The following is a 57,671-nucleotide window of genomic DNA, read 5'->3' on the forward strand; positions in this document are numbered from 1 at the left end:
ATTTATCAGCCATGTTTCAGATTATCCCGAAGCATGGCTGACCGATTGTATTCAGGTACTACTTAACCAGATCAATTTTATAAAGTCCGGCAATACTGTAACCATTTAAAAGTACTAACGGCGGGATATTATTGCCATCTCCACTTTCAGGATAGTTGGTCCATATGGATTCATTTACAGCGTGGAACTGGTCAGGTCTGTACATTAAGGAGAAGGAAGGAACATCTGTTAAATAAATTTTAACAGCTTCTGTATAGTATTCCTTTTGCTTAGCGGGATCTGCTTCACCAGGGATTAACTTAATCAGCTCATCCATACGTTTGTTGCTGTAATGTCCCCAGTTACCTGCCCAGTTATTGTCAACACCGTTATATTCGGAACTTGTTAACATTCTTAAACGTCCCCAAGGCTGTGTAGGGCCTGCGGAATCCGTCCACATCATAAAGATATCATATTCTGTTTGTTTCTTGGAAGTAACAGTTGACTGGAATACATCAGCCTGAGGATACTGTGTAGTAATATCAATACCGATGTTCTTACCTGCCGCTGCTACGATTTCAATTGCTGCCTGCCAGTCAGTCCAGCCATCAGGGCATGCTGCTACGAAGGAAAGTTTCTTTCCGTCTAATTCACGGATTCCATCACCGTTTTTGTCTTTAATTCCAGCATCATCCAGTAACTTCTTAGCGCCTTCAATATCATTTCCGGTCCATTGAAGATCCTTTACTGCATCATGGTCATATTTAGCCTGCTCACCATCCGTAGGGTTCATAACGGAACGAGGAATATTCTTAAAGGTAGGTGACTGGCCTGTCATAGCATTTGCATTGATAGCATCATAATCAACTGCCATAGCAATAGCTTTTCTGATTGCAACATTTTGAAGAAGTTTATTATCCATATTAAACCAGGCGGTAGGCATATTTACACAGATACCGTAAGGTGCATCCTGAAGATATGTAGAAATAGGAAGACCATCCTTCTCCCACAAATCCTGAATGTTAGGAATAAACTGCTGGTCAACATCGACTTCACCTGCTTTAAATGCTACTTCCGTAGCAGGGTTGTCGGCATAAATAGTATGGCATAAGTACTTAGGTGCAGGAAGTTTTCCCCACATGGAAGCATCCTGGCCCCAGTAGCTGTCATTACGAACCAAAACAACTTTCTGGTCATCATTATAGAAATTATGGTAAGGACCGGAATATACAACATCTTCGCCGGCATCCTTCTTAATAGCGGCAGCATCATTATTGCAGCGTGCTTCTACCTTCTGAATCCAGGCTTTCTGAATAACATAAGTCTGTCCCAGATATGCTACAACCAAAAGAGGATTAACAGCTTTACCCTTAGCATCAAGTTTTGCTTTAATTAATACTGTCTGGGGATCAACTGCTGTTACACTTTCAATATAAGGTGCCAGTGCAACACCCTGGCCATTCTTAACTTTAGCATCAGCCTCAAAGGTATAAGCAACATCATCAGCTGTAACAGCTGTACCGTCACTCCATTTAGCAGCACTTTTAATCTTAACAGTTATTTCTGTTCTGTCAGCATTCCACTGATAGTCGCCATCAGCTAATAATGGTGTCATGGTATCATCCAGCATGTTGTACATATAAAGTGTTTCAAACATAGGAGTACGTGATCCGCCGCCGGACTGGGTAATTGCAAGTGCATTGTTCATATCATCGGAAAGAGGATTCCAGCCGTTAACTGCTCCCCATTGCAGACCGCCATAATACAGTGTTTCATTTCTGGGTAATTCGCCGCCCGGTTTTACTTCCTCTGTAGCAGGCGTTGCAGTCGGCGTGTCCGTTGCTTCTGTTGTTGCTGTTGGTGTAGGTGTATCTTTTGTGCTTGTTTCATCTGTTTTATTAGATTTACAAGCAGTCAGCATACTTAATACCATAACCATTGTAAGAAGTAGTGACAAAAATCTTTTTACATTCTTTTTCATAATGCTTCCCTCCTGTTTTTTTTATCGCAATAACCATATTGGTTAAAAACGAACATTTTTACAAAAGTCCTACAGTTTTTTCTCTGTAAAATAACCTTTCTATTTACATATGATAATATATGTTGTAGAATAAAACCATGCTAATTTCTATTTATTTGTATATATTTTATACATGATTTAGCTTTATTTGGAATCATGTTTTATATATTATTACTCATTTAAGCAAAATATAGCATAAATTTGTACGATTTATATAAAAAAGTTTCCACTTCCAAATCCAGGCATCTTATTATCTGTTTAACGCATTATTTGTACAATTTTTGTGCATATATCATATAAAATACATGCAATATTATTTCATTTTGGGAGGAGTATATTATGGTATCTAAACACGAAATTATTGAATACGGTAATGAAATGCCAATTAAAATCAGCATCCAGAATATCGAAGATATGTCGAGGCACTGGCACAGCAGTCTGGAAATTTACCTGGTATTGAGCGGAAGCCTGACGGTTATGTTTGAGGAGGATACCTACAAGCTGTCCGAAGATGATATCATCCTGATCAACAGCAATCAATTCCATGAAATCAAAAGCAGCAATACCGTTGCTGCCGTACTCCAAATTAAGCAAAGCTTCTTCCAGCAATGGGTTGATGATAATACTTATTTCGAATGTAATTCCGTACTCTATCATGACAGAAATAAATATCTGGAGCTAAAGAAACTGATAGCCAGACTTGTACATGCAAGCTATAATGTTACAGAGCATAAAAGCCTGCTCATCATACCTTTATCCTACAATATTTTATATGAACTGATTTATAATTTTAGAATCTTTAAAGCAGACACTTCCAGTAAAAACTCTAAGAATTTGAAACGTCTTAAGGGAATCATCCAATACCTGAACGATAATTACGCAGAAAATATCACCCTGGAGACTATCGCCAAAAGAGAATACCTTTCCGCCTCCTATCTGTCCCATTTCTTTGAAAAAAATATGGGCATCAGCTTATTTAACTACCTGGCCGGTATCAGGCTGCGCCATGCGGTTGCCGATTTACTGCATACCGACCTGACCATCGAGCAGATAGCCGCAAATAACGGTTTTTCTAACAGCCGCTACTTTGTCAGCACCTTTAAAAAAGAATACGGCACCCTTCCAAAGCAATATAAAAAGGAGCAGAAGCTACTTAATGTTTCAGAAAATGGCACAAAATCACTGCAGCCAATGCTGGTCCTAAAGCAGCAGGACTTTTTGAACAAGCTGGGAGAATATCTTGATAAAAATTCAAAAAATGAGCTTCCGGAAGCAAAATATCCCACCCGGCTGATTGTACAAAGCATAAACACTACCATGAAAAAACAGCTCCTCCATCATTCCTTCAAAACCTTTACCAGTGTGGGCAGGGCGAAAGAGCTTCTATATAAGAATGTCAAAGAGCATTTACAGGAGCTGCAGAAGGAAGTCGGTTTTCAGTATATAAAATTTCATGGTATTCTGGATGACAGCATGATGCTGTATAACGAGGACAGGAACGGAAATCCTTATCTTGTTTATACCTATGTGGATGATGTGCTGGATTTTCTGTTGTCTATCGGCTTAAAGCCGCTGATACAGTTTTCCTTCATGCCAAAGCTTCTGTCAGAGGACTCGGACAAGACGCTGTTCTACAACCCTGTTATCATAAGCAAGCCGAAGGATTACAAGAAATGGGTCTATCTGATAACGGAATTAACCAAGCACCTTTTAAAACGCTATGGCTCGGGAGAAGTCAGAACCTGGATGTTCTCTTTCTGGAATGTGCCCTTTTTATCCTATATTTTTTCCTTTGAGACCAACGAAATTACTTATGAGCTTTACCGCATCACCAGAAACTGTGTAAAGGAATGTGATCCCCTGCTTTCCTTTGGAAATCCTTCCTATGGCTCTCTGGACTTTTGCAATTCCGAATTTTACGATTTTCTGGATTACTGCAAGCTGCATGATTGTTATCCGGACTTTTACAACATCCACTGCTATCCGGTTAAAACCTCTTCCATCGGCTCCTTTCCCACACTTGGAAAGAACCAATCGGAGGACAGTGAAAAGGATACTATTATCCTGTCCGATGACCCGGATTACATGGCTCACAGTATCGAGGATTTTAAGAACCGCATTCAGTACTACCCGAATCTTCCTATATATATAACAGAATGGGCTTCCACCTCCTCTCATTGTGACTGGCTCAACGATACCTGTTACCGCTCAGCCTACATTGTAAAGAACATACTGGATAATTATGATGAGGTGGAGAGCTTCGGAAACTGGTGCCTTACGGATATACTGGAGGAGCTCCCCATGGACAACGAAGAATTTCACGGAGAGCTTGGGTTATTTACCTGCCATGGCATTAAAAAGCCTGCCTATTATGCCTTTACCTTTTTAAATAAGCTGATGGATATCCTGGTGGATAAAGGAGAAGGTTATTTCATAACTACCAACGGCCAAAGTGATTATACTATTCTTCTTTATAACTATCATCATGTTTCCCCTCTTTATGCCCAGGGAATATTATTTAATGTTACCTTTAATGAGCGGTACAACGCTTTTGTAAATCCTTCCTCCCTGGATATCCATCTGACCCTTACCCATGTGGAAAATGCGGACTATATTGTTACACACCATGTGGTTAACAGGGAAAGCGGTAGTGCCTTTGACGAATGGGTCCGCATGGGAGCAGTTCCCCTTACGGACGAGGAGGAAATCAACACCTTAAAAGGACGTTCCATGCCAAGAATCACAAAGGAGCAGATAACGGTAACGAATAATACTATGGCACAATTTGCACTTTTACATCCTCATGAAATACGTTTGATTCAGATTAAGAAGGCGGAATACAGTCCGTCCTGCTACCGTCCTTAGTAGTGGACTGCATTTATGTTATAGGGCGGCCTTACTTATGTTTAAGACTTTGGAAACGGACGATGGTTTCTGGTTCCGTTGATACATTTTCTATTCGCGGTTCCAATTCCACTAAAATGGCAGCCGTTATTCCTGGAAGGTTAAATTACACCAAACTCGCTTCATAATTATTGGTTATATTAACACTGTGAGCTCAGACAATGGTGTAATTTAATCTAGTCATAACGGCTGCCATTTAAGTGTCATAAGGAACCCCTCAATAGAAAATGTATCAACGGAACCAGAAACCATCTGTACTTTGGCTTAAAATTTAAGTGAATCGATGTGAAAGGGTGTGACGTATTTACTAAAATAAGAATAAATAAAAATGTGAACAAACTAAGTTATGTAGAGTTTACCAAAATAGTTTATATAGAGCGTTGACATTTAAAATTGGGTACTATAGAATACTTAAGTAATTTAGAGTTTAAATAGAATATGAGGTACTTATGACTGAAATAGAAAACAAATACGAAACTTTATTGAATAATGTAAAAACCACCGTTTATGAAGGAATTTTAAAGCTTGGCCTGGCAAAGGGAGAAAGCTTTGGAATATACTATGAGCAGGACCTTCTGAATTATTTTTTGGGTAAGGATTGTGAGAGTGGCAGTGATATGATAACAGAACTAGATGGATTTGGGATGTTCGCAAAAGAAAGGCAGATTCCTCTTTCCATAAGCCACCAGGGCAGCCGTTTCCGGTTTCTTGTAGCAGCAGAAGGAGTATCCTATATCAAGGAATACAGCCCTTCTTCGAATTTTCTAAAAGAGCTGATTGACCTTGCAGGTACTCATACCTTCTGCCTGGAACAGATTCTTGCTGTTTTTAAGAATTCAGGGAAGGAATATACGGTAAGAGAGGTTGAGAATCCTGAATTTGAGTATGTTATAGCTTTTACAGACAGGGATTTTGACCCTTACCTTTATTGTTTTCACTTTGAGCAGGGACACGGCCATTATCACCGGCTATTGGAATACAGCTATAAGAAACTCTTTGAAGAGGAATAAATACTGAAAGTTTGGCTAATGGCCTGCTTGAATTAGTCTGGGCCATTAAGCCAAGTACAAAGCGGTCAGCGCACTAACAGGGCGGCTTCCATAAGGCTGCTGTATCTGAGCTTTCCTTCAATTCTCTCTGAATTCATAAGATGAATTTTATTTACAAGTAGATGCAGTTTGGGCACTAAGGCAGACAGCTCTTCCAGGGAGGCAGCTTTCTCTAAGACCACACCTCTTCCTATGGTCAGGTGTGCCTTTAATTTCTGCTCTTCTATGGAAAAGCCCTGTATTCTCAAGCTCTCTGTAATCTCTTCATACAATTTTATTAACTCAGGGGATTCCTTTATACCTACCCAGAAGATATCCCCTCCCTTATTTTGAAAGCGTCCCAGCTTCTCCGTCTCTATCACAAAGGGGGATACTCTGCTGTTTACTACTCCCTTTTTCAATGCTTCTTCCGCCCCTGACCTTTTCCTGGTTTCTCCTATAAAGGCCAATGTCAAATGAATATTTTCCTGATGGGTAAAGTTCCCCTTTATTGAATTCTCCTTAACTGTCATTCCGTAGCGGTAAAGCTTTTCCTTGTCTTCCGGCAAGAAATCAATCGCTGCAAAAAGCCGGTAAAAACCTCCCATATAGTAACCTCCTTGCTCCCGTTGCATACCGCAGACTAGTCTGCGATATTGCCATAAATAATAGAGTGTGAAAGTGTTCTTCTTTCACACTAACAGCCATGCCTTCCCAGCATGTGTGAAAATTGTTTTCTAATTTTCACGCTTGCTCCCGTTGCATGCCGTAATTTTTATATCTCATCCACTGTAAGTACATCATCCAGGCCGCTGAGCAGCAGCAGAACCTTTTCATGGTCATGCCTTTCCTGTTGTTTTATTGTTATAAACAATCCTACCGTATCCTCACTGTTTCTTGTCTTGCTGATTTCCACATCGGATATGGTCATATTGTTCTTGCGAATTGTTTCAAATACGTTGCTTATGGCATTTACCGTAGTTACCTGCACATATACCTCTATCAGCTTTGTCCTTGACATGGTGTACACGTCAAAGCGGTGCAGTACGGTGTTGCAGATATAGATAAAGGCACAGGCAATAATGGCTCCCTCATAAAATCCGATTCCAAGAGCAAGACCCATACAGGCAGAGGCCCAAAGCCCGGCTGCTGTTGTCAGCCCTTTTACCTGCTGTTTTACCGTTATTAATATTGTTCCGGCGCCCAGAAAACCTATTCCGCTGATAACCTGCGCTCCCAGTCTTGATGGGTCTCCTGTGTAATGCCTGACTTCAAGCATGTATTGGCTGGTTATCATTACAAGAGCGGAACCCAGGCAGACCAGGATGTGGGTCCTGAGGCCGGCAGGCCTTCTCTTTCTTCCCCTCTCATACCCGATTACTCCTCCGAAAAGTATGGCAAGTGTCAGTCTGGTAATGATGGATAGTGTATTTATATCCTGTAATGATACTGCTAATTCATTCATAAAAAATCTCCCTTATGCTTATATTATGCTGCCTTCCCATTATTATATGTACAGGCGCAATGAATGTCAGACTTTTATCTCATGTTTATTTTATATCTATTCTTTCCCTATATAAAAACAGGGCTGTTGATAGTAAGCTCTTTAACAAGCTTTTTACAACAGCCCTTATCTTTTCAATTGACTTAAACTTCCACTGTCCAGCCAAGTGTATCTTTTACCTTTCCTAACTGGATTCCGGTGATGGTATCATAGAGCTTCTGGCTGTATTCTCCAATTCCTCCATCCTTTACCTGCATGATTGTGTCTTCCCATCTTAACTGGCCGACAGGTGATATTACAGCAGCCGTACCGCTACCAAATACTTCTTCCAAAGTGCCCTTTTCATAGGCCTCTTTAATTTCCGTAATATCTATTTTTCTTTCCTCTACGGGAAGTCCCCAGGCCTTGCATAACCTGATTACAGAATCCCTGGTAACACCGGGAAGGATACTTCCGTTAAGAACGGGAGTTACAATCTTACCATCAATCTTAAAGAAAATATTCATGGCTCCTACTTCTTCGATGTATTTTCTATGAACACCATCCAGCCACAGCACCTGAGAATACCCCTCATCATGGGCTTTTACCTGGGATTTCAGGGAAGCAACATAGTTAGCACCAGTCTTTGCCTCACCGATTCCTCCCTTAACTGCTCTTACATACTCGTCTTCAATCCATATCTTAACCGGGTTCAGTCCTTCCGGATAATAAGCGCCGACGGGGCTCAGTATGATGAGGAATTTATAGGTGTCGGAAGGCCTTACTCCTAAAAAGGGGTCTGTTGCAATGACAAAAGGCCTGATATAAAGGGAAGTTCCGGGCTTTGTTGGAATCCAGGCTTCATCAGTCTTAACCACTTCCTTGATTGCCTGCAGGAAATCTTCCTCCGGTATTTCCGGAATACAGATTCTTTTATTGGTGTTATTGGCTCTCTCGATATTTTTCTCCGGACGGAACAGTAAGGTTCTGCCATCCTCCGCTTTATATGCCTTTAAGCCTTCAAACATTTCCTGTCCATAATGAAACACCATGGCAGAGGGGTCCAGGCTAATCGGTTGATAGGGTATAATCCGCGCATCATGCCATCCTTTGCCGACCTCATAATCCATCACAAACATGTGGTCCGTAAATATGGTTCCGAACTTTAAGGGGTTATCTCTGGTGGGCAGTTCCTTGGGCGTTGTTGTTTTTTCATATCTGATATTTAGCATGATACGTACCTCTTTCCTTTTCTTAATTTTATATAGCAATAATATTAGCCTTTCAGAAAAGGTTTTTCAAGTCTTTTTGAGAAATTTTTAACTTTCATAACAGGTTTTGACATCTTCCGCAGGATATCATCCTGCTGGATATCATCCTGCTGGATATCTATCCTGCTGGAAAGCTTTCTGCAAAACAGCTTCCTGGTTGAAGAAAAAAACTCCTACGCCTCCAATGCCTAAATGGCTTCCTAACACTCCGCCGATTTTGTTGATAATAAACTGTGTACAGCCAAGCCTTTCCGTAATCATAGAGACTAATTCCCTGGCTGCTTCTTCATCATCAGCATGGCTGATACCGATTATCTGGTCCTTTAATGCACCGGCTCTTTCCTCCAGCATATCAATAACTGCAGCAAAGGCCTTTTTTCTGCCTCTGGTCTTTCTTATGACTTCCATTCGTCCGTCATTGACATCAAGTATTGGATTGATACCAAGTATGCTTCCTATCATTCCCTGCGTTTTGCTGATACGTCCGCCCTTAATCAGCCAGTTCAAATCAGAGATTGTAAAAATGTGCTCTATATGGTGTGTCAGGTCTTTCATGTAATCCAGTGCTTTCTTAAATTCCGTCATACCGCTTTTGATATATTCCATTGTCTGCATTACAATCAGACCGGTAGCAGTGGAGCCTCCCATGGAATCCACAACCTCCATATTCACCTGGGGAAATTCTTCCTTCAGCTCTAAAAGGATGGTGGAAGCCAGCTGACAGGTCCCGGACATGGCGGAAGAAAAAGCAATGTATATGAACTCCTGACCCTTTTTTGCATAATTTGGAAAAATATTATAAATGGTTTCCGGTGCCGGCTGGGCAGTCATGGGCATATATCCCTTTTTCATAGCCTCGTAAACCCCATCTACATTGATTGTTTCGCCGTCCAGATATTCTTTATTCTCCAGCAATATCTTAAGAGGCAACACCAGAATATCATTTTCCTTGATATAATTCTCCGGTAAGTCGCAGGTACTGTCTACAATCAATTTCAACATAACAATCAGACTTCTTTCTATAATTAATATCATGTGGTTATTATTACCACTTGATGTAAATTATACCACTTTCCTCATAGAATGCAATACTCCCTAGTACTATATTCACTGCAATCCCATGAGACCAAATGATGGACACCCAGCGGACTTGGGGAGAGTGGTTTGGACTTTGCATTGAGAGGTTCTTTATGATACTTAAGCTGCAAGAAACACAGCTAGGAAAAACGGAGCCATTGTTTGAGCGTAGCGAGTTTGACGCAGTTTTGACTGTCGGCTGTGTTTTTTGCAGCTTTAGTAGAATAAAGGTTCTCGAACAGCAAATTCCAAACCACTCTCCCCAAGTCCGCTGGGTGTCCATCATTTGGTCTCATGCATTTGTTGTGGTGCTTTATTATTTTTCCTGTTCCCTTTCATACTTATAAAAGGCATATTCGATATCATAGTAGGTTTTCTCTTCCGATTCCCCAACAATCTTCCATTCCGTCTTTTCATCCAGATTAGGAAAATAAGTATCAGCATGATATGCAAAGTCTATTTTGGTAACATGGGCAACATCACAGTAATCCAGCATTTGCCTGTAAATGCTGTCACCTCCTACCACATAAACATCCTCCGACCGGTACCCCTTTACGGCTTCCAGTGCTTCTTCAACGCTATGAACTACAACCGCATCATTTATTTCTACATCCTTTGACGTTATTACAACATTAAATCTATTCTTCAGGGGCTTTCCTCCCTGAAAGGTTTCCATGGTCTTCCTTCCCATTATAACAGCCTTTCCCATTGTTTCATCCCGGAAAAACCGCATATCCTCGGGTATGCTGATTAGCATTCTGTTCTGGTAGCCTATCGCCCAGTTCTTGTCCACTGCAACTATTAAATTCATTTAATAACCATGCCTTTCTCACTGCCTGCAAACTTTGAGCCGCAGACACAATCTTGTGTGTGAAAATTGCCTTTTAATTTTCACACTATTCTCTTTCCCGTATCACAAATCTCTGATATTATCCGATTATTTTTATATATGAAAACTCTTTAATCAGGACTTCTTTTTCATTTTTCTGCTTCCAGATTATTCGCCAGATTGTTCAATTCTTCACACGGCCCATATTTTGTTTTATATCCAACACCATCAATGATAATAAAAGGATTATAGGCCTTGATGCTTATTTGTGTTCCATCTGTTTTTGTCATGGTAAAAATCACCGTTTGCCCGGCATATTTCCCATAGGTATTGTCTTTTTGATAAATAACAACTCTGTTCAATATTTCAACTAATTTACTAACTTCCGCATTGGTAAATTCCAATTCCGTATCTGGAGGTATCAGTTTAACAGTAACTTCCTTTACATCCTTTGCTGTCAAATCTTTGAATGGCCTTATTCCAATAAAAGGTCTTCCGATAAAGAAACCGCATACCAAGATTACTATAACCGGGATAATCCATAATCTTTTCTTCATCCTTTAAACACCTCCGCGAAAGTCATTTCGTTGCATTTTTATACCTCAAATGTACATAAGTGAAAGCTGAGATTTTGACACCCGAATCAGCTTTCAGATATTATATGCAGCTCTATAAATAAGCCCGGTATTGTTAATTATCTGCTTTTTACAGATAATTAACACGCCAGGCTTATTCTTATCCTCTAATTAGTCCATTACAAATTCTTCTGTAAATCTTTTAATATTAGAAGCGTTGATGTACTTGTTTACCTTTCCTTCTTCCAGCACTACCAGGGTAGGCGCCTGCATAATTCCGTACTTTCTAGCAAGCTCTGCATTTTCCTCCGCATCCACAATGCTGTAAGGGAAATCACCCAGATACTCCTTGGCAATTTTACAGTTGGGGCAGGTCTTGGTAGTAAAGAGCAGGGCTTTTTGCTCCGTGGAAACGGCTACTTCCTCTTTGGTCAGCTCATTGTCTCGTACAATCCCGCGAATGCCGGAAATTTTGACCGGCTTCTTTACCTGATACACTTTACGGTTCTTATATTCCTGTGCTTTTCCTTCATTCCAGTTCTGAACAGGCCTGTAATAGCCTGTTATACGGGAATAAACCTCGGCATTTTGTCCGCATTCAGGACAGGTAAACTGCTCACCGCTCAGATAGCCATGATCCTTGCAGATAGAATAGGTCGGTGAAAGGGTATAATAGGGCAGCTTATAATTCTCAGCAATGGTCTTGACCAGCTTCGCCGCTGCCTGCCAGTCCGGAAGCTTCTCGCCTAAGAAAGCATGGAATACCGTACCGGAGGTGTAAAGGGTCTGCAGCTCATCCTGAATATCCAGTGCTTCAAATACATCCTCCGTATATCCTACCGGAAGGTGGGAGCTGTTGGTATAATAAGGGGTATCTCCCTTATTTCCTGCTGTCTTAATATCCGGATAATGCTTTTTATCATGCTTTGCCAGACGGTAGCTGGTGGATTCTGCCGGTGTTGCTTCCAGGTTAAATAAATTTCCGTACTTCTCCTGATAATCCGATAAGCGTTCTCTCATATGATTTAATACTTTTACGCCGAATTCCTGTGTTTCCCTGCTGGTCATATCCTTGCCCAGCCATTTTGCATTGAGTCCTACTTCATTCATGCCAAGGAGGCCGATAGTAGAAAAATGATTGTCAAAGGTACCAAGATATCTCTTTGTATAAGGATACAGCCCTTCGTTTAACAGTCTGGTAATTACCTGGCGCTTTACATGAAGGGAACGGGCGGAGATATCCATCATTCTGTCAAGGCGCAGGAAGAAATCTTCCTCGTCCTCTGCCAGATAAGCAATTCTTGGCATATTAATGGTAACAACCCCAACGGAACCGGTGCTTTCACCGGAACCAAAGAAACCGCCGGTTTTCTTTCTCAGCTCCCTGAGGTCAAGACGGAGCCTGCAGCACATGGAACGTACATCACTGGGCTCCATATCGCTGTTAATATAATTTGAAAAGTAAGGAGTGCCGTATTTTGCTGTCATCTCAAATAAGAGTCGGTTGTTTTCCGTATCGGACCAGTCAAAATCCTTTGTAATAGAGTAGGTGGGAATAGGGTATTGAAAGCCTCTTCCATTGGCATCACCTTCAATCATGATTTCGATAAAGGCCTTATTGACCATGTCCATTTCTTTCTTGCAGTCCTTGTACAGGAAGTCTGTTTCCTTCCCTCCTACGATGCAGGGAAGCTCTGCCAGGTCAGAAGGCACTGTCCAGTCCAGCGTGATATTGGAAAAGGGTGCCTGGGTTCCCCAGCGGCTGGGAGTATTGACTCCGTAAATAAAGGATTGGATACATTGCTTTACCTCTCTGTAGGAGAGGTTATCTATCTTAACAAAGGGGGCTAAATAAGTGTCAAAAGAAGAGAAGGCCTGGGCACCTGCCCATTCATTCTGCATAATGCCTAAAAAGTTTACCATCTGGTTGCAAAGGGTTGACAGATGGCTTGCGGGAGAGGAGGTAATCTTTCCGGGAATACCACCCAGGCCTTCCTTTATCAGCTGTTTCAGGGACCAGCCGGCACAGTAGCCTGTTAACATGGATAAATCATGCAGATGGATATCCGCATTTCGATGAGCAGCGGCAATCTCCTCATCATAGATTTCAGACAGCCAGTAATTTGCTGTAACAGAACCGGAATTATGCAGTATCAGGCCTCCCACGGAATAAGTCACGGTGGAATTCTCTTTTACACGCCAGTCCTCTTCTTTTACATAGCTGTTGACAATTTCCTTATAATCCAGAATAGTGGATTTCATATTACGGATTTTTTCCCTGTTTTTACGGTACAGGATGTATGCCTTGGCTACATCCGTATAGCCTGTCTGCTCCAGCACATGCTCCACGCTGTCCTGTACATCCTCCACTGAAATCTTATCATCCTTCGCTTTTAGCTGAAAATCTGCCGTTACTCTTAAGGTCAGCAGATTAATGATATCTCCCGTATAAACTTTTTCTGTTGCCTTAAAGGCCTTTTCAATTGCCGCAGAAATTTTGGAAAGATTAAAGTCTGCTATCTCTCCATCCCGTTTTACTACCTGAATCATGATAATCCCCCTTTTAATTTCGACAAGCCGCCAATATAGACTACAACGTGATACCATGGATGCAGTTTCGGCCCCATTGCCCCGCTGTCATCACAGTATCACGTAGTCTGATTTCCAATAAGCTGACTTTTAAATTGTTCTATGTACATCCGGTGTTAACCGCTTATTAGAATAATAGCAAAATTTTCATTTCTAGTCAATATAAAAATACTATATATATTATTTAATTATACAAACTAAACTATATATAGTATTTTTATATAGTGCCTATTACCTATTTATCTTTATGATATCAGACACTTTTTATATTAATTTTTATTTTTTTAATTACTTACTTAATTGCCGCTGTTACTCAAATTTCTCATAATATTTTAGCTGTTTAAACAATTAAACCAAAGTGCTCCATAGCTTATATCATACCGCAGACATCCTTTGGAACATATGCCTTTACAAAAATACCGTCTTCCCTGTAATCTTCACAAAGCAGCTGCCCGTATTTACGGATCAGCTGTATTTTCCCAGCATCCTGATAGGAAAATACTCTTTCTATCAATACCTTCCGTTCTCTAAGAAGTTCTTCCAGTATATTTAAGAGTTCCTCCAGACCTTTGTTTTCCTTTGCGGAAATCTTTAAGGTTCTGTCTGCTTTAAAATCCTTGATTATGGTATCCGTAAGAAGCAAATCCTGTTTGTTAAAAAGGGTTATAACTGTTTTATCCTTAATGCCAAGATTCTTAAGTGTCTCATAAACCACATGCATCTGCTTGTAGGCAGAAGGGTTGGAGCTGTCCACCACATGGAGTATCATATCCGCATACTTGGCTTCCTCCAGGGTACTGCGGAAGGCTTCTATTAAATGATGGGGAAGCTTTCTTATAAAGCCTACCGTATCTGTCAGGAGCACCTGTTCGCCGCCGGGAAGCACGATATTTCTTGTTGTCGGGTCCAGAGTTGCAAACAGTTTATCCTCTTCCAGTACCCCTGCACCTGTCAGATGGTTCAACAGAGTGGATTTTCCTGCGTTGGTATAGCCTACGATGGCAATTACCGGTATCGGATTTTTACTCCTTAATTCTCTGGTAGTCTCTCTGACCTGCTTTACATCGGTAAGCTCCCTGTTAAGCTGCGAAATCCGGTCCCTTATCAACCGCCTGTCAACCTCCAGCTTTTTCTCGCCGGGGCCTCTGGTTCCGATACCGCCTCCAAGACGGGAGAGTGAATTTCTCATACCTACCAGACGGGTGGAACGGTACTTTAATTGAGCCAGCTCTACCTGAATTTTCCCTTCCTTTGTTACTGCATGCTGGGCAAAGATATCAAGTATCAGCATGGTACGGTCCATTACCTTCATCTGAAGGGCATCCTCCAAATTCTTAAGCTGGGCCGGTGAAAGCTCATCATCGCAGATCACACCGGTGGCACCCAGGCTTTCTGCCAATTCTTTTACTTCCTCAATCTTACCCTTTCCGATATAAGTGCCGGGATGGACACTTTCCCTGTTTTGTATGACCCTGTCAAGGGTTACGGCACCTGCCGTTTTGGCAAGCTCCTTCAGCTCCTCCAGGGAATCCTCCGTATCGTCTCCGGGACCGGTCTCCACGCCCACTAATATCAGGCGCTCCTCCTGCTCTTTTATTTCATATAATTCACTCATGCTATTTAAAATCTCCTTTATTTCCCGTCTTTTGGAATGGTCACGGTATTCGAGAGCCTGCTGTTCAAAAATACTTCCTCTTTTTTGGCACCTTCATCCTCCGGGTATTCCTTTCTGTATTCCTTTATCAGCTTATAAGCTTCCTCGTATCTGTCCAGATGTTCATAAACAACTATCTGGCTGCGCTTCAGGTTCTGATTTACATCCACATCATTTACCTTAATACCGTCCTCAACGTAGCCAAGAGCATCCTTGTAATTTTTAAGCTTTATCAAGCAGTCTGCAACCCGGTTATATGCATCTCCCTTATCTCTTCCTTCATCGGATTCTATATATTTTTTATAATTTTGGACGGCATTCTCATAATCCTTTTTATTTTCATAAATAAGGCCAAGATAGTAATAACTTTCGGTAAATCCATTACCAAAGGCTTCCCCGAACATCTGCAGGGCCGTATCAGTATCTCCTTTATAATACATTACCTTTGCCATATTGAATTTATCTTCTTCCGTTGTACCGTTAATAGCCGCGGCCTTGCTTAATACTTCCTTTGCTCCCGCTTCATCCTTCCCGTCAAGCATCAGAAAATACTTTCCAAAGTAATAATCATAGTTATGGGGTTCAAGCTTAATGGCTTTATCATAATCTGCCAGGCTTTTCTTATAATCTCCCATTCTGCAATAGATATCCCCTCTGGTCTTATAAGCATCTCCGTTGTTCTTATTGGCTTCTATAATCTTCGTATAAGTGGCTGCCGCCTCCTTATACAGACCTGCCTTCGCCTGGGCCATACCCTTATAGGATAAAATGTCCCGATTGATATCCTCTAATTCATTAATGGCAAGAGCCTTATCAAATTTTTCGATAGCCGCTTTATAATCATGTACCTTATAATAAGCTATCCCTTCGCCTCTGTAGGCTTGTTTATTGTTCTTTCGTACAATGGCATTATCCTTATCCAGTATGCTGCGCTCAAAATATGCGATTGCATCATCATACTTCTGCTGCTGTATCAGATTCATGGCATAGCTGATATAATAATCCGCTCTTTCCTTATTTTCTTCCATTGCCTTTTTCAGGCTTGCATCTGCCTTTTCATAATTGCCGCTGTTAAAATAGGCCATTCCTTCTTTATAATAATCTTTGGCGGATTTTGCTCCGCAGCCGGAAAGGAAAAGTGATGAGGCTAAAACCATAATCCCGCAAGCCATCCATTTAAAACTTTTCACCTTAAAGCTCCTGCAGCCTTTCAGCATCCTGTCCTTTTCCTTTTGTTCACTATACTTTCCATCCTGTATTCTCTGACGCATTCTATATCCTCTTTTCTACAAATCAAAATCAAGCTTCCCTGTTCCTCTTATTAAGCGTCTATTTATTAGTCTATTCAAATTATCCAAAAAGTACTCTGATTTGTCAAGTAAATAAGGAACGAAAAAGAGCTATTGAAAACAGCTTGCATACGCAAAGCTGTTTCAATAGCTCCTGTCAGGCCATTTTCCACTTTCATTCCAAAAGGCTGAAAAGGCAGGAATTAATCAAAATAAACTGTCTTTCCGGTTCTTCCGGCTTCGTAAATAGCTTCCAGAACCTGTGTAACCACAAGTGCCTGTTCGGGTTTAACCACCAGGGCTTCCCCTTTAGTAATCGCATTGTAGAAAGTCCTTTGTTCAATATCGGAATCTTTCTCGGATACGCCGTCATAGAAAGCGACTCCGCCGGAGGCCAGATCCGGTTTCTCTACACACTGCTTGTTGTACTGCACTCTATTAATTCTTAAGCCATCCTTCATATCAGCACCGGCTTTTGTTCCGCAAAGGCTTACTTTAGCCTCATCCACCTCCAGGGTGTTTAATGCCCAGGAAGCTTCCAGATGGATGGTTGCGCCATTCTTCATCTTAATGAAGCCGAAAGCAGAATCCTCAACCGTAAAGATTTCCGGGTCCCAATCCCCCCAGGCATTGCCCTGCTCTTTCTGGTCTGCCAGCTTACGGTATACAGAACCGGTTACGGATTCTACTTCATAGTTATTCATCATCCAGAGAGTTAAATCCAATGCATGGGTTCCGATATCAATTAAGGGACCTCCGCCCTGCTCTTCCTCGTTCAGGAAAACACCCCAGGTAGGTACTGCTCTTCTTCTGACAGCATGGGCTCTTGCATAGTAAATTTCGCCAAGGTCATCATTTTCGCAGGCTCTCTTAAGGTAAGTGGAATCTCCACGGTATCTGTTCTGATAGCCAATGGTTAGAATCTTGCCGGTTTTCTTGGCGGTCTCTACCATTTTCCTGGCATCGGCATAGGTCTTTGCCATGGGCTTTTCACACATCACGTGCTTGTCGGCTTCCATTGCATCAATGGAAATAAAGGCATGGGATTTATTTGGAGTTAATACATATACTGCTGTAATATCCTTTTCCTTTAAGAGCTCCTTATAATCTGTAAATATCCTGGAGCTTTCCGTACCATACTCTTCTTTTGCTTTTTCTGCTTTTTCCTTCACCAAATCGCAGAAAGCAACAATCTCAAAATTACCGTTTTTCTTTATGGCAGGCAGGTGCTTTCCGTTCGCAATTCCACCGCAGCCGATAATGCCAATCTTAACTTTCTCCATGATAAACCTCTCTTTTTGTAATTTATAAATACGTTAAACCGGTTTACGGTTTTTCACCAAATAATTTTACCTATTCAAAGTCAATGACCTGCTTCTTTTCAGCGGATTCAAAGAGTGCTTCCATCAGCCTCATAACTCTTGCCACCTCGGGAAGCTTAACAATAATCTCTTCCTCACCGCGAATGGTCTTCATTACATTGCGGTAGAAATCCCTGATATCACTTTTTACAACAGGCAGTTCTGCCTTAGCTATGGTATCCTCTCTTCTTGGTGCCATGGTCTTTGTAAGTCCTGCTGCCGTTATTACCGGAACAACGTCTTTTTCATTCTGGCCCTTCGCACTTACGATTTCACCCTTAAGGCTCCAGTCCTCTATAATTGCCGTACCATTGGAACCTAGCATATACCATCTCGGCAGGTTCACAAAATTGCTGGTTCCCACTTCCACGATAACCTCTGTGCCGTTTTCAAAGAGCAGGCTTGCCGTAAAGCCGTCATCCACCAGCTGATTGGTCACATAGGTCATTGTCGTATAAACCTTTTTCAGCTTGACGCCTTCCATCATAAGCAGAATCTGGTCCAGCAAATGAACTCCCCAGTCAAGTACCATACCGCCGCCATGTTCCTTTTCCTGTCTCCAGTCTCCCGGTATTCCTCTGGAACCGTGTACTCTGGATTCAATACGGAATACTTCTCCCAGCCGGCTCTCCTTATAAATCTTCTTCATCGTAAGAAAATCTTCATCCCAGCGCCTGTTCTGGTGAACGGTAAAAAGCATTCCCGTTTCCTTGGAAGCCTCTATCATTTCCTGTAAATCCGCAGAGCTTAAGGTTACAGGTTTTTCACTTACCACGTTCTTGCCTGCCTTCATGGCTGCTATGGCAAGGGGCTTATGGAGGTCATTGGGCGTTGCTATAAGGCATAATTCTACGGAATTATCTCCTAAGAGCTCCTCAAAGCTGTCATAAACCTTCACATTCTTTTCTCTTGCATATTCCTGTCTTTCTTCCTTGATATCATAAATTCCTGCCAGCGTAAGCCCATCGATGGATTCTATTAAATTTCTGTGCCAGTCTCCCATTCCTCCAAGGCCTACAATAGCAATCTTCATATCCTGCTGTGACATATCCTTCCTCTTTCTGTAGAAGGGCTGCCGGTCACTGTCTGAAAGCAGCTTTCTTCAAGCCCTGCGCAGCTCTTTCCTTTCACTACCTTTTATGTTTTTCTTATTCTGCGGTTTTCACTATATTGCTACTACTGATTATTAAGCCCAGAACATCTGTCCGCGTTCTTCATAGATCAAAACATTCTGTAAGAACTTAATTGCTTTATTTAAGCCTTCTGCCCCCGTCATAAGACTGTCTTCATGCTCAATGCTGATAGCATAGTCATAGCCTGCCAGTCTTAATTCGGAAATCATTGCCTTCCAGTATTCCTCTCCATGACCGTAGCCAACGGAACGGAATATCCAGGAGCGGTTGATTTCATCACCATAATGGGTGGTATCCAGAACTCCGTTTACATTGCAGTTAAGGCTGTCAATTTTGGTATCCTTTGCATGGAAATGGAAGATAGCTCCATGCTTTCCAAGCTCTCTGATGCAGACACTGGGGTCCATACCCTGCCAGATTAAATGGCTGGGATCGAAATTTGCTCCGATTTCAGGTCCTGCTGCTTCTCTTAAGCGAAGCAGTGTTTTGGTGTTATATACGCAAAATCCCGGATGAAGCTCCAGGGCAATTTTGATTCCATGTTCCCTTGCAAAGGCTGCTTTCTTTTTCCAATAGGGAATTAACACTTCATTCCACTGATATTCCAGTGCATGAAGGTAATCCTCCGGCCAGGAGCAGGTTACCCAGTTGGGTGTCTTGTCCTCAGGACTTCCTCCCGGACAGCCGGAAAAGGTATTTACAACAGGAACTCCTATTTTTTCTGCCAAAAGGATTGCATTGGTAAGGTCTTTATCAAAGCTGTCCGCAATTTCCTTTACCGGATGTACCATATTACCATGGGCACTGAGGGCACTTATCTGTAACTCATTTTTTGCTATGGTCTCCTTAAATTCTTTTAACTTCCCTTCGTCGTTCAAAAGAATCTCCGGGTCACAGTGTGCTTTACCGGGATGCCCGCCGCATCCGATTTCAATCATCTGAACTCCTCTTTCATGCAGGAATTCACAGGCCTTTTCTAAAGGCATATCTCCCAATACTACTGATAATACTCCAAGTTTCATATGTTACCTCCTTCAATCATGCATTACATATTTCTACCTTTTTATATCTCTTTTAACATCATATAATTTCTGATAAAAAATTGCTATAGATGTATTGCTGTTTAATCATATTATTTTGCTATTTCAAGCTCTGGAAGGTGGAAAACCATAGTATTTGCGAAATAGCCTTCCAAAATTGTTATAATCGGAAAATCCTACCATGACCGCTACCTCCGATATGGAATTTTCCTTTTCCTTTATGAGCTCATAGGCTTTCTTAAGCCTTACCTCATTGATATAGTTAATAGGACTCTTCCCCATACTTTCTTTGAACAAATGACAGAAGCGGTATTCACTTAAGTGAATCAAATCCGCCAGCTCCTTATTGGTTATTGTCTCGCTGTAATTCTCCTGGATATATTGCACCACCGTATTCAGGCGTCCAAGATTATGAAGGCGCAGGGTATTTTCTCTGGGTGACAGGCTTTCTGTAACATAATTGCGGAACAGATAGGTAATAAGGTCATAGAGCATGCCCTTTATTGCAAGCCTGTAGCCATGCTTTCTCTCCACATCTTCCTTATAAATAGACAGGAGAATATCCCTTATTTTCTCATCATTTTCAATCAGACTTTGAAATATTACGTTGTAATCTGCGATTTCCTTTGAAAAGGAGCTCATTTCAAATATGATAACAAGGGTGTTAAATACATCTCCCTCACTGATGCCCTCATGAAGCACATTGCTGTTAAAGATTACAAGGCTTCCTTCCTTTACTGCTATGTTTTTTCTGTCGCAGATAAAGGCTCCCTTTCCCTTTAATACATAATTAAGCTCCAGGTGCTCATGCCAGTGGGGCGGAAAATAAACGCCGGGTTTGCGTACCCGGCTCTCAAACATCTGCACCGGGAATTCTTCGTCCTTTATAATCTTCTTTTCATATAAGCTTAAGTCACGCATGTCCTACCTCATTCTTTCATACGGTTAAGTTATTTATTTTATTATAATATATAGAAAAAATAATTGTAAAGCCCATCCTTCAAAGAGATTGACTTTTTATCTCAACTCGATTGGCTGGTAGAATGCTCCTAATGGGATGCCTTTATAAACGAAAATTTCTTGCTCCATATGCTGATTTATGTTAAGAAAAGAAAGTTATTGACAAAAAAAGGGACAGATAGTAACATTATTTGGAAGACTATATCTGAATGTATATGTTTTGCAGTAATTTCTATACGAATATAAACAAAATAAAGAGGTGGGGTATGAAAAGAGCAAAAAGATTATTGATACAGATACTGGTATTAGTTTTACTTCTGTGCAATTATCCGGCACTGGAAGTAAAAGCAATCAATACATTGGATGAATTGTTTTATGTGGGCCAGCATTACAACTATACTTTTTTAAGAATTGGGAGGATTATCAAAGCAGACAGCAGTAATAAAAAGGTGGCAATACTTTCCGATGTATCTACTGGTGATATCGATTTAGTAGCAAAAGCACCGGGAAAGTCTACAATAACGATAAAAGGTGAGGCCTATACCTATACAATTAATTTGACCGTAAAGAAAATGGATGTGACAGCAAAGTTCTATAAAAGACTTCCTGGCGGAAATTATATAATAAAAGTTACCAACAATACGAAAGGCTTTTTCCAAAGAGTTTACTTCACGGCAGTTTTCAGATCCTCTGACGGTGAATTTATGGATTATGACTCTGAAAGGGTAATAGCCATGGAGCTAATTCCCGGAAAGACCTATTATACAATATACAAACCACTGAATGATTGCGATTTTGATTTGTCAAAGAGTACTTTGGAAGTAAATAATTTTGATACCGAATTATTATTTACAGGTATTAAATATACAGATTACAGCGCGAAAATAAAGCTGACTGATTTAAACAAAGGAGTAATAGATTCCTCTGATAGTAAGATCACTGTTGAAGTTAAAAATAATTCTGCAAAGGCAGTCACAGCTTTTGTCCAAGTCTGCTGGTATAATGAAAATGGGGATATGGTTTATGCAGATTATTATAGCAAAAATTTGAAACAAAAAGGGACGGGTAAGGTTACTATCGATACACCGGATAAGAACTATGGCGCAGTAAGCTATAGTATAGCCGGCTATGCATATAATGTATACAGACCCACACTCCAAGATATGCCAATTGATATTCCAATAATACATACAAACGGCAAGTAGGCCAAGATGACTCTCAAAGGGGGATTAATTTATGAAAAAAAGCCAAAAGAAGGGAACCAGGCTTCATTATAACTATTTCTTTGTAATGAGCATGATTTTTATTGCACTTATTGTTGTATCTGCCAGGAAAGTGCAGGCAACCGAAAATGATGTGATAGTTTTAGATCAATATCACTCAACAGCAGATTATAGATATCAGAATCAAGGATTAGGTGAATATTTTTACGATATCTACCCCAATCCCTATAACTTGGACTATAAAAAATTTATGAAATTTACCTATGTAATTTCAGATGACAGTGTATTTGGCCTAAAAGCAAATACGAACTCCCAGGCAGCTTCATTATTACTGGCTGATGCCTCCGGAAATGCCCGCTCGATTTTGCCTTACAACATTTCAGTGTATGCATTAGGTCCCGGAACCGCTACACTAAAGGTATATGACGGAAAGAAACTTGTTGATACATTTAATATTATCGTACTTGCTGATAATATTTACTCCCCCAGCAGTTACGTCGATATGACGGAAGATAGTAAGGGGAATTGTATTTCTTATACGGATACCAAAACAGCTAAAATTACAGCTGCAGATATTAAAAAGGAAAATGATCTGATTAAGAAATTTATAAAAATAGCGGCAGATCCGAAAAATACGACAACAAGCCAGCGTATCCATGCGGCATTAAATGCTGTCATCAACCATGGCAGTACACAGATTTTTGATAAGAACTATAAGGAATTAAATTATCTTTCATGGAAAAAAGGCATTACTCTGGAAGGTAAATATCGAACGGCGCATTCGATGCTGATTGAAAAACAATCTCTTTCTTTGGGTTTTGCAATTGTTAATAAAGCTGTTTTGAATAATCTTGGTTTTAATTGTACAATTGAACAGCCGGATGGCGGTCAGATAAAATATGGCTGTGATGTATGGAATTCTGTGGAGTTAAATCAGTATGTCAGCAATTCTGATCAAGACGAAACAGCAGAAGATAATGCAGGTATAAAGTATGCGGGTTATATTGATTTTGGTGCAGCCGCCAAATTGCTGTCCGACGATGATTTTAGCAGAACAGATGCCGATCTCATATATCGTAAAGGGCACTTGCCAGCATGGATAGTCGGTGAGGATACACAGCAGCAGGTGATCAGAGTTGGAGATACTCAAAAACTATCGGCATGTGATTTAAACAATAATATTTATTCTTCCGATACTTCTGTGGTAACAGTCCAAGATGGCAGCATAACAGGCGTAAATCCGGGAGTAGCTGTCGTTTACCGTTATAACGATACCTATTGCGATGTGTTTTATGTGCTGGTGAAGAAAAAGGGCTCTGTTAAAACTATAAATTCCAAGATATATACAAAAGCGACGAAAGAATATTTTAAGTCCTCTGACTATGCTCCCTATATAAGAGGCGGCCAGTCAGATTTATATCAAAGGAAGGATTGGGAGGCATTAAGGCCCTTTTACCTTGAGCAGATATTTGGTAATGGTTCGAAGCTGACAACAAAATATTCGAAGGGTAAAATTGAATGTTATCTTACTACTGAAAATGAATCAACCCTGATATACACTGCTGGATCAGGGGATTAATAATTCCGGAATTCAAACATTCTTTCTGTCTGAAAGCAAATGTTATAAAATTTAAACTATTAAAAATTTCTTTGATAAAAGCCATATATAAATAAGATAACCGGCATCAGCCATCCTTCTTTTATATATATGGCTTTTTAACTTATATTTTATATAAATGTCTTTTTAAGTTTTTTATTAATACTTGCTATATCCTGCTGCTTTTTTCTCATTTTTTATTTACGGCATTCCTGCTAAAATACAAATCCCCGATTTTTTCCATCTCTTCTGCTTCCAGTTTAAGAGTAGGCGAATTAAGGTCCGAAGTATCTCTATTTTCTACAATTAGTACCATTCCCTCTTTGTCCAGGGTATGTGTATGCCAAACTCCTCTTTTTACATTATATAATTTCATTGGTTCCATAGCTACCCCATCCATATTATTGATGGCCTCTCCGGTTCCTCCGGTAAAAAGAGTACAGTTTCCGGCAAGCAGTACAAATACTTCATCAGATTCATTATGCTTTTGCATGGTCTTTAAATTCGGAACCTCCAGTTCCTCACAGTACCGGAGAATTGCCACTCTCCAGCTCATATAATCAATAACCGGCTTATATCCTTCTCCCTCATAGGAGGTAATATCAATATATTGTTTCTCCATGTGCCCTGTCACCTTTCCTCATTTATAATGTTTTGCCGTATCCGGTGAATCCTTCCACCAGATTTCAATTTCCTAATTCCTGTATATTGAAATTCCTATTGGCAATTACTTTACGGCAAATTATTTTTTAACTTGTATTCTAAATCAGGTCAACTCTTATTCCGTGAACAGAATTGCTGTCCAGCTTCTGAATCGCCTCCCTGGAAAGGACAAATTTCTCAGCCTCATTCCCTAACGGCTCCTTATCCAAAGCAGCAGCTCCGATATGATATTCACCGAATTCTTTCCCTTCCCTGTTTATATAGGTTACGGCAAAGCTCCTGCCGCCGAATTCAAAGGATACCTCGGCCTTTCCCTCTTCATCAAACTGCTCCTTTAACAGCTTTGGCTCCAGAAGGAGTGCGCCGTAATCTCCCTTCACTCCGAACATTTCCGTTAATACGGTAAGCAGCAGCCAGCTTGCCGAGCCTGTCAGGTAGTGGTACAAGCCCCTGCCGTTATCCCCGATATATTCCGGAATTCCCGGATATATCCTGCTCTTTTCGAAATCACTTAAATGGGAATAGAGGCTGTTTATGACCTTATAGCCTTCCTTTATAAAATTCCTCTGGTAGAGGGCATTGCCATACATAACTGCCATATGGGCAAAGACCGCTCCATTTTCCTTGCTGCCGTAAGCAAAGCCGAACATTCTGCCAAGGTCAGTCTTTAATTCATGGAAGTCGGTATTAAGCTTATAGCCTCCCAGCTCTTTGGCATACAGGTACTTATCTGCGGCAGCTGTAATGTCCTTTACCTGCTCCTTTTCGGCAATGCCGGACATAATGGTGAATACCTGGCCTGTCAGCATCATACGGACGCCTTTCGGATTATCGCCTTCCACTCTTCTTCCGTTATTATCGTAATAGCTGTTGTACCAGGAATAACCCTCACTGTCACTAATCCACTCTGTTTTCCTGATGTGTTCTTTTATCCAGTTTCCCTTCTTTATCAGGTTTTCTGCAAGCTCTGACAGGGATATCTCCTTTTTCCTTCCGCTTACGGTATGTCTTACCTTATCACAATAGCTATGTAAGAGCTCTGCCTTTGCCTTGCCGTCCTCATAAAGCTCCTCCTCGTTCCGAAGGAGTATAAATAATTCCTCAAGGAGGGATACCTTCTCCATGCCCTCCTCTTTTAGATGGCGGAGCATCTCACCTAGCTGCACCAGATTCTGGCCGTAAAGCGCACTAAAGGCAACGCTTTCTCCCCGCTCCTTTGCCATATCAAGGGCATCGTTCCAGTCAGCCCCCCGAAGGCGCATATGGTTATGTTCTCCCACATCGTAAAAGGCGGTCAGAAGCTGTATCAGCACATGCTCCAATACCGTACCCTTATATTCGGCCTGCTCCTCTGTCCGGAGGCTATTACCGTCCTCCGCCTTCCACAGAAGGTCTTTTTCTTCTCCTCTTACTGCCTGAGGGTCTTTAAAATAAGTATTTTCCTGAAATAAAAGTCCTGTATCGCCAGTCTGCATAATGTAGAGCCTGGTGGTCAAAAAGGGCCATACGCCGTGATCCATCCATACTCTGGTAATGTTATTCCTGTCTGCTATAAATTCACCCTGCTCTGTGCCAATAATTGTGGCATTGCTTCCGTCTGCACGGACTCCTGCATAGTTAGACCACAGCATTTCCCTGACACCCTCTGGGTTCATGATAAGCAGCGCCAGGCAGTCCTGCCATAAATCCCTCCAGCCTCTTCCGCCTTTTCCGTAGTCATGGTGGGGAAGGAAGGAACAGCCGTAAATTCTGCGAAGTATGGGCTGGAAGTCCACCCATTGCATCCATGCGTCAAAATTCTTGGAAGCGGTATGGTATTTGATATTCAGCTTCTCCAGCCAGCTTTTTTTCGCTTCTGCAAGGGCTTTCTCAGAATATGCTTTGGAAAGGTAAGGCTTCGCCTGGGATAGAAAATCTTCTTTGCTCTTCCCATAGCCAATTACTACGATATAGGTTTTTTCTTCCCCTTTTTTCAGGGTGCAGGTCTCATAGGCAATACCTCCCAGGGTCTCATAGCCATCCTTATGAAAACCTGCTTTTACCGGTTCCTTCTCTTCCAGCAGGGCTCTGGGGTTAATAAGAGAACCCCCTTCTCCAATAAAATCTTCTATTACCGGATAGAAGCCTGCGGGCAGCTCCGGTGCCTCACCCTCCATATGTGGTGCAGCTTCCGCACTTCCCGCTACGCCATATACGACTTCATTCTTCCTGTGTCCTCTTTCATCAAAGGTCAGGGTAGGATTTAGCAGAATACCCTCCTTTACCGTTTCCATCCGGTGAAGCAGGGAGGTTACATGCCTATGGTCCCTGATATTATCCGCAGACCGTCCATATAACGGAATTGCAGCAGTGGGAGTTATGGTGATATCCTCAAAAGGAGCCCTTAAGGTCACCAGCATAACCTCCAGGGTATCCGCCAGGGGGACAAAGGAGGTGATTTCTGCTTCTATCCCATACTCTTTAGAGGTTCTCTTTACTGTATGCCACATCATTCCTGCCATCAGGAGGGTTTTATCCTTTTCCTTGCTGAAAAGCCCTGCTTCCTGCCAGGCAGAAGCTCCTGCAGCCGACCAAAGCCCTTTCTCTTTAATATTGACCCAAAAGTTTCTGGTGCCTTTTTTATCATGCAGCTCTTCACTGCTTACAGGGGCCAGTAAAAACGTATTCTGCCCCATTTTATTATCTCCTCCAAGACTTGGTGTAACACTTGCCATGACTCCCTTTTCATTTGCCAGGGGAAAATACAGATACCCCGTTAGCTCAGGGTCTTTCAGGCTAAATGTCCCGTTCTCATCCAAATATTGATATCCTTTCATGTCCTCTCCTATCCGCTCTTCAATCTGAAATAAAATCGTTTCAATTAAATTTTGCATTACGATGCATTAAAGTGTGTTCTTCATTGTCCATTGTCTACTAAATTTCTTATATTTTCTTTGCTATAATAGAAATTATATATAATATTAATAAAAAAAACAATCTAATTTTACTTAGATTGTCCGCTTCTTTTTATTATAAAACTGCATTTATTACTTATTTTCTCATATTTGTAATGCTTTTCCAAACGGACCTAAAGCCTTGAATGCCAGAAGCTTTTTTCATTCACCAAGCCCTTACGCACTGATAAACACTGCATTTTCAATCACTTTTAATCATTTTTAATTATTTTCAATCAAAAGAAACTGCCGCAATTTTATTCAGTCCTTTTGCGGCAGCCTCTCTTACTTTAAAAATGGTATTTTATTATTTTTTTGATTTTTTTATGCTTCTGATTCTTTTAAAAAAACTGGTGATATAGTCTTTGGGAGCTGTATTTTTGCCCTCTTTCCTCAATGCCTCTTCTATAAAGCTTTGCTGGGCATCTAAAGGAATACCGCTTCCCCCGGTCTTTTGATAAGTTCCGTCACGTTCCACTACTCTTGCCTTTACGTTATCGGAAAACATCACCTCAAGAATATGGTAAAGCCTTTGCCTGATATCCTCATCCATAATGGGGCATGCAATTTCCACTCTTCTTCTGGTATTTCTGGTCATCATATCCGCCGAGGATATATAAAGCCTGGCATCCTTTCCCTTTCCAAAGCAATATATTCTGGAATGTTCAAGAAAACGTCCTACTATACTGTATACGGTTATATTTTCTGTCTTCCCTTTTATTCCCGGAAGAAGACAGCAGATGCCACGGATTATCAGCTTCACCTCAACCCCAGCCTGAGAAGCTTCGGAAAGCTTGCCCATAATTTCCTTATCCGTCAGGGAATTCGATTTCATAATAATGCAGGCTTCCTGTCCCTTTCTTGCCTTATCCGTCTCATTATCAATCAGGGCCAAGATATTGCTTTTAAAGAAATAGGGTGCCACAAAGAGATTGTTATAATTTCCCTGCAGATTTGCTATGGACATATTTTTAAAGAATTCATTGGCTTCCTGGCCCAGCTCCTGGTTAGCTGTAATAAGCGACAGGTCGGAATACAGCTTTGCGGTTTTTTCGTTGTAATTGCCTGTCCCAATCTGGGTCACATAAAATACCCTGTTTCTGTCCCTTCTGGTTATCAGACAGATTTTACTGTGTACCTTAAAGCCTTCAAAGCCGTAAATCACCGTACAGCCGGCATCTTCCAGCCTCTCCGCCCATTCTATGTTGTTCTTTTCATCAAATCTTGCCTTTAATTCCATAAGAACGGTTACTTCTTTGTTATTTTCCGCTGCATTGCAAAGGTAGTCAATAATTCTGGAATTTCTGGACAATCGGTATATTGTAATTTTAATGGAAATGACCGCAGAGTCCTGGGCACTTTCTCTTAACAACTGAAGAAAGGGCTCCATCTGGTCGTAGGGGAAGAAAAGCAGGATATCCTTATGCCTGCATTGGGCAGTGATACTCTCATTACTGCTCAGATAGGAGGGAAACTGCGGTTTAAATTCAGGATAGCTCAGCTGTTTTATCAGGGATACCCCTATGTGACTATGCAGGTCAAAGACATAGGACAGTACTAACGGTGCTTCACTTACAAATACCTGCTCTTTTGTCAGATGGAGTTTGGACAGAAGAAAATTGCTCAGATCCTTGCTTAAATGTCCCTGTACCTCCAGCCTTACAGGAGATAACCGGGACCGTTTTTTAATGACTTTTTTCATACGCTCCCTGAAATCGTCATCCACCTCGAAGATTTCATCCTCCGGGCTGATATCCGCATTTCTGGTAACGGATATGATAGCCGCACATTCTATCTTATACATACCGAAAATATCACCTATATGCTCCAACACGACCTTCTCTGTCATGATATAACTGGTTTCCGTACCGGTCAGCATAAAAAAGGCTGGCAGGGACTGGGAAATCGGGATCAGCCCGAATTTCGTGGATTCCCCTGTGAACTCACAGATGATATAGATACTTTTATTGCTGAGATGGGGAAAAGGATGTCTGGAATCGATTACCTGGGGCGAGAGTATGGGCATTATCTCATCCTCAAAAATCTTATCCAGCTGCTTTTTCTCATTTTTTTTCAATTCATTACTATCCAGATTACGTATTCCAAATTCACGGAGTTTCTCTTCTACCATCAGGTAAACTCTGTCTCTTTCCTTATACAAGGGGACTGCTTCCTGAAAGATAAGCTCCAGCTGCTGTCCGGCAGTCAGTCCGGTCTTATCGTCCACGTTGTTATCCATATACATAAGGTCAGTTAGGCTCCCCACTCTTATCATGAAGAATTCATCCAGATTACTTGTGAATATGGAGATAAATTTCAGGCGTTCATAAAGAGGCACAGACTCCTCCTCTGCTTCCTCCAAAACCCTGCGGTTAAAGCGAAGCCATGAAAGTTCCCTGTTTTGCATAAAGGAATTTTGGAAATTATTTTCCGGATGGGGCATAGACATTCTCCTTCATAATTCTTTCGTACAAATATCCTTCCCTTACACCATATTTGCTGACGATAATCTGCTCCGCTCCGTAAAAAGCGGCAATGGTATCAACTGCAATAAGGCCTGGGATTATGGTATGGATTCTATCCGGTATTACCTGCAATATCGGGGCAATGGTCTGCCTTTTGCTATTATGGATTATAGTAAGCATTTCTTTGATATCAGAGGTCTTTACCGTAATATTTTCTTTGGGATATCCAAAAATCTGATTGCTTAACTTGACGGCTGCACGCATGGTTCCGCCTACACCGCAGATACAAGGGGATACTTCCTTTTTCAGCTCCAGGGAATGAAGGGCTTCTGTTACATGTTCCCTGATAAGGTCTCTTTCATCCTCCTTGGGTATAATCTTCTTTACATAATTCACATACAGATTGAGGGAACCAACCGGCATACTGGTGGCATACTGAATCTGCCGGTCCTGAAAAGATACCAGCTCCGTACTGCCGCCGCCGATATCCACCAGGGTACCGGATTCACCCTGAAACACCTTAATGGCTCCCATAAAGTCAAGGGTAGCCTCCTCTTCACCGGAAAGCAATTCCACATGAAGGCCCGTTACCTCTTTGATTTTATCAATAACTTCTTTGGTATTTACAATGTTTCTTAAGGAAGCGGTAGCAAAGACATTAAGCTCCTTCTCTCCTATACCAAAGTTTGCAATATACAGCTTATACTCTTCCAATATGGAACAGGCTCTATTGATACCTGTCGAACTGAGTCTTTCGTTTTTTATGTAATTCACAAGACCAGCCATGGTTTTCTTTTCAAAGATTGATTTCAGACTGCCGTCACTCTGTTCATAGACACATAACCTCATGGTGTTGGAGCCTAAATCCACTATTGCATACAGCATACAAATCCTCCTGTCTGCCGGTGTTCAATCTACAAGCATTGTATCCCGGCATTGTTTATTTTATGTAAAGCAATTATTAAGACAGTGTAAAATCGGTACATAAAACTAGTTTTTTTGTTTTAAAATGTCGTATCCTCTTGTAAGTACCTCTGATCTGATATAACGAAAAGTCTCCTCTTCCCCTTTTTCCTTTAACATGGCAAGAAGCCTTTCCAATAACATTTCCGTATCCGGATGGATCAGATAATGCTTTCTGGAACCATTAAAATAATCCAGGGCATCACTGTCCTTGTAAGCATCCTTATGGTATATCCGGCAGGCCGCCACTCTGTCACAAAACATTTCGACCACATAATTGACAGGCATCCTCATGCCCGTCATGGGAGCACCTTCATTTAAGCTGTAATCGATCCAATACTCCAAATGATGCTTATTCCGTCCCTTATGGTGAAGCCAGGCCAGGCTGTAGCCCTTGTCTTCCCTTTCCGCATTGTTGGGACTTCTGTTTCCCTGAAAATACTTCGCGCCTACGAAAAATTCCACAGGACTGTATTTAGACATATCATGGAGAAGTCCCTGTCTGTAAAGCCCTGCTTTAAAACAATATTTCATAACCAGACGTTTGTGATGATTAATTGTTCTTAAATGCTGTAACCACTTCATATTTACACCTATTGCATACCGCAGGTATGCTGACAGAAAGTCTCGTTTGTTCTGCCGGCTATTCTGCTGTATTGCCACAAATAAAAAGGAGCAGAAGAATCTGTGTGTGTTATCCTTTCGTATCCGATTTTCTTTCACTCCTGTAAATTAATTTCTTTAATCAATTATAACCCTGCACAGCTTATAAATAGGTTCCCCGCAGGAATACCTATAACCACTTGGCAAGCCAAATCACTGGAAGCTGTCTCAGCCTCTGCGGCTTTTAAGTTTGGGTTAATTATATTCTTTCATCCCTTCTAATGCAACAACTTATACGGAAAAAATTAAGATTCTTCCTTCTCACCGTCCTCTCCGGTTCCCTTATTTTCCGGTAACTCCCCGGCCGTAAGCTCCTTTGACATTTCATAGCTCAATCTGTCACCGGTCTGATAGGAACTGCCTTTTCTTTCCTTGTTTTTCTGGTAGAGCTTCATGAAGAAATAGGAGATACTATAAAAAGCTACAACGGCAAGTCCTGCTATCAACCCTGTTCCCTGACCTTTGATAAAGGGCATACAGGCAATTGCAGCAATTAAACAAATGAGTACGAACAAAGAGGAATAAGGAAAGCCTTCAAGCCGCAATTTATCCTCCGGTTTTCCATACCTTTTACGAAAATGGATATGGGAGGCCATTATCATGGCATAGGTAAAAAGAGAGGAAAAACCGCCGGCACTGATTAAGAACAGATACACCTGGGGCAGAAGCATGCCAACAAAAAGTCCAAGGAGCATGGCAGCACCGGAAAATAAGATGCCTTTGTATGGAACCTCACTCTTTTCCTTTAAAAAGGTTGGTGCATGACCTTCATCTGCAAGAGAACGAATCATTCTTCCCAAACCAAACATAGCGGCCAGCATGGTAGAGAGTATGGCAGTGATTAATACAATATTTAATACCGTTCCCGCCCAGCCATAGCCAAAGCGGTTCAGGGCCGCTACCATAGGGCTTGTATCCTCATTAATATCACCGGTAGGAATCAGAAAGAGCAGCACTCCCACAGATATTATATAAAGGCCTAACAGCAGGACAACGATTTTTCGAATTGCCTTCGGTACGGTCACCCTTGGCTCCTTTGCTTCCGAAGCAGCCAGTCCTACCACTTCAAAGCCTGCATAGGCGAACATAATGATTAACATGCTTCCTGCCAATCCTCTGAACCCATTTGCAAAGAACGGCTCGGAAAGAAAAGCCGGACGGTTGTATACGGCACCATTATGACCAACAGCACCTCTTATTGCCCCGATGATTAAAAGTCCTCCCATTATAATAAAGGCAGCAATGGTAATTATCTTAACGGCAGCCAGACTGCTTTCCAGCTTGCTAAGCCTGCTGGCTCCCAGCAGGTTAATGAGGGTTACACCAACAATAATGGAACTTCCCACTATGATAGTGGAAATACCGGGAAACCAGTTTTTTATTAAAATTGATATGGCTGTTGCTTCACTGGACATGGCAAAGATCATACCTGTCCAGTAAACCCAGCCGGTAACAAAGCCCGCTCCCTGTCCATAGGCATCTGCCGCAAAGCCTTTAAAGGAGCCGACACCCGGATTATTCACTGTCATTTCGGAAAGGGCAAATAAAATGAAATAAACTAAAATTCCTCCCAATATATAAGAAAGGATAATGGATGGCCCGGCAGAATGGATGGCAACGGATGAACCCAAAAAGAAGGAACCTCCAATTACTGAGCCTACCGCCATCATTGTCAGCTGCCAGGCTGATAATCCTTTTTCACGCTTTTCTCCCATACATACCTCCATGCATAAAATTAAACAGTATTTCTAATATAGTATCTCTCATAATATTTAATAGATGCATGGACGTATTTTCCTTTTTAATTCAAGTTTTGGTATGAATGGCAAACGGTAGTTTTTCAAAATGGGACGGCAATTTGTATAAAATAATAAGCAGAAAGGCTTCGATTCCAATGTATAAGAAGTCCTAATTCTCTGAAGCTTTTGTGCTGGACATATCATCAAACTGATAACTCGCTGAGCTCAGACAATCTGTTTGATGATATAGCACAAAAGCTTCAGAGAAAAGGACTTCTAATACATTTCCATAGGCACATTTCTGCTTATTATTTTATGCAAATTGCCTGGTTATTGAAATTGCTTTGAAGGGCAAGTTGAAGGTGCATTGCAGGGCAAATTGTTGGTGTATTGCGGGCAAATCAGCTTTCTATTTTCTTTTAACTATGCTACAATGGAAAAATATTTAATTTGACAGATAAAAGATATTATAACGGATTGCATCAATTTCAAGATGGCAGTGATAACAGAAAGAAGAATTGTATTGAAAAATTTTACTAACAGCAGAAAAAAAGAGCTAAAGCAAAATGATTTTACGAAGGGAAGTGTGGTAGAGAATATTTTAAGGCTTGCCCTTCCAATGACTCTCGCACAACTTATTAATGTCCTATATAGTGTAATAGACAGGATATATATTGGACTTATCCCAAGAAATGCTACTCTCTCTATGACCGGTATCGGCCTTACCCTTCCCATTACTACTATTATCATTGCTTTTGCCAATCTTTTTGGCATGGGAGGTGCGCCTCTTTGTTCCATTGCCAGGGGAAGGGGTGAGAAGGAGGAGGCAGAAAAAATTATGGGCAATTCCTTTGCCTTGCTTCTATTATTTTCTGTTATTCTTACCATTCTGGGTTTTCTTCTGAAGAAGCCACTTTTATACCTTTTTGGAGCAAGTGATGATACCTTTCCCTATGCAAATGCTTTTATCAGTGTTTATCTTTTAGGAAATCTTTTTGTTATGGTGAGCCTTGGCATGAACAGCTTTATTAATTCTCAGGGCTTTTCCGGCATCGGTATGGCTACTGTCCTGCTCGGTGCTATTGCCAATATCATCCTTGATCCTATCTTTATCTTTGTATTCCATATGGGTGTTACCGGTGCGGCTCTTTCCTCGGTTATCTCACAGTTTCTTTCCGCCTTTTGGGTATTTCACTTTCTGACCGGCAAAAAAGCCCTGATTCGGCTAAAGGCCTGTAATATACGCTTGCAGCCTGCTATTGTCAGGAAGATATCCGCCCTTGGCCTCTCCGGGTTTATGATGGCTATTACCAACAGTATTGTCCAGATTGTCTGCAATAAAAGCCTCCTTTTTTATGGAGGGGATTTGTATGTGGGCGTTATGACCGTTTTAAATTCCATCCGTGAAATAATTTCCATGCCCGTGTCTGGCTTAACCAACGGCTCCCAGCCGGTGATAGGTTATAATTACGGAGCCGGTGCTTATAAAAGAGTCAGAAAAGCAATTAAATTCATGTCCGTGACCTGTATTGCCTACACGCTGGCTGCCTGGGGGCTACTGCATCTGTTTCCCCATTTCTTTATCCGGATTTTTAACCATAATCCTGCTTTAATCAAGGCTGCCATGCCTGCCGTAAGGATTTACTTTTTCGGCTTTTTTATGATGTCCCTGCAATTTGCCGGTCAGGCTGTTTTCGTGGCTTTGGGCAAAGCCAAATACGCAGTGTTCTTCTCTATCTTAAGAAAAATTGTGATTGTAGTCCCTCTGACCCTTTTACTGCCCCATTTCTTCCGCTCCGGCACTACCGGAGTATTCCTAGCGGAGCCTGTTTCCAACTTTATCGGCGGAAGCGCCTGTTTTCTGACCATGTTAAGTGTAGTGTTAAAGGAATTAAAGCTGAAAGAAAAAAATTGTACATAATAGATCAGGGCAGGATGCCAAAAGGTCTCCTGCCCTGTTTATGATAAGTTACCATATAATGCAATAGAAGCGTATAGTTTAAACAATCAGCAATGCTTAGCCTTCACTGACAGCCCGGGCACTTTTTTCGGATAAAATGACCATCATACAGAGAAACAGGAGCAAAGCTGCCGGGTAGAGCAAAAAGGTCGTTGCATTGGCAATGGTACCAAAAAGCGGCGGCATAAAGGTGGAACCGATATAGGCACAGGCCATCTGCATTCCCATTAAGGATTGTGAAATTGCCTTGCCAAAGCGCCTGGGTGTCTCATGTATCATGCTGGGATAGATGGGCGCACAGCCAATGCCTGTGAAAAGAAGCCCTGCCTGTAAACTAATTCCGCCTCCGGGCAGAAACAATAATAAAATACCGAATAATATAATCCCTTCTCCTATCCGTATCATGGTACGGTTATCAAGCTTCATGGTAAGGAAGCCTGCCAGGAATCTTCCGATGGTAATGCCAAGGTAAAAAAGCGAGACCCATTTTGCGGCCGTTTCTGCCGTAATACCCTTAGAAAATACAAGGAAGCTGCTGCCCCAAAGTCCTGCTGTGGCTTCAAAGGCACAATAACAAAAGAAAGCAAACAGGGCGGAAAGTACCCCCTTTTTCTTTAATAACTCACCGCGGCTTAAGTCAGTGGAAATTTCCTCCTTGCTGTTTTCTGCTTCCTGCTTCACCTTTGTCCATAAGGGCAGGGAGAGAAATAGAATAACGGACAGGCCTAGCTGAACTATTCCGATGGTGCGGTAACCCATATCCCATCTGCCGCCCTGCTTCAGAAAATGAGCCATAATTACAGGTCCTGCCGTGGCTCCCACTCCCCAGAAGCAGTGGAGCCAGCTCATATGTCTGGCTTCATAGTGAAGAGCGACAAAGTTATTCAGGGCCGCATCCACAGAGCCTGCTCCAAGCCCTAAAGGCACTGCAAGGAGACAGAGCCAAAGGAAATTATCCGAATAGGCAAAGCCCAGGAGGGCAGCTGCCGTCATAATAACACTGATAGCTGTAACAAGCCCGGTTCCAAGCTTCTTTATAATGGTAGAGCTAAAATAGCTGGAAACAATGGTTCCTCCGGAAACAATCATCGTTATGATTCCGGCATAGGCAACCGGTACATGAAACATTGGCTGAATGGCCGGCCAGGCAGACCCAAGGAGGGAATCCGGCAGCCCCAGACTGATAAAAGCAAGATAAATAATGATTAATAATAGTAATGTCATCTGAACCTCTTTCTTGAATCTCAAATCATTAATTGGCACAATATTCATTGGCCCTTTCTTGATAGAATATATTTGTTACCGGATTGTTCCAGTAAAAACCGTATCATTCCCTGTTCATAATCCTCTTCGAAGCTATCCGATACCACCACATAGGCATCAAATTCACCCCTTAACAGGTTATTTGCATACTCTTTAATGCTTATGGCATCTCCTTCTTTGAAAAAGTCCCCATAGAGGACGAACTGCTCCGGCGCAATGATACAGGAAAAAGCTGCTACCAGTTTACCGAGGCTCTCTGCAACCACTTCCCTGTTGGTATAATCAAGCTGCCTCCATTCAATTCCAATGGGAAGATTTCCAATCTCTCCGGCAAAGCTCTTATATCCGGTATAGACCTCACCGTTAAGGACCAGTCCGGCACCGGGATTATAAAGCCTTGGGAAATAAATCCCCGCTATATTTTTCATACCGCCAATCGCTTTATAATGAAAATAGCCATTTACGGCTCCATTAATGTCATTTACAAAGATAACCGGTATGTTGTATTTGCTCTTGTAATACGCCATAAATTCCTCACCTATCAGGCTGCTGTAATCATTCAGCGTTACAATCCCATCTTCCTCTTCCCCCGGAAGGCCGAACCCAAGGATGGAAACGGAGGACACTTTTTGTAATCCCCTGTCTATCATTTCTCCAAAGCTTTCTACCACAATATCCGCCATAAAGGTCTCTTCCCGGTAAACAATTTCACCTGCCAGGTTTACAACTGCCAAATGGATGCAGTTCTTATTCTCCTTTTGATGGCCATATACTACAATTCCATGACTGTAATTAACATTGTAGCAATACTGCATGGAAGGGCGCCCTCCGTTGGATGGAACCATCTCTCCTTCAAAAGCCTCTCCCTCCTTTATCATATCAGCCAAAAGGGAATTGACCGTCACTACGCTCAGACCGGTCTTAAAGGAAAGCTCCTGCTTGGTGGCCTGCCGCAATAGCTTTAAGCTCTCCCGCACCAGATTTTTATTGACCTCTTTCATGAGAAGGGTATTTCCGCTTAACATCCTTTCACCTCCTGCCAGACATTCCTGTTGTATGCTTCTATTGGCTATATTCCAGCTTTTAATATCGAAAGCTATGGAATTTCTTTTCCTTCCTCCTGTGTATAAAATATTCTTGTAGCATCATTAAAAAATACCTTTTTAAAAGTTCTTTAATAAGTAATTTCAGTATAATAAGTTTTGATGTAAATGTCAATCGGTAAAAGAAAAATTTATCTGCTAAACCGGCAACCATTTGCTGCCTTATCATATATTAAAATAACTAATATAAGCAGGTTCAAGCTATGGCAAATAGCGGAAAAGCAGATAATCAATTGAATCTGGCTCTGGATGTTCCGGAAGATGTAAGGGCTAAAACCCTCGACTTAAATATCGGCTTCATACCTGAGGTTAAAATATGGGAGCTGATTGTAAAATACAGCGGTGATCTCTCCCGTGTTGCCAGCGATTTAGGCGCTACCGTAGTTCCACTCCAGAATGAATATGCAATTATTACCCTCCGTCAGGATCTCATTCCCCAACTTACCGCTTATCAGGAAATCGAATTCATTGAAAAACCGAAGCGCCTCTTCTATTCCGTAAACCAGGGAAGGAGTGTTTCCTGTATTAATCCTTTGCAGACGTCCCAATATAATCTGTTCGGCAATGGTGTCATTGTTGCGGTCATTGATTCCGGGATTGATTATGCCCATCCGGATTTTCGTAATCCGGACGGAACCACACGGATTATTGAACTGTGGGATCAGACAATTGAAGGGAAACCGCCGGAAGGCTATGCCATCGGCACCCTCTATACCAGAGAGCAGATAAACGAAGCCTTAAATGCTCCCACCCAGCCGGAGCGCCTGGCCATTGTACCAAGTGTTGATTTATCCGGTCATGGAACCCATGTGAAGTGTTTGAATCCGAAAAAAATAAAAGAATAATCAAAAATGGGAACAAGAAATTAAATATGGGAACTGACAATTCAGAATCTCCAATGTATAATGATTTCCTGGTTCTTCTCACTGTTCTTTTCGCCAACCTCAATATACTCCACAAATTCGTTGATCAGCTCATGATCCAGCTTTTCAAAATCCACGGCCCCAGGGATTAAGTCATCCCAATTCTCGTGTTTCTTTTTTAGAGCCAGTGCCTGGATTTCAGCTTCCAGTTTTTTCACCCTTTCATACAGGCCTTCTGCCATCTGGGTAAGGTTTCCCTTTAAATCCATATATTCCTCTTCGGATAGAACCCGGTTCGCCCTGTCGATATATAACATGGAAATTGCCTTCCGGGTTCTCTTCAGCTCCTCCTCTGCCTTTAAAAGGCCGGACTGCTTTTGTTTCAATAACCTATTGTCCTCCCTGTCAAATATAAGGCCTTCCTCCGGCTGGCACTGCTGTACATGATGCTTTATCATATCCCTGATTTTAGCTTCCAGTAATTCCATCAGCTTATTATAATTTATGGAATGGGGAGAACACTGCTCCTTCCTGCTTCTTTTATACAGCTGGCAATACAGGGTTACGTACTTCTTATCACCATTGCACCTGACTAAGGTACTGCCGCAGTCCCTGCATTTTATCTTTCCGGCAAGAAGATTGACCTGCTTCCCGCCCCCTTGCTCCACAGAAGCTGCATACCGTCTGCCCTTTCTCAGCTCTTGCACAAGCCCGAAGGTATCCCTGTCTATAATCGGTTCCTGACAGTCCGGTACGATAATCCATTCAGGCTCCGGAACAGCTTCCATTTTCCTGCTCTTATAGCTTACCTTTCTTTGCTTGCCCTGCACCATGTCTCCCGTGTACATCCGGTTACTGAGGATTTTCTGTATCGTTGAAGTTCCCCAGATATTTTTCCTGGCATAATCATTTTCCTTAAAGGAATGCTGATAGGCAAACCCCTGATTTTTCTTGTAAACACTGGGTGTTGGAATTCCCTCTTCATATAATTTATCACAAATCTGCCGGTTACCCAGGCCCTGTACGGCATAGCGGAAAATCTTCCTGACCACAGGAGCAGCTTCTTCATCTATTATCAGCTTATGATTGTCCTCCGGGGATTTTTTATAGCCATAAGCAGCATAGGAGCCGAGAAACTGGCCTTTTTCCATCTTGCTGCGGAACACGCTGCGGATATTTTCCGAAAGGTCTTCACAGTACCATTCATTTATCAATCCATTAATCTGCCTGGCCTTTTTATTTCCCTTTACATCGGTATCCACATTGTCGACAACTCCAATAAACCGGATACCAATGGCAGGAAAGAGCCCGTGTATGTACTTCTCAACCAGCTCCATATCTCTGGTAAATCTGGACTGTGTCTTGCATATGATTATCTGGAAGCAGCCCTTACCGGCATCCGCCAGCAATCTGTTAAAATCAGGCCGGTCACTGTCAAGCCCCGAATAATCATCATCGGAATAAATATCATATACCGCAAATTGATGTGCTATTGCATAGTCAATCAGAATCAATTTCTGATTCTGAATACTTGCACTGTCATCTCCCTGATTAATCTTATCCTGGTCTTCCTTGGACAGTCTGCAATATATTGCTGCTTTTTCCACCTTTACATCTCCCCTGAATTCCTGGATTAACATTTTTCCAACTCCTGCTTTAAAGCCTTCATACTTCCTATCATATGGTGTATGTGCAAATGCTTATGATATAAGCAGAATCTCCATTCGTATCAAGCCTGTTTACTCTGCTGTCTGCTTTTAAGAAGCCTTATAAGAATCCGGGTTATTGCCTTATTTCTCTCTTCCTGGGATTTTATCCTGTATACATCCTTTACGACAAACATTTAGCTGTTCCCTCTCACATAGGGTTTCATCAGTAAAATATATTTTACTGCAATTCGTCCTATTCGTATTACCGAATGGCTGTTTCATCCTTAATTCCCCGATGGTGATATACTGCAGGCGGCTTTAGCAAGCACCTGCTGTAAACCGCGTGTCAGGAGTAATAAGGATTCTCCAGCTTCCTCTGTAGTTTTATCAGAATCTGCCCTATTTTTATTTATATTTTGCGTAGTTTTTGTAACATATTTCGACAATTTTCATAATATACATTGTAAGTAAAAATTAAGGAGGATTTATTATATGGATAATATTATTGCACCAACCAACCCTGTAGGAGAAGTTATTCCTTGTGAGAACACCTGCCCCACCACCGCTTTTCAGTTGGCAGATGTTTGTGTTCCCGTTACAGTAATTCCCTTTGCACATGCTGGAACTCCTAAAACCATCTGTTGTGGCGATGCTCGTGTAACTCCCGGAAAAGATGAATGCTGCGGCCGTCCTAACGGAACCTGCACCTTTACACTCAGCCAGAAGATTTGTGTGGAAATACCTGTTGTTTTCGGCGCAAAAGCTATCGTAGGCGGTACTTCTGTAGAATGTGAAAAAGTTTCAACAAAAAATATCTGCAAAGATAATTGCAAAAAAGAATGGGAAGATTAATTTCCATTAAAAGTTTATATATGGGATTGGACGTAGATTTATACTGCTGCTAATATATGGATCTGCGAAACGAAATCTGCAAATTAATACCTTCCAGGCTTTCTATGATACTTAAAATCATAGAAAGCCTGGAATTTTTGCCTTAGCAGAACTCCTTGCTATCAACTCAGGATGATTGACGGTCAATAGGAATAGACCAGCTTTTATTATGTACTGCCAAAGTATCTTGAAAACAACTGTTCTGACGTCTATTTTGCAGTCAAGGGCAGAATCCATAAAAGCCGGCTCTGCCCTTGATTACTTCCCTTATATTTTACATCGTGTGATTTACAGAACTTAAAAGGCTTTCTGCCTTTTTATTTTTGAGCTTCTTTACCTTTCCACAATTAATGGTCTCATCATATCATAGTCTTCATGTTCCAGGATATGACAATGCCATACATAATCTCCGGTATGCTCTTTAAAGTGCATGATAATCGTCGTCACCTGCCCGGGCTCCGTTCTTACGACATCCTTTGGTCCATTTTCATATTTTAGCGGAGGATTTAAATTTTTTAAATCCAGCTTATAGTTGCCTTCCTCATCAAAGTCTTCTGCCGTGAACGGCTTTCTTCCCAGTATTTCAAAGTGTACCAGATGCAAATGAATAGGATGAGGAAAATTGAAATTATTCACAATATTCCAGATTTCAATGGTATCTAACTTCGGCTTTTCAGTGGCCGGAGCATCCCACATCCTGTTATTGAGTAAATGCACTACTCTTCCGTAATGATCGGTCGTTTCATCCAGATACATCGTTCTTTGCCTGATTGCCAGTGCTGGATCCATTTTATGAAGGGGCATTAATTCCTTCGGTATCGTACTTGTGTCAGGACATTCCAGTTCCTTCTTCACCTTGAATTTCATTATCAGCTCCATACCGGGGCTGGGAGGTCCCTGTGCAATATTCAGCAATAATATTTCCTGGCCTTTATATGCCGAAAAATCCACAATCAGATCTATTCTTTCAGCCGGTTCCAAAATAAAGGATTCAATGTCCACAGGATGGTGCAATAATCCCAAATCGGTACCTATCTGGTGAAATACTTCCTCATTGCTCAGTTTCAGCTCATAACCGCGTAAATTAGAGGCATTTAAAATACGGAACCTGTATTTACGGGGTTCAACCTCCAGGTACGGCCATAGCTTTCCATTTACGACTATCGTATTTCCGAAGAAAAAGGAAGGTGTTGACGGAACAGGATTATCAACAGGGGGCGTTGCATTATCCGGGTAGAACAGGGAACCGTCCTTATTAAAGGTTTTATCCTGGATCATAATAGGAATCTCATAAGGGCCTTTCGGAAGGTTTAGCCTTCTCTCCAGGAAATCCCTTATAATATAGAAGCCTGCCAGTCCGGCATATACATTTAATCTCGTGATTCCAATAGCATGGTCATGATACCACAGGAGCGCTCCGGTCTGGTGATTCGTATATTCATAAACTTCTCTTGAATATTTTTGTCCGACAAAAGTGTTATCCCTTGTAAACCAGGCCTCCGGATGCCCGTCACTGTCAGCAGCCACGTTGGCACCATGAAGATGAACAACGGTTCTTACATCCGGTGTATCCATGGCCCCGTGCAGGGTATGGTCAACCGGCAGAAGATGCTTTCTGGGCAGATCATTTTCCCATTTCACTTTCACCCTTGTGTCCTTAGCAACCTCTATTGTAGGGCCGGGATAGGTCCCGTTATAGCCCCAGATAGTTGTTTTCGGAAAAAGCTTGTGAAATTGATGCTCTGCTTCCTTCATATAAATGTGGTAATAGTTTTCATCCTCTTCCGATGAACAGCAATTGTTGACAGGCTTAGCTATATGGGGTATTGGCAGCGGATCTACAAATTTCGGAATAGTCTCCGGGTTCGACGGATCCACTTCTGCTATTGGTTCACTGCGATATTCTGGCTCTTGTGGACTATTCTGTAAACTATGCTCCATAATTAATCCTCCCTTTACGTTAAAAAGGTTAAAAAAACCTCACATTATTATATGAAGCAGATGTCAACTTGTGTCTTATTATGTCGATTCATTGTTGTTATACCCTGCAATTGCTTTGCTTTGCAAAGAAAAGCAGCGGTTTTGATAGTGAAATCAAAACCGCTGCCTGGCATTTATCTATCCTGCTATAAAGTTATTTAACCTGCCCAAACGATACTCAATTAAAATAAATATGGAAATTCAAAGGTATCCCTTCGGTCCTAAAAGGCAATTATGCCTAAAAAATGTACCAGCAGGCCGGCTTTGCAATCAGTGATAAAATTGAGCAGGAATACATTATGATCTGTTATCTTAGCTGATATAAATTACTTCTTATTTTGTCTTTTTCAAATGATAAAAATAACTGAATATACCAAGTATAATTTCTGCAAAGGCTAACAAATAAATTCTTGTTGAATTTATATACAACATATCATCAGAATAGTTTGTTGGATGCGAGAGTAAATATATCTTAAAAATCCTCGGTAAAACATCCGAGCAAAATATAGCAGCACCTAAGGTCATACAGCCAAGCAAAAATAAAATTCCTGAAAAAATCAATGAAATTTTGTACATAATTATTCCCCCAATATAAATTTAAAAAACATGACATTCTGACACCCGAATGCTATTTGAAATTTAACCATTCTTGCGTAAGAAGCTGACTATATTATATAGCTTTAAGAGTTCCATTTTATGGGATTAGCATAACACAGACTATCAGAATAGGCAATAGACATATCCACATTTTCGTATTCAACTACATGACACATGTAACAGGAATAGCTGCCGGTAACGGGAGAGCCAGCAATGGACTATACCGGGGTGTTGCTTCCCAGAGTGATTTGCTTGTTGTAAAGCTCGGCTCTTCCATCGGCAATTCCTTTCCCCGGACTACGCAGCTAATGCAGGGCATTGATTTCTGTGTGAAACGTTCCCTGGAACTACGGCAGCCCATGTCAATTAATATCAGCTTTGGTACCAATTACGGTTCTCATACCGGTAACTCTATTCTGGAAAACTACATGAATGAAATCGCCAACAGAGGAAGAATCAACATCTGTGTCGGTACAGGCAATGAGGGCACCACCAGTAAACATACCAGCGGAGTCCTGACTATGACGCCTGGAGCTTCCCGTGAAATAGTAGAACTTGCCGTAGGTGAGTATGAATTTACCTTTAACCTTCAGATTTGGAAGAATTTTTATGACCAATTTGAAATCGTGATTACCTCTCCGGGAGGTACAAGAGTGGGTCCGATTCCCGAACGCCTTGGCACTCAGCAGTTTCGTATCGGACCTACAGAAATTTATCTTTATTACGGAAAGCCTCTCCCCTATAATCCGCAGCAGGAAATTTACCTGGAATTCATACCGGTCAATGAGTATGTCGAAACCGGCATATGGACAATCGAATTAGTGCCAAGAAGTATTGTTGTCGGAAATTATGATATGTGGCTGCCTTCCGGGGGCGTATTAAATCCCCAGACTGCTTTCCTGCGTCCCACGGAAGAAACGACTCTTACCATTCCTTCCACTGCGGAAAGAGTGATATCCGTAGGAGCTTATGATGGTTCCAATGACAGCCTTGCTTTCTTTTCCGGGCGCGGTTTTCCAAGAAACGGAGCACCAATTAAACCGGACCTGACAGCTCCCGGTGTCAATATTAACTCCTGTTCACCCGGAGGCGGTTACACTGTGCGCTCCGGTACCAGTATGGCAACACCCTTTGTAACCGGAAGCTGTGCCCTTATGATGCAATGGGGTATTGTAGAAGGTCATGACCCTTATATGTACGGTGAGAAGATGCGGGCTTACTTAATAGCCGGCGCCAGGGAATTAAGCTTTGAGCCGGTATATCCCAATCCCACTTTTGGCTATGGAGCCTTATGCTTGAGGAATACGTTTATGCTGACGCAATGATAATTTATACAAATAAAATAGATGGAGGAGCTTCAACTCAAAAGCTCCTCCATCTATTGTGTACATACATAACTTTTAGAACATTTACATCTAAGAAAGTAATATTATTAAATGACTAATAGAATAGACGCCAACGTCTATTGACTACTGTAGTAGTTGATGGTATTATAAAGTAAATTAATGTAAATTAATATTTGAATCCGGATGAATTACATTAATTAACTCAAACTTCGTACATAGATTTTAGCTATGCACCTTGAGAATTCAATAGCTGGCAGTAATTAATTCAAAGGAACGGGTATTGATAGGTCTGGGTTATTAATATTGGTTTTTGTACATGCGTTGCTTTATTATCAGCCACTGTATTAATCAGCAGCTTCGGAACAAAAGTCTCTGCGGCTTCATACGTAAGCGGCAGTGTGGGTGGACTTAGTACTTACGGCAGTCTCTCGATGGGTAGTACTAGCGCATCTGCAACAACAGGATCAAGTGGGTCCGCTTCACATTATGTTTATGTAGAATATGTCTATGGATTTGGCACAAATCTGTACACTGTTTCTGGCAGCAGTGCAAATAGTACTACTGTTACAGTTACTGCGACCTCGAACCATTACGGATCCGTTTCAAAACATGCTTATGGAACTCACCGAGTTAGTGGAGGAAGTGGAGGATCATGGGAAGATTACACATCAATCTAATGATTTAGACTTGCACTAGCAGGAGCAATGTCTATACTTCAAGCATTACTCCTGCTACTTTTAAAAGAAAAGTTTAAAAATAAATCTCACGCAAATTTGCGCCTGCGTCCCAACGTTTGCAGGTTATGGAAAGGCATGGTTATTATTATGCAAAATAAACTTTCATTACTCATTTCTTGCATCATCGTCTTACTTCTTTTCACTTCATGCTCCAAGCAATATAATACATCGAATACATACATCCCATACCAAGATTACCAATACACCTACAATAACCAGGGGAGCTTTTCGGATATAGCCGAAAGTGAAGACGGCTACTATTTTCTCAGCGGATTCTATCTCTACTATGCAGATAAGACTACCATGAATCCGGTTATCCTATGCAATAAACCCAATTGCCTCCATTCTGATGAAACAGATCCTGAGAAAATTACAAGCTGTAATGCCTGCTTTCCAGGTATACGCTCTGGTGGGAGCGTTTCCTACTTTGATGGAAACGTCTATATTTTGGAAAGAGATTCCAGTGATAAGTCTGGTACAGCATATCAACTGATCAAACTATCGAAAGATGGTACAAAGCGTAAAACAGTACTTCATTTTAAATATACTCCCTCTTCACTGGCGATTCATCGGGGCAAGGTCTATGTTGCAGGCAGAGTATATGATGAAAATGGAACTTCAATATATGGTGTAAGTGAATATGATTTGAGTAAAACTGCCTCACAGAAGCCTGTAACAATCTTCGAAGGAAAAATCCCAGACGGAAATATTCAAGATCTTATTTGTTATGGGCAAAATATATACTTTAGAGAATTTGCAATGAACAGTGAGATTACAACAGTACGTATCCAACACTATAATCTCAATACAAAAAAGTCTGCTTGTATCATGCAGGAAAAGGGTAATTCATTTCCGGCACATATAGCATTCCATCATGATCATATTCAGTACTCATATACTACTCTGGATTACACCACCGGAGAAGTAACTCAAACGCATAATTATATGTGTGAATTAGACGGTTCAAAGGCGAAAGAAATCTTTTCAACCGATAATTATCAGACTTTATACTCTGATGGGAAATATATTTATCTTGACGATGTAAAATGGTCTCCCTTCTCAAAGCCTGCTGACAAACTGTCACTGATAGTAGCAGATTCGGATGGTAATGCAATTGCTTCTACTCCTACAGGTTCTTACAGCAAAACATCTTCTCAAATAATATGTGGTAGTGCAGAACATCTTTTTTTAAAAAATCAAACAGATACCACCTATCAGATTTTATATGCAAATAAGGATAAATTTGAAACTGGTAAGATAGATTTTCACTTAATGTTTGAAATGGAACTTGATAAAATGACACCTGGCCATAAAATTGATAATTAGAGGAGGTTTCCATGCAATTAGAATTAAATCAAATTTCGAAGTCTTATCAAAGAAATAGTAAGAAAGCGTTAGATTCCTTCTCCTTAACTCTAACACCCGGTGTTTACGGGCTGCTTGGTCCAAATGGTGCTGGAAAAAGTACCTTGATGAATATTATTACGGACAATATCAAAGCCAGTAAAGGCTCTGTTACACTGGATGGCAAAGATGTTTTATCCATGGGCAAGGAGTTTCGAAGTCTCTTAGGTTACATGCCCCAACAACAGTCGTTATATGAAGACTTTACAGCAAAACGCTTTTTATGGTATTTTGCGGCATTAAAAGGTCTGTCCAGGCAACAGGCAAGACAAGAAATTCCCTATCTCTTCCATCTTGTGAATCTAACACAGGATGCCGGGAAAAAACTTGGCAGCTATTCCGGTGGAATGAAGCAGCGAATCTTACTTGCTCAGGCATTATTAAACGATCCCAAAATTCTTATTCTTGATGAACCGACAGCCGGCTTGGATCCCAAAGAACGAATCCGGATTCGTAATTTTATAAGCCAGATTGCTTTGGATAAAATTGTAATTCTTGCAACCCATGTTGTCTCTGATGTTGAATACATTGCAAAGGAACTTATTTTCATAAAGGAAGGAAAACTTTTACTGAAAGGTACTCCTCGTGAGGTGATGGATTGCTATAAAAATAAGGTATGGCAAATTCATATTACCCCTGAAGATTTACCAGACATTTGTAATCGCTATTCCGTAAGTAATATTGTTGGCGAGCAGGATGGTAAGGTTTGTGTAAAAATTATTGCTGATGAATGTCCGGTAGAAAAAGATGCTATGAGTGCGCCTACCACTTTAGAAGACATTTATCTCTATCTTTTTCAAGAGGCGAAGGATGATTATGATGCAATTAATAAAATATGAATTTAATAAACTGATTCATAAAAAAGTAATTTTCTTCTTACTATTCCTTTTACTTGGATTGAATATATTTCTCTTTCTTCAAGCCCAAAAGGAAGTGGTATTTCATAATACAACGGAATACCAGAGCTTATTAACAAAATATTCTGGTATGGAGCCCAAGCAGGCACTAAGTGAACTTAAGGAAATCCAAAATGACTATAGTATACTTTCACGGATTTTATATAACCGCTCAATCGGCGTTACAGAGGCAGTTACTCAAAACGACATACAAATTCTGCTTGATGATTATCCAGTACCAATAGCATATAAAGCGTTTACCCAAAGATATTCCTATCATATTAAGAAAGAAGCTGAATTTCAAACCGCTTATGCTGCTATTAATGAATTAATCGAACAGTTAAATACCATTTCATCCTATCCTCAATTCATCGGCTCTATGGAGAAAAAGGCACAATCTATGGAAAGTGTCTCTATCTTTGCGAAGAAAGATACCTTTGCTTATCGGAATATTCAAAAGACAGTACTTGATTTTAATGACTTAAAACAATTATCTCTGGAATTAGGTCAGGAAGAAGGGATTATAGCTGTCTCCCGTTTTGCATTCACTGACTATTTCCTCCTGTTATTTATCTTAATATTATCAGTATTTCTTTTTGCGGAAGAAAGAGAAAACGGATTGCTAACTATTCTCAAATCCACCACCAATGGGAGGCTAAAATTAGCAGGCTCAAAACTTCTGGTATTACTTTTATCTACCTTATTTTTGTTTGTTATATTTTATGGAGGCAACTTATTTTCTGCCAAAGACCGATTTGGTTTTGGTGATACCGGACGATTCATACAATCTATGGCTAGCTTTCGGGATGCAGAAATGCCTTTAACCGTTTCTCATTACCTGATTGTACTGTTTTTATTAAAGTTATTTGCATTGTTACTCTTTGCTGTCATTACGACCCTGCTGTTTACGTTATTTTCAAATACAAAACTGGCCTTTCTGATCAATGGCGGGATACTTGCCTGCAGCTATCTGGCTTATTCATTCATATACCCCACTTCCTATCTGAATCCTTTGAAATACCTAAATATCTTTTCCTTTCTTGATAGCTATCAAATGATTGCATATTATAACAACTTGAATCTATTTGGTTATCCAGTGTCCAGATTGAGTAGTTCCATCTCCCTTATTGGAAGCCTTATCATACTTTGCATCCTTACATACCTGTGGATTTTCAGTAAATCCGGAAGTAAAAACAGTTCACTCAATCCAGCCTTATTCAAAAGAAAAGGTGGTAATCACCTGTCCAATGGATCCGTGCATTTATGGAATCATGAGTTATTTAAAATACTGTTTTCCAATAAAGGGCTACTCTTATTATTATTAGCTTTTCTACTGGGGCTCCAATACCTTGACCGGAGTGAGTTATTTTACACGGATGCGCAATACTACTATGAGTATTATGCCAGGCAGCTCTCAGGTAAGCTGGATGAAAGTAAAAATTCTTTTCTTGAAAATGAGCAGCAACGGTTTGATCATCTATCAGTAAATATCAATTTATTGTTAGAACAATATAATAACCATGAGATCAGCAAGGAGGACTACAGAAATAAATCCTTGGAACTATCCGAATTTGCAAAATTTTATCCAGGTTTCCAGACAGCAAAACAACAGTATGAATCACTTTCCGGCTTACAAGAGCAAAAGGATATTTCTTTACATTTTATCAGTACAATTCCCAGCAGTTACATTTTTGAGGATTCCAATCGAGACTTACTGCTCGGACTGCTATATTCCGTCCTCCTGATTTTGTGTCTTTGTAATCTTTTTTGCATTGAATATAAGAATGGAATGATAAATTTAATAAGAAGTACGAAAAATGGGCGAGGTAAACTGTTTTTCAAGAAATCATTCATCGCCTATGCCATCGCGGCTTTACTTATGCTGTTTATCTATATACCAATATACATAACGCTTGCCGGGCGCTATCATTTCACTGATTGGACAGCCCCGATTCAGAGTATCCAGATATTCAGCGATTTTCCCTTTAAAATATCTATCATACAATTTATCGTTCTAATAATGATGATACAATTAACTACGGCTTTTGCTATGGTAAGTACTCTACTCTTATTAGCACAACTGCTTAAGAAGCAAACCCTTACCATATTAACCGGTGTTCTTACATTAAGTGTACCTATGATCTTTCGTTACATTGTTCCGAAGTTAGTTGAACGATATTCATTTGCTGATGGATTTAATATGTACCGGCACTTTTCAGAACAGAATTCCTTTTTATATGTATGCCTCTACGTGGCAGCCTTAATCATAATTATAGTACTGACTGAAACAGTAGCATACAGAATATTTTGCAACCGAAACCTCCGCTAAAAAGTCCTGCCGCACTTTCTTGTGTATTATCCCCTCTTGGTTTATAATAAAAGCCATGAAACCACCTGCGAAAGGAGAAAACCCCATGCTTAAATTTTCACTCAGTGTACGGGATATTGACTTTAACGAGGCTGCCGACCGGTTCTTACCCAATGAATTTAAGAGCCTCTTTATAAAAGCCGGAATCCGAATACTTCCCGCCAAGGAACAGATAACCGCATTCGTGGTAAATACCAACAAGGATAGATTCATAAGGGAAATCAATAAAGGTATGGAGAAAAAGTCCCTCCCCCTTAAAATCAATCTTATCCGGGTAAAACACTTTTAAATTGGAGGTAATACTATGTTAAAACTGGAAGTCACTTTTGATGAAATCAATTATGCCGGGCTTGCTGCCGGACTGATTCCCATGCTGCTCGAAAACCTTTCCCGCAAGGATGTGAAATCCAAAGAGGCCGCAGATCTGATAGCCAACCTGGGGGATGCCCCTGAAAGGATGCTTACTGCCGCCTTTGGCGAACTGCCCCAGCAGGATATGAACAATCTTATTTCCGGTATTGTTTCCATTTACAGGGAAGACCTTATGAAGATAGCAAACGACAAGCTTAAGGAGCAGAATATCTCCGGCGGAATTACCGATATCCGTCTGGAAAATGTATAAACTTCCACGGCAGGCTATCTCTTCCATCCCTTCTATTATACACCAGTAGAATTAAATAATATCTTTCCCTATAATAAAATAAGAACGGGACAACGTGTGCTTTCCGGTTCGATAACTAACAATAAGGAGAGATCTATGAAAAAAACTGGTTTATTACTGCTGGCATTTGCTATGGCTGTCTGCCTGCTGCCCCTTTCTGTAAAGGCGGCGGAAACAGGTGATTTTGATTCTGATTTAACAGCCTACATGAGCCAGATTAGCAGTGAAAGAGGGAAGGAAGTTACAAAGGATGATCTGGAATATGCACTTAATATCTATTCTGAAAGCCTCTCTGATTTTGATTCCGCAGACGGCCTTCAGGACTTTTTGGGAGAGGTCATAAAAGCTGATTACAGCAATTTAACCTCAATCTATGAGAAGTTCCAATTAAATCAGGAGAGTTTAACAGCTCTGCTGGGGAAAAACGGAGAGACTCTTGACGATTACGTCTTTCTCAATGTATTAGATAACAGCCTCGCCTTCTATCAGGGGGATGGCACTGGAGCGCAGGAGGCCGGCTTTGAAGAAAAGCTTACTGCCTATCTGGCTGAAATCAGCAGTATCCGCGGTTTTGACGTGACCCGTGAAAGGTTGGAGGCTTACCTTTCAAAATACGGTGAAACCCTTGGCACCTTTGAAACCTTTGCTGATTTGAAGGATTTTCTGGGAGATGTCATCAAGAGTGACCTTAGCAATCTGAATTATTTCAACAGGGAGTATCATCTGACCAAAGAGGATATTGACAGCCGTTTAAGCACCCAGGGCAAAACCATAAAGGATTATGTATTTATTGATGAGCTGGATTTTGATATATTAAAATTTGATGACGGAAAAATCACCTATCAGTATTTTATTGATGCCTTGGAAGGGTATTATCCTGGCATAACGGATAAGCTTGGTCTGACAGAAGAGGAGTATACCAGAACCTATCAGTACTTTATGTCTCTAAACGATTACTACACCAGTGAAGAGACACAGAATAAGCTGATAGACCTGCTGACACGCTTCCAGACTTTAGCAGAGGCTCTTCCGGAATCCGGGAAAGATATGACTCTGGACCAGCTTTCACAGTTCCAGGGACTTTATCAGGAGCTCCAGGATGTTCTGAAAATAAAGATATCTTACAGCATTCTGGAAAACGGCAAAAAGGCACCTCTCACTCTGCTTGACCTGATGAGTGGCAAGGATTTGGAGAACGCAGTGATTAGCATTGATATCTATACGGCTTCTTCCGAATTCCTGATGGACATCAATCTTAGCGCCGATATGTTCAGTGAAATCATAGGCGACGCAGAAACTACCCCCGTCACGAAGCCCGGTCCCTCTGTCCATAACACGGCTTCCAAGCCTGTAAAGACTGTTACCGGAGGCAAGCTTCCCAAAACTGCCACCAACAACGCTGCTATGGTATTCCTTGGTGCCATACTTGCTGCAATGGGAACCGGCCTATGGAAGACTAACAGGAAAGATAGAAATGATGCAGATGCTGCGTAAGAAATTTTTTCCCTTCCTCCTGCTGGCTGCCGGAATCCTGCTGGCTGCCGCAGGCCTTTTCAAAATGTGGCAGGGAAACTCCTTAAAAGTACCCCTTTCCTCCCAGAGAGCCGGTGTATCTGAAAATACAGAAAAGGGAGCTGCTGTACAAAAGGACACTTCAGCCCCTTCTTCCAATGACAATGCTGTCCTTCCTGAGAAATTCTTAAAAAGCAGGTTCGCAAATGTATTGGAAAATAAGGGTCTGAATAACGAAGAAAAAGCACTGTACCCGGACAGGCCGGCACAAGGTGATAAAATAGGGACTCTTACTATCCCTTCCCTGAAAATGTCCCTTCCCATATATGAAGGAACGGAGGACAAGGAACTGGAAAAGGGGGTTGGGCATTATGCAGGAAGTGTCCTTCCTGGTGAAGCTGATAATTGTGTTTTATCAGGACACAGAGATACGGTGTTCTCAGGGCTCCAAAGCCTGAAAAAAGGTGACAGCATAATTGTTAAGACTTCTGCCGGCATCTTTACCTATCGAATCCGCAAGATTCGAATAGTAGAGAAGGAGGATACGACAGTTATTGTTCCGAGACCTGCGGCCACCCTTACCTTAACCACCTGTTATCCCTTTACCTACATTGGTTCTGCACCGCAAAGATATATTATATCCGCTTATTTAAAATAAAAATAGAAATAACAGGCAGGGGTATCCCATCAGGGAATCCCCTGCCTTCTTTTTCCTCCCTTTCCTGTTCCAGTTAATTCTGTTCATATTTGGATGCTCTTCCAGCAATTCTATATGTTACAATTCGTTAAAATATATTACAATATTGTTAACTCATTGATGCCAGTATTTCTGGCCCACCAATAGGAGGTACCATGAACAGATTGAAACCGGTAAGGATAGTGCTGACAGCTTCTCTCTTATCCTTCGTACTTTTTTCCGCAAACGTATCGGCAGCAACTTATAAAGTCGTAAAGAATGATACACTTTACAAAATCAGCAAACTATTTAAAACTCCTGTAACAACTATTAAAAAAACCAACAATCTGAAAAGTGATTCCATAAAGCCGGGTCAGAAGTTAACTGTCTCATCCAAGATATATACCGTTAAGCAAGGGGATACCCTTAATAATATTGCTAAAACAAACGGAATCTCCTTAGCAAGCCTAAGAAAAGCCAACTGTAAGTGGAATAATACCTTAGCGGTAGGTCAAAAACTGATTCTTCCCGGAGTGAAATCCACTACAACAGCATCCAACACAACAGCATCCACTGTATCTTATAAAGCTGCTGTTTCTGCCCGTGCAGTGGAGTCCGCCTCTAAATCTGCGGTAATACCCTACACAAAAGCAGAAAAAGATTTATTGGCACGGCTTATAACAGCCGAAGCAACAGGACAGCCTTATAATGCCATGGTTGCCATCGGCGGTGTTGTAATCAACAGAGTTCAAAGCAAGGATTGGCCGGATACTATTACTGATGTAATCTATGATGTGCCGGGCGGTTTTTATCAGTTCACTCCAGTTAAAAACGGATTTATCAACAAGCCCGCTTCCTCCATTGCCATAAAAGCGGCAGGAGAAGCCCTTCTTGGTGCCGACCCCTCAAAGGGTGCCATGTTTTATTTCGATGACAGTTCTACGAACAAATGGCTGTGGTCAAAACCCTTAACAGCAAGATACGGAAAAATGGTATTTGTAAAATAAAAGGTATATACAAAAATTGCAGCGAAGAGGAAACTCCGCTGCAATTTTTCTATGTATTCAAAGCTTTCTGCTGAAAGCTTCTGATGTTATTTTTTGATATTAAAGGCATCGAATCCAGGATACTGGGCACTTGCACCAAGATCTTCCTCGATACGGAGCAGCTGATTATATTTAGCTACACGTTCGCTTCTGCTGGGTGCACCGGTCTTAATCTGGCAGGTATTGAGAGCTACTGCCAGGTCAGCAATGGTAGTATCCTCTGTTTCGCCTGAACGGTGGGAAGCGATTGCTGTATATCCGGCCTTATGTGCCATCTTGATTGCTTCCAGGGTCTCAGATACGGAACCGATCTGGTTGAGCTTAATTAAGATGGAGTTACCGCAGCCAAGTTCAATTCCCTTCTTTAATCTGACCGTATTTGTAACAAAGAGGTCATCACCTACTAACTGTACCTTATCTCCCAATTCTCTGGTCAGCTCCTGCCAGCCTTCCCAGTCCTCCTCATCCAGAGCATCCTCGATGGAATAAATGGGGTATTTTTCGGTAAGGCTCTTCCAGTGTGCAATAAGCTCGCTGGAAGTAAAGTGGGTTCCTGCTTTCGGAAGGATATATTCCCCGGCCTTCTCACCCTTCCATTCGCTGGAAGCTGCATCCATGGCAAGAACAAAATCCTTTCCGGGTACATAGCCTGCTTTTTCAACTGCCTGTAAGATCAGCTGAATCGCTTCTTCATCACTGGCAAGGTTAGGGGCAAAGCCTCCTTCATCACCAACGGAAGTAGCAAGTCCCTTCTCCTTTAATATCCCTGCAAGTGCATGGAATACTTCCGTACACTGGCGAAGCCCTTCTTTAAAGCTGGCTGCTCCGGCAGGCATAACCATAAATTCCTGAACATCTACATTATTGGCAGCATGCGCACCGCCGTTTAAGATATTCATCATAGGAACAGGAAGCTTATTTCCGGCACTGCCCCCCAGGAATTTATAAAGCGGAAGATTGAGAGCCGTTGCTGCTGCTCTGGCAGCGGCAATGGATACTGCAAGTATGGCATTGGCTCCAAGGCCCGATTTGTCCTTGGTTCCGTCAAGGGTAAGCATTGCCGCATCCACTGCATAAATATCCGCAGCATTCATGCCTTTTAACGCTTCCTTAATAGGTCCGTTAATGTTGGCTACCGCCTTTAATACACCCTTGCCGCCAAATCTTGATTTATCTTCATCTCTTAATTCCAACGCTTCAAATATACCGGTAGAAGCACCGCTTGGTGCCGCACCTCTTCCAATGGTACCGTCCTTTAACACCACTTCTGCTTCTACTGTAGGATTTCCTCTGGAATCAATGATTTCTCTTCCGATTACTTTTTCAATTTCCAAATACTTCATACGGTGTTCCTCCTTCAACAGTAAATACTTTTACTTAACCAAATACTACCACAATTTGAAAAAGAAAACAAGATATATTTTGATAATGATTATCAGTATTTCTAATTATCAAGCCACAGGACTTCCGTTTACTTATAATAAGGTAATTCATAGGAAGTTGATTATTGCAAGATATATTTTACATGGACACTTTTGCATTGATATAGGACTTTCGGCAAAATTCTTGTTTATTGAGTGTATATTGGGGGTATAAAAATGCACTCAGCTCCGTGAAAGTCACTTCGTTGCATTTTTATACCCCCAATATACACAGGTGAAGGCTGAGATTAATTATGATACGCTAATTATATGAAATTTAAACCAGATTGATAGAGTGGCATTTTATGCAAAATAGACAAATTTATATTTTGAGAATTTTTATAAATGCGCTATTTCCCTTTATTTTGAAACCGAATTCATTATTTTAAAACAAGTATTTATATACAAATATGTGCAAAAAAGAGAATTTCAATATCCGTCCCTTAAAAAGTCGTTATATTACATCTTATTTATTTATAAGCCATTGTATTAGCCTTCAAATTCTCTATAATGGTAGCAGATGGGGAATGTATAAGTTGAATTAAGTTTTTCGATAACTTTCCATACCAAAATTAGACGGAGGATTTGATATGAATGATATACGCTTAAGTAAATGGAGGTTTCATTATGGGGATTGCCCGGAAGCTTGGTATAAGGGCTTTGATGACAACAGCTGGGAGGAGGTGGCGGTTCCTCATGACTGGTCCGTCCATATGCCTTTTTCCAGGGAGTATTCCAGCGGAACCGGCTATCTGGCCGGTGGAATCGGCTGGTACCGTACGGAATTCTGCCTGCCGGAGGAGCTTAAAGACAAAAGAATCTATATTACCTTTGACGGTATGTATAAGAACAGCCAGGTATGGTGCAACAGCTATTACCTTGGCAAGCGCCCTTTCGGCTATGCCACCTTCCGCTATGATATTACTTCCCAGGCTGTATTCGGAGATGCCGTTAATTCTGTTTCTGTAAAGCTTGACCACCGGGATATATCCGACTCCCGCTGGTTTACAGGCTCCGGAATCATAAGAAAGGTAGTTGTTACAGCCGAAGAACCCGTTCATACGGAGTATAACGGAATCTTCTTTACCACCCCGGAAGTCTCAAAGGAAAAGGCAGCCGTTAAGGTATTTACCCCCCTGGTGAATGAAACCTCAGAGGAGGCAGAGGTGACCCTGACCCACAGCCTTGTTTTAAAGGATGAGAGCTTTCTTTCCTTTCGCACAGAGCTTTCCCTTTCTGCCGGCGAAAGGAGGGAGGTAACCTTAGAAGACTGCCTTCCTTCCCCGAAGCTTTGGTCCGTAAAGGAGCCGCACCTCTATAAGCTGGTAACAGAAATCAACGCCTCCCAAAGGAATGGCTCTCTGATAAGCAGTCAGAACTATGAAACCATGGTCGGCATCCGAAGCCTTCTGTTTACCCCGGATAAGGGCTTTTTCCTAAACGGGGAGCCGTTGAAGCTGAAGGGTGTTTGTATTCACCACGATGCAGGCTGTCTGGGGGCTGCCGTTTTGCCCTCCGTATGGCTTAGAAGACTGGAGTCCTTAAAGGAAATGGGCTGCAATTCCATCCGCATGAGCCACAATCCCCATATGCCAGAGCTCTATGACCTCTGTGATGCCATGGGATTTCTGGTAATGGATGAAGCCTTTGACGAATGGGAAAACCCCAAGAACAAATGGTGGAACGGTCACAATGTCTATCCGCCCAGACACCAGGGCTATGCGGAGGATTTTCCCCAGTGGCATGAAAGGGATTTGACCGACCTGATACGCCGGGACAGGAATCATCCAAGCATTATTTTGTGGAGCATTGGAAACGAAATTGATTACCCCAATGACCCCTACTGCCACCCCCTCTTTG

42 protein-coding genes (1 of these 42 cut by a window edge) are annotated in these 57,671 nt (G+C 41.3%); 17 read left to right on the forward strand and 25 right to left on the reverse strand.

Features of this window, described 5'->3' with window-relative positions:
• Positions 1–58: 58 nt before the first annotated feature.
• Positions 59–1,960, reverse strand: coding sequence for an ABC transporter substrate-binding protein (locus BUB77_RS14690; protein WP_073277222.1), 1,902 nt, complete (start codon positions 1,958–1,960; stop codon positions 59–61).
• Between the two features lie 378 nt (positions 1,961–2,338).
• Between BUB77_RS14690 and BUB77_RS14695 the strand changes: the two genes are divergently transcribed.
• A complete protein-coding gene (locus BUB77_RS14695) occupies positions 2,339–4,864 on the forward strand; it encodes a GH39 family glycosyl hydrolase (protein WP_073277224.1) in 2,526 nt (841 codons plus the stop codon).
• A gap of 488 nt (positions 4,865–5,352) precedes the next feature.
• Positions 5,353–5,913, forward strand: coding sequence for a DUF3877 family protein (locus BUB77_RS14700; protein ID WP_073277226.1), 561 nt, complete (start codon positions 5,353–5,355; stop codon positions 5,911–5,913).
• 65 nt (positions 5,914–5,978) lie between these two features.
• On the opposite strand, the gene thpR is transcribed toward BUB77_RS14700, so the two are convergent.
• The 13 genes from thpR to BUB77_RS14765 form a co-directional block, all read right to left on the reverse strand.
• The gene (gene thpR / locus BUB77_RS14705; RefSeq protein WP_073277228.1) at positions 5,979–6,539 is read right to left on the reverse strand and encodes an RNA 2',3'-cyclic phosphodiesterase; all 561 of its coding nucleotides are present in this window, start codon (positions 6,537–6,539) and stop codon (positions 5,979–5,981) included.
• A gap of 167 nt (positions 6,540–6,706) precedes the next feature.
• The gene (locus BUB77_RS14710; protein WP_073277230.1) at positions 6,707–7,396 is read right to left on the reverse strand and encodes an MgtC/SapB family protein; all 690 of its coding nucleotides are present in this window, start codon (positions 7,394–7,396) and stop codon (positions 6,707–6,709) included.
• Positions 7,397–7,578: 182 nt separating this feature from the next.
• Positions 7,579–8,646: a branched-chain amino acid aminotransferase gene (locus tag BUB77_RS14715; protein ID WP_073277232.1), complete on the reverse strand. Its 1,068-nt coding sequence runs from the start codon at positions 8,644–8,646 to the stop codon at positions 7,579–7,581.
• Between the two features lie 141 nt (positions 8,647–8,787).
• On the reverse strand, positions 8,788–9,687 hold the full coding sequence (locus BUB77_RS14720) for a DegV family protein (protein WP_084124287.1): 900 nt from the start codon (positions 9,685–9,687) through the stop codon (positions 8,788–8,790).
• A 391-nt stretch (positions 9,688–10,078) separates the two neighbouring features.
• On the reverse strand, positions 10,079–10,573 hold the full coding sequence (locus BUB77_RS14725) for a dihydrofolate reductase (protein WP_073277236.1): 495 nt from the start codon (positions 10,571–10,573) through the stop codon (positions 10,079–10,081).
• A gap of 167 nt (positions 10,574–10,740) precedes the next feature.
• Positions 10,741–11,148, reverse strand: a complete 408-nt coding sequence (locus BUB77_RS14730) for a hypothetical protein (protein WP_073277237.1) — start codon at positions 11,146–11,148, stop codon at positions 10,741–10,743.
• Between the two features lie 189 nt (positions 11,149–11,337).
• Entirely contained in the window at positions 11,338–13,716 is a 2,379-nt protein-coding gene (locus BUB77_RS14735) for a ribonucleoside triphosphate reductase (RefSeq protein WP_073277239.1), read from the reverse strand.
• A gap of 409 nt (positions 13,717–14,125) precedes the next feature.
• Positions 14,126–15,370 (reverse strand): GTPase HflX, encoded by a 1,245-nt coding sequence (hflX, locus tag BUB77_RS14740; RefSeq protein ID WP_073277241.1) that lies wholly within the window; start codon positions 15,368–15,370, stop codon positions 14,126–14,128.
• 17 nt (positions 15,371–15,387) lie between these two features.
• Complete coding sequence (locus BUB77_RS14745) at positions 15,388–16,680, reverse strand: tetratricopeptide repeat protein (RefSeq protein ID WP_073277243.1); 1,293 nt, start codon at positions 16,678–16,680, stop codon at positions 15,388–15,390.
• Positions 16,681–16,901: 221 nt separating this feature from the next.
• Positions 16,902–17,981, reverse strand: coding sequence for a Gfo/Idh/MocA family protein (locus tag BUB77_RS14750; RefSeq protein WP_073277245.1), 1,080 nt, complete (start codon positions 17,979–17,981; stop codon positions 16,902–16,904).
• A 70-nt stretch (positions 17,982–18,051) separates the two neighbouring features.
• Positions 18,052–19,107, reverse strand: coding sequence for a Gfo/Idh/MocA family protein (locus BUB77_RS14755; protein ID WP_073277247.1), 1,056 nt, complete (start codon positions 19,105–19,107; stop codon positions 18,052–18,054).
• A 138-nt stretch (positions 19,108–19,245) separates the two neighbouring features.
• Entirely contained in the window at positions 19,246–20,214 is a 969-nt protein-coding gene (locus tag BUB77_RS14760; RefSeq protein WP_073277249.1) for a sugar phosphate isomerase/epimerase family protein, read from the reverse strand.
• Positions 20,215–20,337: 123 nt separating this feature from the next.
• Positions 20,338–21,153, reverse strand: coding sequence for an AraC family transcriptional regulator (locus tag BUB77_RS14765; protein WP_073277251.1), 816 nt, complete (start codon positions 21,151–21,153; stop codon positions 20,338–20,340).
• A gap of 305 nt (positions 21,154–21,458) precedes the next feature.
• Between BUB77_RS14765 and BUB77_RS14770 the strand changes: the two genes are divergently transcribed.
• Both BUB77_RS14770 and BUB77_RS14775 read left to right on the forward strand, forming a co-directional pair.
• Entirely contained in the window at positions 21,459–22,397 is a 939-nt protein-coding gene (locus BUB77_RS14770; protein WP_073277253.1) for a hypothetical protein, read from the forward strand.
• A 31-nt stretch (positions 22,398–22,428) separates the two neighbouring features.
• Complete coding sequence (locus BUB77_RS14775; RefSeq protein ID WP_073277255.1) at positions 22,429–23,994, forward strand: hypothetical protein; 1,566 nt, start codon at positions 22,429–22,431, stop codon at positions 23,992–23,994.
• Between the two features lie 208 nt (positions 23,995–24,202).
• Here the strand turns inward: BUB77_RS14775 and BUB77_RS14780 are convergent, their stop codons facing one another.
• The 6 genes from BUB77_RS14780 to BUB77_RS14805 form a co-directional block, all read right to left on the reverse strand.
• Entirely contained in the window at positions 24,203–24,634 is a 432-nt protein-coding gene (locus BUB77_RS14780) for a hypothetical protein (protein ID WP_073277257.1), read from the reverse strand.
• Positions 24,635–24,773: 139 nt separating this feature from the next.
• Positions 24,774–27,491, reverse strand: coding sequence for a GH36-type glycosyl hydrolase domain-containing protein (locus tag BUB77_RS14785; protein ID WP_073277259.1), 2,718 nt, complete (start codon positions 27,489–27,491; stop codon positions 24,774–24,776).
• A 424-nt stretch (positions 27,492–27,915) separates the two neighbouring features.
• Entirely contained in the window at positions 27,916–30,051 is a 2,136-nt protein-coding gene (gene ppk1, locus BUB77_RS14790) for a polyphosphate kinase 1 (protein ID WP_170866658.1), read from the reverse strand.
• Positions 30,032–30,958 (reverse strand): Ppx/GppA phosphatase family protein, encoded by a 927-nt coding sequence (locus BUB77_RS14795; protein ID WP_084124273.1) that lies wholly within the window; start codon positions 30,956–30,958, stop codon positions 30,032–30,034. The genes ppk1 and BUB77_RS14795 overlap by 20 nt, the downstream gene beginning before the upstream one ends.
• A gap of 105 nt (positions 30,959–31,063) precedes the next feature.
• Positions 31,064–31,621: a DUF5662 family protein gene (locus tag BUB77_RS14800; RefSeq protein WP_073277342.1), complete on the reverse strand. Its 558-nt coding sequence runs from the start codon at positions 31,619–31,621 to the stop codon at positions 31,064–31,066.
• Between the two features lie 323 nt (positions 31,622–31,944).
• Positions 31,945–33,414 (reverse strand): amino acid permease, encoded by a 1,470-nt coding sequence (locus tag BUB77_RS14805; RefSeq protein ID WP_073277263.1) that lies wholly within the window; start codon positions 33,412–33,414, stop codon positions 31,945–31,947.
• A 547-nt stretch (positions 33,415–33,961) separates the two neighbouring features.
• On the opposite strand from BUB77_RS14805, the gene BUB77_RS14810 reads away from it, so the two are divergent.
• Entirely contained in the window at positions 33,962–35,359 is a 1,398-nt protein-coding gene (locus BUB77_RS14810; RefSeq protein WP_073277344.1) for an MATE family efflux transporter, read from the forward strand.
• A 96-nt stretch (positions 35,360–35,455) separates the two neighbouring features.
• Here the strand turns inward: BUB77_RS14810 and BUB77_RS14815 are convergent, their stop codons facing one another.
• Together BUB77_RS14815 and BUB77_RS14820 are read right to left on the reverse strand one after the other, a co-directional pair.
• On the reverse strand, positions 35,456–36,622 hold the full coding sequence (locus BUB77_RS14815; protein ID WP_073277346.1) for an MFS transporter: 1,167 nt from the start codon (positions 36,620–36,622) through the stop codon (positions 35,456–35,458).
• Between the two features lie 44 nt (positions 36,623–36,666).
• Positions 36,667–37,686 (reverse strand): ROK family protein, encoded by a 1,020-nt coding sequence (locus BUB77_RS14820; protein WP_073277265.1) that lies wholly within the window; start codon positions 37,684–37,686, stop codon positions 36,667–36,669.
• Positions 37,687–37,967: 281 nt separating this feature from the next.
• Here BUB77_RS14820 and BUB77_RS14825 point away from each other — a divergent pair, with 281 nt between their 5' ends.
• Positions 37,968–38,609 carry a S8 family serine peptidase gene (locus BUB77_RS14825; protein ID WP_073277267.1) on the forward strand — a complete coding sequence of 214 codons (642 nt, stop codon included), beginning with the start codon at positions 37,968–37,970 and terminating at the stop codon, positions 38,607–38,609.
• A 41-nt stretch (positions 38,610–38,650) separates the two neighbouring features.
• Here BUB77_RS14825 and BUB77_RS14830 read toward each other — a convergent pair whose 3' ends face one another.
• Positions 38,651–40,267 (reverse strand): recombinase family protein, encoded by a 1,617-nt coding sequence (locus BUB77_RS14830; protein WP_073277269.1) that lies wholly within the window; start codon positions 40,265–40,267, stop codon positions 38,651–38,653.
• 501 nt (positions 40,268–40,768) lie between these two features.
• On the opposite strand from BUB77_RS14830, the gene BUB77_RS14835 reads away from it, so the two are divergent.
• The gene (locus BUB77_RS14835) at positions 40,769–41,128 is read left to right on the forward strand and encodes a hypothetical protein (RefSeq protein ID WP_073277271.1); all 360 of its coding nucleotides are present in this window, start codon (positions 40,769–40,771) and stop codon (positions 41,126–41,128) included.
• A 372-nt stretch (positions 41,129–41,500) separates the two neighbouring features.
• Here the strand turns inward: BUB77_RS14835 and BUB77_RS14840 are convergent, their stop codons facing one another.
• Positions 41,501–43,108 (reverse strand): multicopper oxidase family protein, encoded by a 1,608-nt coding sequence (locus tag BUB77_RS14840; protein ID WP_073277273.1) that lies wholly within the window; start codon positions 43,106–43,108, stop codon positions 41,501–41,503.
• Positions 43,109–43,911: 803 nt separating this feature from the next.
• Between BUB77_RS14840 and BUB77_RS14850 the strand changes: the two genes are divergently transcribed.
• From BUB77_RS14850 to BUB77_RS14895, 9 genes are all read left to right on the forward strand, one after another.
• Positions 43,912–45,069, forward strand: coding sequence for a S8 family peptidase (locus tag BUB77_RS14850; protein WP_073277277.1), 1,158 nt, complete (start codon positions 43,912–43,914; stop codon positions 45,067–45,069).
• 725 nt (positions 45,070–45,794) lie between these two features.
• Complete coding sequence (locus BUB77_RS14860; RefSeq protein ID WP_073277281.1) at positions 45,795–47,153, forward strand: hypothetical protein; 1,359 nt, start codon at positions 45,795–45,797, stop codon at positions 47,151–47,153.
• Positions 47,154–47,164: 11 nt separating this feature from the next.
• On the forward strand, positions 47,165–48,070 hold the full coding sequence (locus BUB77_RS14865; protein ID WP_073277283.1) for an ABC transporter ATP-binding protein: 906 nt from the start codon (positions 47,165–47,167) through the stop codon (positions 48,068–48,070).
• Positions 48,048–50,456, forward strand: a complete 2,409-nt coding sequence (locus BUB77_RS14870; protein WP_170866659.1) for an ABC transporter permease — start codon at positions 48,048–48,050, stop codon at positions 50,454–50,456. Before BUB77_RS14865 ends, BUB77_RS14870 begins: the two co-directional genes overlap by 23 nt.
• 85 nt (positions 50,457–50,541) lie before the next feature.
• On the forward strand, positions 50,542–50,784 hold the full coding sequence (locus BUB77_RS14875) for a hypothetical protein (RefSeq protein WP_073277287.1): 243 nt from the start codon (positions 50,542–50,544) through the stop codon (positions 50,782–50,784).
• A 15-nt stretch (positions 50,785–50,799) separates the two neighbouring features.
• Positions 50,800–51,117: a hypothetical protein gene (locus BUB77_RS14880; RefSeq protein WP_073277289.1), complete on the forward strand. Its 318-nt coding sequence runs from the start codon at positions 50,800–50,802 to the stop codon at positions 51,115–51,117.
• 135 nt (positions 51,118–51,252) lie between these two features.
• Positions 51,253–52,650: a processed acidic surface protein gene (locus BUB77_RS14885; protein WP_073277291.1), complete on the forward strand. Its 1,398-nt coding sequence runs from the start codon at positions 51,253–51,255 to the stop codon at positions 52,648–52,650.
• Positions 52,631–53,326: a class D sortase gene (locus tag BUB77_RS14890; RefSeq protein ID WP_073277293.1), complete on the forward strand. Its 696-nt coding sequence runs from the start codon at positions 52,631–52,633 to the stop codon at positions 53,324–53,326. Before BUB77_RS14885 ends, BUB77_RS14890 begins: the two co-directional genes overlap by 20 nt.
• A 194-nt stretch (positions 53,327–53,520) precedes the next feature.
• Complete coding sequence (locus BUB77_RS14895) at positions 53,521–54,351, forward strand: cell wall hydrolase (protein WP_073277295.1); 831 nt, start codon at positions 53,521–53,523, stop codon at positions 54,349–54,351.
• 86 nt (positions 54,352–54,437) lie between these two features.
• Here the strand turns inward: BUB77_RS14895 and eno are convergent, their stop codons facing one another.
• Positions 54,438–55,733: a phosphopyruvate hydratase gene (gene eno, locus BUB77_RS14900; protein ID WP_073277297.1), complete on the reverse strand. Its 1,296-nt coding sequence runs from the start codon at positions 55,731–55,733 to the stop codon at positions 54,438–54,440.
• 668 nt (positions 55,734–56,401) lie between these two features.
• Between eno and BUB77_RS14905 the strand changes: the two genes are divergently transcribed.
• Positions 56,402–57,671 carry the 5' portion of a glycoside hydrolase family 2 TIM barrel-domain containing protein gene (locus tag BUB77_RS14905; protein WP_073277299.1) on the forward strand. It continues 1,160 nt past the right edge of the window, so only the first 1,270 of its 2,430 coding nucleotides appear in the window; it begins with the start codon at positions 56,402–56,404; its stop codon lies beyond the right edge, outside the window.

The sequence above is a fragment of the Anaerocolumna jejuensis DSM 15929 genome, from assembly GCF_900142215.1.
Lineage (GTDB): Bacteria > Bacillota > Clostridia > Lachnospirales > Lachnospiraceae > Anaerocolumna > Anaerocolumna jejuensis.

Coding starts and splice junctions, on each gene's coding strand:
- eno (WP_073277297.1), bottom strand. CDS start 55,733: ATGAAGTATTTGGAAATTGAAAAAGTAATCGGAAGAGAAATCATTGAT.
- BUB77_RS14830 (WP_073277269.1), bottom strand. CDS start 40,267: ATGTTAATCCAGGAATTCAGGGGAGATGTAAAGGTGGAAAAAGCAGCA.
- BUB77_RS14850 (WP_073277277.1), top strand. CDS start 43,912: ATGACACATGTAACAGGAATAGCTGCCGGTAACGGGAGAGCCAGCAAT.
- BUB77_RS14870 (WP_170866659.1), top strand. CDS start 48,048: ATGATGCAATTAATAAAATATGAATTTAATAAACTGATTCATAAAAAA.
- BUB77_RS14895 (WP_073277295.1), top strand. CDS start 53,521: ATGAACAGATTGAAACCGGTAAGGATAGTGCTGACAGCTTCTCTCTTA.
- ppk1 (WP_170866658.1), bottom strand. CDS start 30,051: ATGCCCCATCCGGAAAATAATTTCCAAAATTCCTTTATGCAAAACAGG.
- BUB77_RS14885 (WP_073277291.1), top strand. CDS start 51,253: ATGAAAAAAACTGGTTTATTACTGCTGGCATTTGCTATGGCTGTCTGC.
- BUB77_RS14735 (WP_073277239.1), bottom strand. CDS start 13,716: ATGATTCAGGTAGTAAAACGGGATGGAGAGATAGCAGACTTTAATCTT.
- BUB77_RS14715 (WP_073277232.1), bottom strand. CDS start 8,646: ATGCTAAATATCAGATATGAAAAAACAACAACGCCCAAGGAACTGCCC.
- BUB77_RS14775 (WP_073277255.1), top strand. CDS start 22,429: ATGAAAAAAAGCCAAAAGAAGGGAACCAGGCTTCATTATAACTATTTC.
- BUB77_RS14890 (WP_073277293.1), top strand. CDS start 52,631: ATGATGCAGATGCTGCGTAAGAAATTTTTTCCCTTCCTCCTGCTGGCT.
- BUB77_RS14700 (WP_073277226.1), top strand. CDS start 5,353: ATGACTGAAATAGAAAACAAATACGAAACTTTATTGAATAATGTAAAA.
- BUB77_RS14795 (WP_084124273.1), bottom strand. CDS start 30,958: ATGCTGTATGCAATAGTGGATTTAGGCTCCAACACCATGAGGTTATGT.
- BUB77_RS14725 (WP_073277236.1), bottom strand. CDS start 10,573: ATGAATTTAATAGTTGCAGTGGACAAGAACTGGGCGATAGGCTACCAG.
- BUB77_RS14865 (WP_073277283.1), top strand. CDS start 47,165: ATGCAATTAGAATTAAATCAAATTTCGAAGTCTTATCAAAGAAATAGT.
- BUB77_RS14880 (WP_073277289.1), top strand. CDS start 50,800: ATGTTAAAACTGGAAGTCACTTTTGATGAAATCAATTATGCCGGGCTT.
- BUB77_RS14720 (WP_084124287.1), bottom strand. CDS start 9,687: ATGTTGAAATTGATTGTAGACAGTACCTGCGACTTACCGGAGAATTAT.
- BUB77_RS14840 (WP_073277273.1), bottom strand. CDS start 43,108: ATGGAGCATAGTTTACAGAATAGTCCACAAGAGCCAGAATATCGCAGT.
- BUB77_RS14755 (WP_073277247.1), bottom strand. CDS start 19,107: ATGTCACAGCAGGATATGAAGATTGCTATTGTAGGCCTTGGAGGAATG.
- BUB77_RS14750 (WP_073277245.1), bottom strand. CDS start 17,981: ATGGAGAAAGTTAAGATTGGCATTATCGGCTGCGGTGGAATTGCGAAC.
- BUB77_RS14820 (WP_073277265.1), bottom strand. CDS start 37,686: ATGTTAAGCGGAAATACCCTTCTCATGAAAGAGGTCAATAAAAATCTG.
- BUB77_RS14860 (WP_073277281.1), top strand. CDS start 45,795: ATGTCTATACTTCAAGCATTACTCCTGCTACTTTTAAAAGAAAAGTTT.
- BUB77_RS14835 (WP_073277271.1), top strand. CDS start 40,769: ATGGATAATATTATTGCACCAACCAACCCTGTAGGAGAAGTTATTCCT.
- BUB77_RS14770 (WP_073277253.1), top strand. CDS start 21,459: ATGAAAAGAGCAAAAAGATTATTGATACAGATACTGGTATTAGTTTTA.
- BUB77_RS14780 (WP_073277257.1), bottom strand. CDS start 24,634: ATGGAGAAACAATATATTGATATTACCTCCTATGAGGGAGAAGGATAT.
- BUB77_RS14760 (WP_073277249.1), bottom strand. CDS start 20,214: ATGAAACTTGGAGTATTATCAGTAGTATTGGGAGATATGCCTTTAGAA.
- BUB77_RS14690 (WP_073277222.1), bottom strand. CDS start 1,960: ATGAAAAAGAATGTAAAAAGATTTTTGTCACTACTTCTTACAATGGTT.
- BUB77_RS14710 (WP_073277230.1), bottom strand. CDS start 7,396: ATGAATGAATTAGCAGTATCATTACAGGATATAAATACACTATCCATC.
- BUB77_RS14765 (WP_073277251.1), bottom strand. CDS start 21,153: ATGCGTGACTTAAGCTTATATGAAAAGAAGATTATAAAGGACGAAGAA.
- BUB77_RS14825 (WP_073277267.1), top strand. CDS start 37,968: ATGGCAAATAGCGGAAAAGCAGATAATCAATTGAATCTGGCTCTGGAT.
- thpR (WP_073277228.1), bottom strand. CDS start 6,539: ATGGGAGGTTTTTACCGGCTTTTTGCAGCGATTGATTTCTTGCCGGAA.
- BUB77_RS14815 (WP_073277346.1), bottom strand. CDS start 36,622: ATGACATTACTATTATTAATCATTATTTATCTTGCTTTTATCAGTCTG.
- BUB77_RS14875 (WP_073277287.1), top strand. CDS start 50,542: ATGCTTAAATTTTCACTCAGTGTACGGGATATTGACTTTAACGAGGCT.
- BUB77_RS14800 (WP_073277342.1), bottom strand. CDS start 31,621: ATGAAGTGGTTACAGCATTTAAGAACAATTAATCATCACAAACGTCTG.
- hflX (WP_073277241.1), bottom strand. CDS start 15,370: ATGAGTGAATTATATGAAATAAAAGAGCAGGAGGAGCGCCTGATATTA.
- BUB77_RS14785 (WP_073277259.1), bottom strand. CDS start 27,491: ATGAAAGGATATCAATATTTGGATGAGAACGGGACATTTAGCCTGAAA.
- BUB77_RS14745 (WP_073277243.1), bottom strand. CDS start 16,680: ATGCGTCAGAGAATACAGGATGGAAAGTATAGTGAACAAAAGGAAAAG.
- BUB77_RS14730 (WP_073277237.1), bottom strand. CDS start 11,148: ATGAAGAAAAGATTATGGATTATCCCGGTTATAGTAATCTTGGTATGC.
- BUB77_RS14805 (WP_073277263.1), bottom strand. CDS start 33,414: ATGGGAGAAAAGCGTGAAAAAGGATTATCAGCCTGGCAGCTGACAATG.
- BUB77_RS14695 (WP_073277224.1), top strand. CDS start 2,339: ATGGTATCTAAACACGAAATTATTGAATACGGTAATGAAATGCCAATT.